The sequence below is a fragment of the Limnohabitans sp. T6-5 genome, from assembly GCF_003063315.1.
Lineage (GTDB): Bacteria > Pseudomonadota > Gammaproteobacteria > Burkholderiales > Burkholderiaceae_C > Limnohabitans_A.
Genome location: NZ_NERV01000001.1, coordinates 461,372 through 519,042 on the forward strand (window position 1 = coordinate 461,372; position 57,671 = coordinate 519,042).

Here is a 57,671-nt window from a genome sequence, read left to right on the forward strand (position 1 = left end):
GAAATGATCGTCGCTTGGTCACTCATGATTGTGGGGATCGGGCAACTTGTCTCTGCTTTCAACCAGAAAGACGGAGAAAACAGATTGGGCCTGGGACTTTTGGGCGTTCTCGGTTTTTTTCTTGGCCTGTATTTGATCTACCGCCCAGTGATGGGTGCCCTGACGCTGACCATGATTGTGGCGCTCTTCATCCTGGTTGAAGGTTTGGTAAAGGTTTACCTGGCTTTGCGCTTCAAAGGCACGCCTTATTTTGGGGGAATTTTGCTGTCAGCGATCGTCTCCATCCTCTTGGCGATTTTGATTTTGAGCAATTACCCCGAATCCGCGATGACAATTTTGGGAATTTTGTTGGCCGTACAACTCATATCCATCGGCATCAATTTGCTGGCTCTGGGGAAACTTTTGACACCAACTTTGAAATTGCCTGGTCAAGGTACACGCTGAGTCTCAAGAAAAGAGGCTCTTTCATTCAGACAGTCTTTGGCCCAAAGGCTTCGGAACAGTCAAATCCAACCCTCTTGCTCAGCCTTCAAGCCCGACTCACACATGTCATCGCGCAAATTGGCCAAAGACAAAGGCAAATGGCTGATCTGCTGCAATTGAGCCAACACACGCCGGTCATAGTCGGTCAACGCACGCGTGACGCCGTTTTTCCAGAATTCGGACGACATGTGTTCTGCATCCCAGCTCAGGCCTGCATCATCCCAAAGTTGGCCAGCTGTCAACGCAATCTGAATGCCCGCCGGATCGGGGTCGCAGCTGATGGCCGCAGGCGCTGGGGCTTGCGACAACAAGCAGCGCATGGCCTGCAACCAGGCTTCGGAGGGCCGCCCTGGCAGCCAGATCAGGCAAACACCGGGCTGCAGTTGCCATGACTGACGCTCGAAACTGGCACGGTTTTCGATCAGCCAATACCGCTGGGGAGGCACTTGCACTGAGCACCATGCCGTCAATTGGCGGCAAGGCAAGCCCACGAAACCCGCGCGAGGCAAGGCCAAAATATCCCCCGCATCCGCTCCCGCCAGTGTCAACGCACCACCCAGCCAAAACACCGGCTCAAAGCGGCCAATGCCCAGCGCTTCGAGCGGCAAGTGGGCGTCAAGCCAATCCCATTCTGTGGGGGTGATGCCCTTGGTGTGCTGGCGTGCGGCCAATGCAAAGTCCTGCCGCAAGCCGGTGCGCTGCGCTTGCCGCCAGTCAACCAACTTTTGCAGCAGCGGCAAGCGTTGAGCCTGCACCACAGCAGACCCCTTGACTGCGGTCTGCACCGCGCCCACCAGCCAGGGGTGTTCATCGGCGAGTGCCCGCCACTGCGCTGCCAAGTCGTCTCGCTGTGCAGCATGCTCGTCTGCTGTGGTCACGCCTGCGGCCTGTTGCAGGGCAGGCAAATCCCGCCAGACGATGCGTGTCACGCGCCAATGCCCCGCTTTGAGTTCTTCCTTGACGGCCAGCGCCCCGGCGGCCAACAAGTCGTCACGCAAGCCGTCCACCCAGTCCAGCGCTTCGGCACCTGCAAGCTGGAGCAGGCTTTGCCAGGCCCGCTCTTGCGCGTGCGACTTGAGCCAGCGCTGCAACACCGCCAGCTGCGCCGCCCGCAGTGCTGGCAAGCGCACAAAAGCGTGAAGGCTTTGCCGCGTGCGCTTGTGCTTGCCATGCATCTCGGTGTGCCACGCTGTCATCCGCATCCTCCTTAGACGGGCACCAGCACAGGCTGCCCACGCCTTTTGGCCACGGCAATCGGTGGTGCCCAGCGACTGTCACGCGGCTTTTTGCTGGTCACCAGCGTGATCTCGGCGGGCTCAAACACTTCCAGGTTGTGCGTGATGGGGGTGGTCAGCACGTATTGCGCCTGGGTCGAGCGCAAGAAGTGGCCCACCAGCTGGATGTTGCGCACATCCAGGTGGGCAAAGGGCTCGTCAATGAACACGAAACCACCCGACGCGCTTTCTTCGTCCTTGAGCAAACCCACCAGCAAAATCAGCGATTTGATGACCTGTTGGCCGCCCGAGGCCTCTCCATCATTCAGACCAATGCTGCCCTTGCCGTCAAAGTTGAAATTGACCTTGAGCCCGGCCTGCGCCAGCACCGAGTCTTCGTTTTCCAAAGCGGGCAAATCGGCCGACACCTCCACCCCGGCCAGGCTGCCCAGCTCCTGGATGTTGCTGCGGTAACGGCGCACCGTGCTGCGCAAGACTTCGATGTAGCTCTCGCGGGCGTTGAGCACGGCGGTGGCAGCTTGGGCGTTTTTGACCTGGTGGTCTTGCAGGCTGAAGGTCTGCTCGCGCACCGTGGCTTCCATGCGGCGGTAGCGCTCTTCGACGGTGGCGTCTTTTTCCCAGGTGTCCAGCTGCAGCTCGGCTTCGACCGAGTCCAGGCGCAATTTGGCTTGCCGCTCGTTGTCGTATTTGTCCATGAGGCCTTGCAAGGCTTCCGGCGTGCGCCAGCCCGGGGGAATTTGCTGTTTGCGGTGTTGTGAGGCATCCACCTCAGCGGTCAATTGTTGGCGCCGGAGAAGCATCTCGGCGGCCTGGCGATCGGCCTCCTGGTTCTTCTGGCGCAGGCTTTGCTCTTGCTGTCGGTATTGGCTATCGGCCACCTGGTAGTGGCTTTTGGCTTGCACATACGCGGTATCGAGCTTTTGCCAATGCATGCTGGCGGCAATGCGCGCTTGCTTGGCGGCGGGCCAGGCCTGGCGGGCGTCGGCAAACTCTTCCGCACGCTTGGCCAGCTCTTGCGCGGCCGAGTGTCCTGCCAAGGCCTGCTCACAGTCCTTGATCTGGCGCTTGAGGTCCATCAGCGCTTGCGTCAACGGCCCCAGCTGGGCATCCAGGCGACGCACATCGTTTTCAAGTGCGTCACGTTGCGACTGCAAGGCCGCTGCGCCCAACTGGTGGTCGCGCGGCTCCACCCACACCGAACGGGCACCTCGGCCATCAAAGGTGTAGGCCTCAGCCGTGATCCAGTTGCCCGCCAACTGGCGCCCATCGCGGGGGCTGTCCACACAACGCAAGTTGTTCAGTTGCTGGGCCAGCCAGCGCGGCAGTTTGCCGTCCACGCGCACCTGCGCCAGCAGGCTTTGGGGGTCGGCCTTGGGCAGCGCCTCGCCGGGCTCCACGATGTAGTGGCGATATCGCAGCTCAGAGGCCAGCGCATCGGCTGCGGCCACATCGCCCGGCTTGTCCAGCAACACCACCCATCGCAAAGGCCGCAAAACGCCCTCAACGGCAGCACGCCAATGCTCGTTGTGCACATCCACCACTTCGGCCACAAAACGGTGGCCGATGTTTTGGGCCTGCAAGCGCTGGCGCAATGTGCGGGCTTCTGGCGGGTGCGGGGGCGTGCGTTGGCCGTCCAGCGCCTGCAAAGCGTTGTCGGCCTGCGTTTTTTTGTCCAGCACCACGCTGCGCCGGGCCTGTGCGTCTTGCATGCGGGTTTGCAAATCCTGCAAATGCGCATGCAGCGATTCGGCATCGCTTTCCTTGTCCACCAAGGCCAACAGTTCTGCCTCGCGCTTGTTCAAGGCCTCCAGGGGCCGCTCCATGTCACGGGTCTGATCACGCTGCACGGCAGAAGCATCTCGCTCGGCCAGCAAACGCTGTTCATCGGCTTCGGCTTGTGTGCGTGCCTTGAGCAGCGCCAGCAGTTGGGCGTTTTGTTCGGCGCGCTCGGCCTTGTGCGCGGCCAGGCGCAAGCGGTCACGGTGCAGTTCGCGGCTGTTTTGCGCCAGTTTCTGACGCTTGGTGTGCCATTCGAGCACCGGAATGACTTCGGTCGCCAGGCGTTCACGCTCTTGCACCCTGTGCTGCCACTGCTTGTAAAGCGTGACCTTGTTTTGCAGCTCGGCCAGCTGGGCTTTGCTGTGGTCCAGCTCCTTTTCGGCCTGCTGCATCTCACGGGTCAACTGGCTTTGGTGGTCGCGGGCAGTGTCATAGGCGTTGAGCACCTCCTGGTCACCAAACACATCAAACACCAGGCGCAGCAACTCTCGTGGGCTGTACTCGCACAGGCGGTCGGTTTGTCCTTGTTCGAGCGACAAGACTTTGGCAATGGCGGGCGACAAGCCCGCGTCCGACAAGACCCGCGCCCAGGCCTCCACCCCCATGGTGCGCAGTTCTTTGTCGGTCCGCTCAGTCAGCTGCTCAATGCTCACATCGCCTTCGACCACCATGTAGCGGCGCTGCCAATCGCCGCCATTGCGCTCGATGCGGCAAGCCAGCGTGACCTGATCGCTGTAGAGCAACTGCCGTGCAAACGGTCGGCTCGACGTTTGCCGCGTGTGCGGTTTGTTGTCCACCACGGCACGCAGCCACGCCACTTGCGCACCGGCATGGCGGGCATAGGTTTTGTAGTCACGCGGCTGAGAGCATTTGAGCCCCAGCAGCGTGCGCATCGCGTCCAGCAAGGTGGTCTTGCCCGAGCCGTTGGGCCCGGCGATGGTGATGATGGAGGCATCCAGCGGCAAGCTCACGCGCTGGCAGTAGTCCCAATGGACGAGTTCAAGGTTTTGCAAATGAAACATGGGGCAATCAATCGGGTTGGGCTGCAGGGTTTGTCTGGGCAGCCACATCTTGCGCGGCATCCTGAGCAGCCTGTAGCGCTTGCTCACGCGCCAGCACATCGGCCAGAGCACCGTTCAGGATACGCGGGGCCATCACGTCATAGTCCAGCAGCACATCGAGCAAGGGGCCTTCCTTGATGTCATCGCCTGAACGCACGATGAAGGCGTGGCGCTCCAGCAATTTGAGGTTGCCGTCCAGCCGCATCTTTTTGCCCAGCTGGGTGCCGTAGTCTTCAAGCAAAGCCTTGTACGACAGCACGGGGCTCACGCTTTGCGCCGAAGGCAGGGGTTTGCTGCTGGCAAACATCTCGTTTTGCGGGGCATCGGGCGCTACCCGGCTGGTCTGGCGCTCACGCTTGGGCAGCACGATCAAGGCCCACAGCACCACCAGCAAGGCCACCGCGTCGCGAGGCAAGTCCAGGTTGTTGTTGGCGTTCAGGCCCGCCTCGCCCAGCACATGGTTTTGCGGCGCGGGCAGCAAGGCCAGACACACATGGTCGGCATAAATGTTGTCCACCCAGCGCAGACCCACCTGCGCCAGGCGCTGCTCCACCAGCGCAAACAGCTCGGCGTCGGACAGCGCCCGCCTGACACGGGGGTGTTGGCGCGGCAGGTATTTGCGAGAAAGCAACTCGGCGATCAGCAAGGCCGCATCGTCGGTGAGGGTGTTCAGGGTCATGATTCAAAAAAATGCAAAGTCTTCAGACGGGCGTGTTCGGGGCGGCGTCCCCTGTGGGCGCGGCGCTTTCAGGGGTATCGGGCGCATGGATGCTGCGTAGCAGGCCTGCGCTCAGGTGCGACACCGCCGGGTGGTCCAGCGCCTGCAACTCGGTTTGCCACTGCACGCGCCAGGGCTGGCGCGCCAATTGGCCCGTGGGGCCGGGCAAGTCTTGGGCCTGCGCATCGCCCAGCAGCGGCATGAGCTGGGTTTTGTAGGCCACCTGGGCGTAGCGGGCATGGTCTTCGGCGTCCAGAGGGTGCAACAGCGCCTCGCTGATGTCGCGCCAATGCACCGGTGCCGCATCCGTGGCCTGTGCACCTGCCTCAGGCCCGGCCAACACGCCCCACTGCGCCAGCAAATCCGACAAGGCGCCCAACTCTTGCGGCAAAGCCACAGCCGTCAGATCGCCCACCGGTGCGGCCTGCGCCGTGGGTAAGGCCTCGGCCAGCTGCGCCTTTGGCCGGTCGCGCTCAAACTCGGCCTCGGTCACATCCAGCATGTCGTGCGGCGACACCAAGCCCAAGCTCACGGGCTGTGCAATGGCATCGTTCATCAAGGACTCCAGCCCGGCCTGGGTTTGCAGCCACAACTTGACGTCGGTGCTGGTGATGCCAGTGGTGCCCAAAGTCACACGCTGGCGGTCCACCTGCTGCAAGGCCCGGTTGAACTGACTGGCCATGGCCAACAAACGCGACTGCGCCTGCCCCAGCCCGCGTGCGGCCTGCTCCATGCGCAATTGGCCACGGGCGTTGCCAATGATGGCGGTGATCGTGTCCGAAGCCTTGTCGATCAGACGCGAGGCCCGGTCATAGCGCTTGCGCGCCTCACGCAGACGGAACTCCGAGCCGCTGGCAATCGCATCGGCAAACTCATGGTGCAGGCGGCCCAGCTGGGCTTGCAACATCTGCACCTGCGCGCCGTCCAGCGTGCCCAATCGGTCGGCGCCCACCACCTGCCCGAGCAAGCCGCTCAGCTCGTCTTCAGACTGCTGCGTCAAAGGCGCCAACATGGTCGCCACCTGCTGGGCCAGCGCCGTCAAACCATAGTGGCGCTGGGTTTCGTCCCAGCTGAGCAAGGCCGCTTCGCGCAAGCGCTTGACCACACTGTCCACCGCCTCGGGGCGCACGGCATAAAACAACTGGTCCAAGGCCTCGCGCGACAAGAAGGCACTGCCTTGCTGCACCAAGGTCAGCAGCATCCAGACCCGCAGGCGCACCAGGCCCCCCGGGCCTTGAAACACGCTGCGCAGGGCTTCAACCAGTGTGCTGTTGTGCTCGATCTGAAACGCCAGTGGCGAATCCCCCACGGCATCGGGGTCTCGAAAATAATCGGCAAAAGCCGACTCAATGTCTGGCGTCACACTCAAAACTGCATCCTGAACGGGGTCAAAAACGGGCCACCGGGCTGGCATGGGCATCCACCCGAAGGCGAGATTGTCCAACAACAAACCCCTGTTGGACGCAATGCCCCCTGAACTTGCACGTTGTGGCTGTCGGCCTGCGTCCTGGGCGCCCGTGCCTGCCCCACAGCCACACCCGCTAAACTCGGTCGCCCACAAAGGAGACCTATGCAACGCTGCCCCTGGTGCGAAGGCTTTGAGCTTTACCGCCACTACCACGACACCGAATGGGGCGTGCCCCTGCATGACGACAGAGCCTTGTTCGAGCTGATCAACCTCGAAGGCGCACAGGCCGGACTGTCGTGGTCGACCGTCTTGAAAAAACGCGAGACCTACCGCCTCGCTTTTGACCAGTTTGACCCTGAAAAAATCGCCCACTACGACGAGCACAAAGTCGCCCAACTGCTGGCCGACCCGGGCATTGTGCGCAACCGCCTCAAGGTGGCCGCCACCATTGGCAATGCCAAAGCCTATTTGGCCCTGCAAGCCAGCGGGCAAAGCTTTGGCAGCTTCGTGTGGCAATTCGTCGAGGGTCAGCCCTTGCAGCACCAGCGCCGCAGCATGAGCGAAGTGCCCGCCAAGACACCGCAATCCGACGCCATGAGCAAAGCCCTGCTCAAAGCCGGCTTCAAATTCGTGGGCTCCACCATTTGCTACGCCTTCATGCAGGCCTCAGGCATGGTCAACGACCACTTGGTCAGCTGTCACCGTCACGCACCGCTGGCCAAGTAAGCGCACCAGGCCTCCTCAAGCCAATGCTCTATGCTTGGACTCCAGCGAGGTCTTATGTCACACCCAACCCCACACCCACGCCGCCCCCAAAGCACACCTGAGGATGCCAAGCAGCTCCTCCTCTTGCGCGCCCACAGGCGTGCACACCGGGAAAAACATGCACCCGAAGCCCTCAACCCTCCGGAGCACTTCGACCTCACCCCCCCCACCCGAGGGCAACGGCTGGCGGACCTGGTGGCTGCGACCATTGGTTCATGGCGGTTCATCATTTTCCAAAGTACGGCCATTGTGTTGTGGATCACAGGCAATGTGCTGGTCGGGCGCGATGCCTGGGACCCGTATCCCTTCATATTGCTCAATCTGCTGCTGTCGTTCCAGGCGGCCTACACAGCGCCCGCCATCATGATGAGTCAGAACCGCCAGTCGGAGATGGACCGCAAGCATGCGCAAAACGATTACGAAATCAACGTCAAGGCCGAACTTGAAATCGAGTTGCTGCACGAAAAAATCGACATCATGAAAGAGCAAGAACTGCTGGCCCTGACCCAGGCTGTGCGCGACCTGTCAGCCCAGGTGACGGCGCTGAGCAAACGCGCTTGAGCCCTTAAGAGGGCATTCGAGCTGCCCTCTTTCAAGCGGTTACAAAAAAACATCTCGCAAATCATCAGCACCATCAGCAAGCCGCTGCAATTCCGAGAATTTGACAAATTTAATATATCGGTTTTCGTAGACTGTTCGCACACACGAATAACGTCATGAAAAACCGTCAAACGCGCAAAACATTTTCAAGCAGCCTGCTGGCCATTGTGGTTTTGTTGGCGAGCACGGCATCCATCGCTCAAACCTGCACCCGCGAATACAAGCCCCTTTGCGGCCATGTCGCCGGTGAGCCTGCCCCCAAGACATTCCCCAACCGCTGCATGCTCGACGCCGCCCAAGCCCGCCTGCTGGCCCCAAGCGAATGCACACACCCCAACTTGCCCATGCCCGGTGGCGATGCCGACGCACATGGCTGCAAACCATCGACAGGCCATGTCTGGAACGAAGAACTGGCCAGTTGCGCACGCCCCTGGATGAGCCGCGCCATCACGCTGGAAGTCGCCCCCAAACGCCGCCCATGCACCGGCCTGATCGAAACGCAGTGTTTGCTGGTGCGAGAGGTGGGGCCTGGCCACAAAAAGACAAAATGGGAACCACTGCATGGCGAGATCGCAGGCTTCAAACCGGTACCGGGCGTGCGCCACACACTGCGCGTGCGCCAGGACAAGCTTGAAAACCCGCCCGCCGATGCGCCGGACACCACATACACCCTGCTCAGAACCCTGCCATGAGCCCAAGAATGCCTGCGGCGTCCCATGTCCCTGATCATTCATGACCCCGATCTGGCCCACATCGCGCATTACGTGCTGGAGTGGGCGGCTTTGGCCACAGGCGCCTGGATCTACCGTCGCCGCAAAGCCCGTCAAGGTGTAAACAGTGTCTTGCAAGGCCCTACTTACGCCTTGATTGTGGGCTGTTTGCTGGGCGCCGCCATCGGCAACAAAGCGGTGTTCTGGCTCGAAAATCCCCATCTTTGGCCGCAAGCCGACCAAGCACTTACGCTCTTGCTGCAAGGGCAATCCATTGTTGGCGGTCTGCTGGGCGGCTGGATTGGTGTGGAGCTGGCCAAAAAATTGAGCAACTGGACAGGGCCACGCACTGGCGACGACTTTGTGCCCGCAATTCTCAGCGGCATTCTGATCGGGCGCATCGGCTGCTTTGTGGCCGGTCTGCACGACGGCACCTACGGCTTGCCCACCAGCTTGCCCTGGGGCATGGATTTGGGCGACGGCATCCCCCGTCACCCAGCGCCCTTGTACGAATGGCTGGTTGCCCTGCTGGCCTTGCTGACCTGGCCACGCTGGGAACGCAAACTGGCACACACCCCAGGCCTTGCGTTTCGCTGCTTCATGCTGGGCTATCTGTTCTGGCGACTGACCATCGACACACTCAAGCCCGTGCCCTACACCTATTGGGGCGGTCTCTCAGCCATCCAATGGATCAGCCTGATCGCCATCTTCACCATCGCCATCACCTTCGTTACAGACAAAAAGGGAACACCAAAATGAGTGCTACACGCTTCACACGCCGCCAGGCAATGGTCCTGACACTCTCTGCCGCATTGATCGGCGGCCTGGGCTGCGCCACGGCCATTGTGGGTTCCGGGCCCAATACGAAAACCAAAATCATTGAAGGCGCAGTGGTGCTGACCGATGACATCCTGGCCTTTGGTCGCCCCGACGAAACAATGGCCAAGGCCATGGGCAAAGCCCATGCCATCGCCTTTTTGGGCAAGGCAAACACCTATCTGCTGGTCGAAGGGGGAGAAACACTGCTCAGCCTGACCCCACTTGATCCAGCGCGATTGACCCTGACGCCAGACAACCACCGCTTGCACATCCAAGACAAAACGATTTGGGGAACCCTTGAGTTCACCTACTCGACGGGCAAAACTCCACTGTCTGACACTGAAACCGCAGCGCTGAAATCTTTGAAATTTTTCCGCAAAACGCCCGACACCCTGAGCTTGAATGTCAGCATCAAAGGTGCCGTCTACCCGGCCATTTCGTTGCAGGGAACGGGTTTCACCGAAATGCAAAGAGCGAGAAAACTCAGTTTCCACGCACCGTCCACCACAGAAACAAAACCAGACCTGAGCAAAATCGCCTTGTTGCCTGTGGCCCTTGTGGTGGATGTGATCACCGCCCCACTGCAGTTGTTGGGCGCTGGCGTGTTGTTGCTCAGCATGGGAAGGTAAGCCGCACATGAGCCGAAAACTCCGCCCCTATCTGTACTACGACACCACCACCAGCGTTTGCACCACCTGCCTGCACCCCGCTGAAGCCAAAATCATCTTCAAAGACGACAAGGTCTACATGGACAAATGGTGTCCAACGCACGGCATGGAACGCGTGCTCATGAGCGACGATGTGGACTACTACCGACTGGGCCGCGAAGTCTTCGTCAAGCCACCGGAGATGCCCAACACCTTCAACTCGAAGATGACATATGGCTGCCCCTATGACTGCGGCCTTTGTCCTGACCACATGCAGCACTCGTGCCTGAGCATTGTGGAGATCAACGACCACTGCAATCTGAACTGCCCCATTTGCTATGCCGACAGCGGCACGCACAGGCCCGAACACCGCAGCCTGCAAGAGGTCTGCCAAATGCTCGACACCGTGGTCGCCAACGAAGGCGCGCCCGATGTGGTGCAAATTTCTGGCGGCGAGCCAACCACACATCCGCAGTTTTTCGAGATCCTTGACGAAGCGCGCAAACGCCCTGTCAAACACTTGATGATCAACACCAATGGTGTGCGCATTGCGCAAGACGAAGCGTTTGTGCAACGCCTGGCCAGCTACGGCCCCAAAGGGCTCGAAATTTACTTGCAATTCGACTCGCTGCGCGCCGAAGCGCTCAAAGAACTGCGAGGCGCGGACCTCACCCGCATTCGACAACAAGCGCTGGAGCGCCTCAACGCTGCCGGCTTGTCCACCACATTGGTGGTCACGGTCAAACGCGGCCTCAACGACAAGGAACTGGGCGACATCATCCGCCATGGACTGGCACAACCGTGCGTGCGGGGCATCACCTTCCAGCCCATCCAGGAAGCGGGGCGCACCGATGGTTTTGGGGCGCAACACCGATTGACCGTCAGCGAAATACGCCGGGAAATCGCCACCCAAAGCGACATCTTCACCCTCGACGACATCGTCCCTGTGCCCTGCAACCCCGATACGCTGGCCATGGGCTACGCCATCAAGGCTGCGGGTCAAACCGTGCCATTGACACGGCACCTGAGCCCGCAAGCGCTTGTGCAAGGAGCAGCCAACACCATCGTTTTTGAGCAAGACGCTTCGGCCAAAGAGCTGGTTTTCAAACTGTTCTCCACCAACCACTCGCCTGAATCGCAAGCCAGTTGCCTGTCCGAGCTCATGTGCTGCCTGCCGCAAGTGTCTGCCCCGCAGAACATGAATTACGACAACGTGTTTCGCATCCTCATTGTTCAATTCATGGACGCGACCAACCTGGACATGCGGGCCCTGAAAAAATCGTGCATCCACTTCGCCACACCAGAAGGCCAAATGGTGCCTTTCGAAGCCTATAACCTGTTCTATCGCCCCGGCAAAAAAGCGCGACTGGACACCATTCGCCGACAGCTTGAACAACAACACCGGATGCGAACCGAAGCAAGCGTCATCCCCATCCAACCGGTATGAAGACCCGAAGTTCCTGAACAACCGTCCTCACATGAGCTCTGGAGCCCGCATCTTTGCTGCCCGCCGCTACCGGCTGAGCACCCTCACCGTGCCCAACGATCTGTTCGTCGCCGTCATCACGGGCAGCAAAGAACTGCACACCCCCACCCACCGCATCACGGCCAGGCAAGGCCAAGCCGTTCTGATTGCCAGAGGCACGCAGTGGGACGTGGTCAACGACCCACACGGCCAACCACAATACGAGGCCTTGGTGCTCGCCTTTGACGATGCGCTGGTGCACGAATTCCACGAACGCGCTCAGGCACACAGCACATCCATCGTCACATCAGCCCAAGTCATCGCATTGGACGATGCACTGATTGAAACCCTTCAACGCACCCTGCCCGGCAAGCACACGCCATCCATGGCCGTGATGCGCCATCGCAGCCAGGAAACACTGCTTTTGCTGGAAGAAAAAGGCCACCGCTTTGCACCGCCCCACGAATTGAGCTGGGTCGAACGCATCCAGCACCTGATCGGCCAGCGCATGGACGCCGACTGGAACGTGCGCGCCATCGCCCAAGCCTTCCACATGAGCGAATCCACGCTGCGCCGCCGACTGGCCGACTCGGACACCACTTTGGCCGCCATCGTGCGTGATATTCGTCTGCAAACTGCGCTGGGCCTGCTGCAGGCCAGCGATTTGTCGGTGGGCGAAGTGGCCCAACGCTGTGGCTGGGAATCGCACAGCCGATTCACCGCCGCTTTTCAGCAACGCTGGGGCGTTGCCCCTTCGGTGGTGCGCGCCCGATTGAAAGAAACCGCACAAGATCTGGCAGACAAAGGCTAAGCGCTATCGCCCACATGCGAGACCATCAGGGGGTCTTCAACCTCAAGAGGAAATCCTCATGGAAACCATCATCCAACTCGCTGGCACCGCACTGCTCTGCATGGTCTTGTCAGCCCAGGCGGCCGACTTTTCTGTCATCAGTCCCAGCCTGAAACCGGGCGGCACGCTGCCGACAAAGCATGTCCTCCAGGGTTTTGGCTGCACAGGCGGCAACACTTCGCCCGCCCTGTCATGGCAAAACGCCCCAGCAGACACACAAAGCTTTGCCATCACCGCCTATGACCCCGACGCCCCCACCGGATCAGGCTGGTGGCACTGGGTGGCATACAACATTCCAGCCACCGTGCAATCGGTCAGCGAAGGTGCGGGTGCAGCCAATAGCCAACAACTGCCTGCGGGTGCAACCCAAGGCAAAACCGACTTTGGCACCGTCGGCTATGGCGGGGCGTGCCCACCTGTTGGCGACAAGGCACACCGGTACATCTTCACCGTGCATGCGCTCAAGACCCCAAAGATCAACCTGCCCCCCGACGCCTCCGCCGCCATGATCGGTTTCATGATCCACATGAACAAATTGGCAAGCACGTCACTCGAGGTCACTTATGGGCGGTGAACCACAGCACCTTGTGAAAAGGTTCTTGCTTGCGCGACTTCACCCATGGTGTGCGCGATATGCCTGCGTCAGTCCACCATAGCCCCATGCCCCCGCCCGCACATCATCCACATGGATGTAGCTTTCATGGTGCAGGTTCGGCATCAGGGCTGACAAACCGTTAAACACCGCCTGGATGTACGCCGCCTTTTCGGCAAGCGTGTTGGTCTCGTCCGTGATCTTGATCTCGACATAGGCGCTGGAGCGCCCTTGCTCGGCCAAGGTACGACCGCCCACCACCCAATGCTCGGGTTCGACATAACGCACAGCAATGGAGGTGAGTTCGGGTTTTTTATGCAGTAGCCTGGCTGTCAAATCAGACAGCAATGTGGCCACCTCTCGGGTGGTTTGCGCATGGGCTGGGCCGCTGAGCAAGACGTTCAAAATAGGCATGGTTTTTTCTCCTGTGAATGAAGGTTGCAACTTTATTTGCACAGGCAAACCTTGGAAACAGCACATAAAGCAAATTGGTTAACCGTTATTTGCAAAACAAACCCAAAATAGCCCATGCCTTTTCACTTGGACGACCTCGCACTTTTTGCCCGCATCGCGGCGCTGGGCTCCCTGTCAGCGGCCGCCCGTGAACGCGACATCCCGGTCAGCCAGGTCACACGTTCACTGACGCGGCTGGAAACCGCGTGCGGCGCACGCCTCATGCACCGCAGCACCCACGGCCTGAGCCTGACCGACGAAGGCGACACACTGCTCGCTCATGGGCAAAACATGCTGAGCAGCGCCGAAGTTCTGGGGGCAGAACTGCAACTGCGCCAGGGCCAGCCCAGTGGCTGGGTGCGCGTGGGTGTGAGCGCATCGGTGGCTGAGGCCGTGATCGCCCCCAGCCTGCCCGGCCTGTATGCGCTTTACCCGCAACTGCACATCGACATCGTGGTGGACGACCGCCTGGCCGACATGGCCCGCGACGGCATCGACATCGCCATCCGCACGGGCGAGGTACACAGCGACAACCTGGTCGCCCGCACCATGGGCCACGCCAGCCGCAGCCTCTATGCCAGCCCCGCCTATCTGGCCCAACACGGCACACCCCAAACACCCGACGAACTGGCCCGCCACCACCTGATTGGCAACAGCAAAGCCCCCAGCATGAACCAGTGGCAAAGGCAAGACACCCCAGCCCCATGGCCCGTGAAGGGCCAAAGCCTGACCGACAACTCGGCCGTCATGCTCACGCTGGTGCGCAGCGGCGTGGGCATTGCCCGCCTCTTTGACATCGTGGCCCGCCACTGGGTGCAAACCGGTGAGCTGGTGCCCCTGCTGCAGGGCAGCTTTGATGTGCACGACATCCCCGTCTATGCCGTGATGCTGCCCGAGCGGCACCGGCTGCCCAAGATCAGGGCTTGTGTGGACCATTGGGCGGGGTGTTTACAGCAAGCACAGACTGATGACCACTGTCCAGCAAGTTAAGCCCATTGAGCGGCAGACCACTGGCGGGCTTTCGCCAATCGGTGACAATCCACACCCTGCCTGCGATCACCATGAAAACCAAGACCTCCTCCATCCTCCCTGTCCTCTTCGCCATCGCCGCTGGCGCTTTGATTCCCCACTCGGCCACCATCGCGGCCAGCCAAAAAGCCGCGAAGCCTGCGGCGCATCAAAAGGCCACCGCCAACAAAAAGGCCGCTGCCGCCGCCAACGCACTGCCGCCACTGGCGGCTGAGACTGCTTTGGCGGCCAATGCCCCTGCGCTGCCCGCCAAAGCCTGGCTGCTGATGGACTACGACTCCGGCCAGGTGCTTGCCTCGGCCAATGCCGACGAAGCACTGCCACCCGCATCGCTCACCAAAATGATGACCAGCTACATCGTCGAGCAGGCGCTGCGCTCGGGCAAGCTCAAACCCACCGACCTGGTCTCGGTCAGTGAAAACGCTTGGTGCCGGGGCACCAGCGCCGAGTCGTGCATGTACCTGCCGCTCAACAGCCAGGCCACCGTCATCGACATCTTGCGCGGCATCATCATCCAGTCGGGCAACGACGCCTCCAAAGCGATTGCCGAGCACATGGCCGGCTCCGAAGCGGGCTTTGCCAAACTGATGAACGCCCAAGCCCAGCGCCTGGGCATGACGCACACGAACTTCGTGAACCCCACGGGCCTGCCCGACCCGGCGCACAAATCGTCTGCGCGAGATCTGGCCATCCTGGCGCGCGCCATCATCCGCGACGGCTCGGAGTACTACCCCATCTACGCAGAACGCGAGTTCAAGTACAACGGCATCAAGCAAGGCAACCGCAACGCCCTGCTCTACACCGACCCCAGCGTGGACGGCTTGAAAACCGGCCACACCGCAGAAGCCGGTTACTGCCTGGTGACCTCGTCCAAGCGCAATGACATGCGACTGATCACGGTCATCCTCAACACCAACAGCCCCCAGGCTCGGGCGGACCAATCGCGAACCCTGCTCGGCTGGGGCTTCGGCAGCTTCGAAAAAGCCATCCCGATTCAGCCAGGCGCTGTGGTCAGCACGGTCAAAGTCAGCTTCGGCAAGGCGGACACCGTGGCCGCAGGCCTGGGCGCACCGTGGCTCTTGACCGTGCCACGTGGCACCCAAGTGCAGACCACCGTGGAAATCAAGCCCGGCCTGGAAGCCCCCGTGACCAAAGGCGCTGTGATCGGCAAAGTGATCGCCACATCGAACGGCAAACCCGTGGGCGAAGCCCCACTGGTGGCGCAAGCCGAGGTGGAGCGTGCGGGTTGGCTGCTGCGCGGCTGGCAGCATGTGATGAAGTTGTTTGGGAAGTAAACAACGTCTGGCCAGCGGTGCCTTTGGCGTGGGCTGCGCAGCCGTTCAAGTTGACGGCTCAGCCCTTGCAGGCTTGAGCCGCATCACAGCCAACACCAAGGCACCTGCGGGTGCCTTTTTCACGGACGAGCAGGTTCAAACCAAGGTCTGCTTCGCTGCAACTTTCGCCCGCGCCGCGTGCAGTTTTTTGTAGCTGTCCAGCAAGCGCTGGTGCCGGTCCAGGGTTTCGAGCTGCAAGCTGGTGGGCGTGAGGCCATGAAAGCGCACGCTGCCGTCCACCGAGCCGATGGCCGCGTTCATGCGCTCATCGCCAAACATGCGCCTGAAGTTCACGACATAGTCCTCTAAGGCCAAGTCCTCGTCCAGCGTCACCTCCAGCACCACGTTCAAGGCTTGGTAAAACAAGCGGCGCTCCACGGTGTTGTCGTTGTATTGCAAGAAAGCACCCACCAGTTCGTGCGCCTCTTCCAGCTGCTGCAAAGCCAGATGGATCAAGAGTTTCAGTTCCATCACCGTCAGCTGGCCCCACACCGTGTTGTCGTCAAACTCGATGCCGATCAGCGTGGCGATGTCGAGGTAATCGTCCAGCTCGTTGTTCTCCAAGCGATCGAGCAATGCCTCCAGCGCCTCGTCGTCCAGGCGGTGCAGGTTGAGCACATCGGCGCGGAACAAGAGCGCTTTGTTGGTGTTGTCCCAAATCAAGTCATCGACCGGGTACACCTCAGAATAGCCCGGCACCAAGATGCGGCAAGCGGTGGCACCCAATTGGTCGTGCACCGCCACATAGGCTTCTTTGCCCATGGCCTGCAAAATGCCAAACAGCGTGGCGGCCTCTTGGGCGGTGGCGTCTTCGCCCTCCCCGGCAAAGTCCCACTCCACAAATTCAAAGTCTGATTTGGCGCTGAAAAACCGCCATGACACCACACCGCTGGAGTCGATGAAGTGCTCCACAAAGTTGTTGGGCTCGGTCACCGCGTTGCTGATGAAGGTGGGCGCAGGCAGGTCATTCAGGCCCTCAAAACTGCGGCCCTGCAACAGCTCGGTCAGGCTGCGCTCCAGCGCCACTTCCAGACGCGGGTGCGCGCCAAATGACGCGAACACACCGCCCGTGCGCGGGTTCATCAGGGTCACGCACATCACCGGGTACACCCCGCCCAGCGACGCGTCTTTGACCAAGACCGGAAAGCCCTGCGCTTCCAAAGCCTCGATGCCCGCCACGATGCCGGGGTACTTGGCCAGCACGGCTGGCGGCACGTCGGGCAAAGCCATTTCGCCTTCCAGGATCTCGCGCTTGACGGCCCGTTCAAAAATTTCGGACAGGCACTGCACCTGCGCTTCGACCAGCGTGTTGCCTGCGCTCATGCCGTTGCTCACGAACAGGTTTTCCACCAGGTTCGAGGGGAAGTACACCACCTCACCGTCGGACTGGCGCACATAGGGCAGCGCACAAATGCCGCGCTCGGTGTTGCCCGAGTTGGTGTCGAACAGGTGTGAGGCCTTGAGCTCGCCATCGGGGTTGTAGATGCTGAGGCAATGCTTGTCCAGCAGGCCTTTGGGCAGCGCATCGCGCTTGCCAGGCTGGAACCAACGCTCGCGGGGGTCGTGCACAAAGTCGGCCTGCGCGATGTCTTCGCCAAAAAAAACGCCCGCATAAAAGTGGTTGTTGTTCAGGCGCTCGATGTATTCGCCCAGCGCCGAGGCCAAGGCGCTCTCTTTGCTGGAGCCCTTGCCGTTGGTGAAGCACATGGGCGAATGCGCGTCACGGATGTGCAGCGACCACACATTGGGCACCAGGTTGCGCCAGGACGCGATTTCGATCTTGATGCCCAAGTTGGCCAAGACCGCCGTCATGTTGGCGATGGTCTGCTCCAGCGGCAGGTCCTTGCCTGCAATGCGGGTCTGCGCCTGCGCATCGGGGTTGAGCGAGAGCAAGGCCTGCGCGTCGGCGTCGAGGTTGTCCACCGCTTCAACGATGAAAGTAGGCCCCGCTTGAATCGCCTTTTTGACGGTGCAGCGGTCGATGGACCGCAAAATGCCTTGGCGGTCTTTGTCGGACATGTCCGCCGGCAACTCCACCTGGATCTTGATGGTCTGCAGATAGCGGTTGTCGGGGTCCACGATGTTGTTTTGCGACAGGCGAATGTGCTCGGTGGGGATGTCGCGCGTCTGGCAATACAGCTTCACAAAATAAGCCGCACACAAAGCCGACGACGCCAAAAAATAATCAAACGGCCCCGGCGCAGAGCCGTCACCCTTGTAACGGATGGGCTGATCGGCCAGCACGGTGAAGTCGTCAAACTTGGCCTCTAAGCGCAGTTTGTCGAGAAAATTGACTTTGATTTCCATGCTGTGATCCCGGGCAATTGAGGCATCCCAGCGGCCGACAATACGTCGATCAGCGGCTGAGAAGGTGAACAAAGGTGGGTAGTTTGCCTGAGCCTAGCACCCGAGCGGTTTTCACTTAAATTCAACCCACCCAAATAAATAAAAATTTATTACTAAATAATGTATTTTTATATCGATAAGTGGCTACTCTTTAGCCACTATCGCGTCCTCCACACTTGTGAAGTGTGAACAACTGATTACAATCACATGTACACGATCAAACGCATGCCCGAGTTTGATGAATGGCTGGCCAGCCTGAGGGATGGCATGACACGCATCCGACTGACCCGACGGCTCGATAAAGTCCAACGCGGTTTGCTGGGCGATGTAGCCCCTGTAGGCGAAGGCGTCAGCGAAATGCGGGAATTCTTCGGACCCGGCTGGCGCATGTATTTTGTCGAGCGGGACGGCATGCTGATCGTGATGCTGGGCGGTGGTGACAAATCCACGCAGTCTGACGACATTGCCCGAGCCATTGCATTGAGCCAAACCCTCACGGAGTGACTGACCATGACCCAAAAAATCAAAGCCACCGACCTGCCCGACTTCGACATGGCCGAATACCTCAAGACCGACGAGGACGTGGCCAACTACCTGACGCTGGTGCTGGAAGAAAACGACCCTGCAGAGCTGACCCACGCGCTGGGCACCATTGCCCGCGCACGCGGCATGACCGAAGTGGCCCGCGCCTCGGGCCTGACCCGCGAAGCCCTCTACAAAGCCCTGCGCCCCGCATCGCACCCGCGCTTTGACACGATTGCCCGAGTCTGCACAGCACTGGGAGTGAAGCTCGTCGCGCAGCCGATGCAGGCTTGATCCGCCACACAGCCAACATCAAGGCATCTTCGGATGCCTTTTTCACGTGCGGCCAGCACCCTCCTCACCCCCTAAAATGCAAACCCATGTTTGAACAAACCTTTAAAAATATCGATGACATCCTGCACAAAGACGCGGGGTGCACCAGCGAGCTGGACTACACCGAGCAATCCTCCTGGCTGCTGTTTTTAAAGTACCTCGACGCCCTCGAAGCCGACAAAGCCACCGAGGCGGTGCTGGAAGGCCGGGACTACCAATTCATCTTGAGCGAGCCCTACCGCTGGTCGGCATGGGCTGCGCCAAAAATGTCAGGTCAGGGTGCAGACGGCAAGATCGACCACAACGCCGCGCTCACGGGCGACGACCTGAAGGCCTTTGTCAACGCGAAGCTGTTTCCGTATCTGGCAGGCTTCAAGCAACGCGCCAGCGGGCCGCAGACCATCAAATACAAAATCGGTGAAGTGTTCAGCGAGATCACCAACAAAATCCAAAGCGGCTACAACCTGCGCGACGTGATTGACCGCATCGACGAATTGCGCTTTGGCAGCCAAGCCCAAAAGCACGAGCTGTCGCACCTGTACGAAGCCAAGATCAAAAACATGGGCAACGCCGGGCGCAACGGCGGCGAATACTACACACCGCGCCCACTCATTCGCGCCATGATCGACGTGGTGCAACCGCAGATTGGCGAACGCATTTACGACGCGGCCTGCGGATCGGCCGGCTTCTTGTGCGAAGCCTTTGCCTACCTGAGCCCCAAAGCCACCAAGGCCGACGACCTGGAGACGCTGCAAAAGCGCACCTTCTACGGCAAAGAGAAAAAGAGCCTTGCTTACGTGATTGGCATCATGAACATGATCCTGCACGGCATCGAGGCGCCCAACATCGTGCACACCAACACGCTGGGCGAAAACATCAACGACATCCAAGAGCGTGACCGCTTTGATGTCATCCTGGCCAACCCACCCTTTGGTGGCAAAGAGCGCAAAGAGGTGCAGCAAAACTTCCCCATCAAAACCGGGGAAACCGCCTTCCTGTTCATGCAGCACTTCATCAAAAGTCTGCGTGCCGGAGGCCGTGCAGCGGTGGTCATCAAAAACACATTTCTGAGCAACACCGACAACGCCAGCGTGGCCCTGCGCAAACAGCTGCTGACCGACTGCAACCTGCACACCGTGCTGGACTGCCCCGGCGGCACCTTTCAGGGCGCGGGCGTGAAGACCGTGGTGCTGTTCTTCACCAAAGGCGAGCCCACCCGCCAAACCTGGTTCTACCAATTGGACCCCGGCCGCAACATGGGCAAAACCAACCCGCTGAACGACGCGGACCTGGTGGAGTTTGTGCAGCTGCAAAAGACCTTTGCCGACTCGCCCAAGAGCTGGAGCGTGAACGCCGACAGCGTGAACCTGGACACGTTTGATCTGTCGGTGAAAAACCCGAACGGCGGCGAAGAAGTGGTGCACCGGAGCCCGGCAGACATCCTGGACGAGATCGCCGCGCTGGATGCCGAGGCGGCGGAGGTGTTGGGGAATATTCGGGGGTTGTTGGCGTGAAGGCGGGATGGGAAACAAAAAGACTCGGGGAAATCATCCAACTGGAATATGGCAAGCCACTCGCCGATTCCGACCGAAACCCGAACGGCCTCTACCCGGCCTACGGCGCCAATGGAATTAAAGACAGAACGGATAAGTTCTACAAGGGTGAGCCTTCCATCATCGTTGGGCGAAAAGGCTCCGCAGGTGAAGTCACGCTGACAGAAGAAAAATACTGGCCACTTGACGTCACATTCTTCGTAGAGTTTGACCGCGCAAAGTATGAATTGCAGTACTTGTACTTTTTATTGCTGACTCTGAATCTGCCGAGCATGGCAAAAGGCGTAAAGCCCGGCATCAACCGCAATGATGTTTACGACATTACCGTCGCAACACCTGACATCGAAGAACAACGCCGCATCGTCACCCTCCTCGACGAAGCCTTTGCCGACATCGCCACCGCCAAAGCCAACGCCGAAAAGAACCTCCAAAACGCCCGTGAGCTTTTTTCAAATCAGCTATCGCTCGCGCTCATACCAAGTGGACCGGATTGGGTTGAAACCACTGTGGGAGAAACTTGTACGCTCAAAAGCGGCACCACAGTTCCCATAAGTATTGAAAGACCTGACGGGGAAATCCCATACGTGAAGGTCGCCGAGATGTCGATGCCAGAAAACGCTGAAGGCATATGCACTTCCATTCGCTTTCTTGACCGCAGCGACGTCAAAAATGGATGGCTGATTCCAGCAGGGGCAGTAATTTTTCCCAAACGGGGAGGCGCGATACTGACGAATAAAAAACGTCTTGTTCTTAGAGAGATGTGCGCGGACCTGAACATCATGTCCGTCATACCGTCTGAGGTGCTGACGCCCGAGTTCCTTTACTTTTACTTCTTGAATGTGGACATGCGAGTGCTTGGCACAGGTTCATCGATCCCACAGATCAATAACTATGACATTGCGCCACTCAAAATTTCCTTCCCAAAATCCAAAGAGAAACAGGTCGAACTAACGGAAATGCTCAGATCAATAGAAGCAGAGTGTCATTCGCTTGAAGCCATCTACCGCCAAAAACTCACCGCCCTCGACGACCTCAAAAAGTCACTGCTGCACCAGGCCTTCAGCGGGCAGCTTTGACCGTCGCTTGCGGTGAACCGTCGACACGCTATCGACGGTTGGTCTGTATGGAAGTCGGTGACAAAACGTCACCGACTCGAAGCTTCAGGAAAGACTTCAGTCGGTTACGCGCTGTAACCGACTGAAGCAGTTCAACCGTACGAGGAAAACGTACAGTTGAATCGGCGACCAATCACGGCTCTTATGAATCCAAATTAGTTACACTGATTGACCCCATCCAACGCAGCCTGCTTATGACCAAGAACCGCATTGCCAACCAGCACCATGCCACCTTTGAAGGCATCCGCCAGCTCGACGCAGAGGGCAATGAATACTGGTCAGCCCGTAAGCTCGCCAAGGTCTTGGATTATTCCGAGTACCGACACTTCCTCCCCGTTATAGAGCGAGCCCGGGCGGCTTGCCAAAACAGCGGCCACGCATTAACAGACCATATCGAGGATGTCCTCGATATGGTCCAGATCGGCTCTGGCGCTGAACGCGAACTGGCCGATGTTCGCCTGTCGCGTTATGCCTGCTATCTGATTGTTCAAAACGGTGATCCATCCAAACCGGTCATTGCCAACGGCCAGACCTACTTTGCAATGCAGACGCGGCGGCAAGAGCTGGAAGACAGCGCCAAGTTTGCGCAGTTGTCTGAAGATGACAAACGACTTGCCATTCGCAATGAACTGGCGGCGCACAACAAGCATTTGGCGGCTGCTGCCAAAGACGCAGGTGTTGAAAGCAGCTTGGGCTACGCGATTTTTCAGGACCACGGCTACAAGGGCCTTTATGGCGGCCTGGGTGCCAAAGACATTCACGCCCACAAGGGCTTGAAAAAGAGCCAGAAGATCCTGGACCACATGGGCAGCACCGAGCTGGCGGCCAATCTGTTTCGCGCAACGCAGACAGAAGAAAAATTGAAACGCGAAAACGTGCAAGGCAAACGAGAAGCCAACAAGGCGCATTACGAGGTGGGTGAGAAAGTGCGTGCCACCATCAAGGAACTGGGCGGCACGATGCCCGAGGCTTTGCCCACGCCCGCGCAAAGCGTCAAGCAAATCGAAAGCGCCAAGAAAAAGCTGGATGGCAAAAAATGAAAGCTTCCGAATGAACGAAGCCAAAACCAGCGCCACAGCAGACTAAAACCATACGAAAAAACCGCACAGTTGAACCGGTGACAAGCTGTCACCAGTTACCCAACCCAACCAGCCGGATATTGAAACCAAATTGGCTACACTGTTTCGGTTTCACCAATTAGCCCGCCCATGACATCCACCCCCGCCAGCAAGACAGACATTGCGATTTACCAGGCCGATAACGGCGCGGTCGAAGTTCGGCTGCAAGGTGAAACCGTATGGCTCCGTCAAGAACAAATGACTCAGCTTTTCGGGCGGGAACGCTCGGTGATCACGAAGCACATCAAAAATGTCTTTGCTGAAGGGGAGCTGGAGGAAAAAAGCAATGTGCAAAATTTGCACATTGCTGGCTCGGACAAACCCGTCAAGTTTTACAACCTCGACGTCATCATCTCGGTCGGCTATAGGGTCAAGTCTGTACAAGGCACCCGGTTTCGCCAATGGGCCACCACGGTGCTGCGCCAGCACCTCACGCAGGGCTACAGCCTCAACCGCCAACGGCTGGAAGCCAACGCGCAGGAGTTGGAAGCTGCCCTGCTGCTGGTGCGCAAAATCGCGCAGAACCCTGAACTGCCGCAAGAAGCTGGTCGTGGCCTGCTGGATGTGGTCACGCGCTATGCCCGCACGTTTTTGCTGCTGCAGCGCTACGACGAAGGTTTGTTGACCGACCCACCGCAACAACAGGGCGGCACCCTGCCCACGCCTGAACAAGCACGCGCCGCACTGACTCAACTCAAGTCCGACCTGATGAGCCGTGGCGAAGCGACCGACCTGTTTGCCCGTGAGCGCGGCGATGGGCTGGACGCTCTGTTGGGCAACCTGGACCAGTCGGTGTTTGGCGAACCGGCCTATCCCACGATCGAGGCCAAGGCAGCGCACCTGCTGTATTTCGTGATCAAGAATCACCCGTTTGCCGATGGCAACAAGCGCAGCGGTGCATTCTTGTTTGTGGACTTTTTGGCCCGCAATGGCCGTTTGATGGACGCCAACGGCCAACCCGTCATCAATGACATAGGCCTGGCGGCCCTTGCGTTGCTGGTTGCCGAGTCTGACCCCGCACAAAAAGACACCTTGATCCGACTGATCATGAACATGCTGGCACAGCAGAACTGACCCATGAACGAAGCCGAAACCCGCGCCGAACACATCGACCCGGCCCTGGCCGCCGCAGGCTGGGGCCAGGTGGATGGCAGCCGGATCTTGCGGGAGCACAACATCACGGCGGGTCGCCTGCAAGGCGCGGGCAAGCGGGCTCGGGCCGACATTGCGGACTATGTGCTGGTCTACCGCAACACCAAGCTGGCGGTGATCGAGGCCAAGGCTTGGGCCAAGCCGCTGACCGAGGGCGTGGGCCAGGCCAAGAGCTACGCGGCCAAGCTGGCGATTCGCCACACCTACGCCACCAACGGCCAAGGCATCTACGGCATCGACATGCACACGGGGGCCGAGGGCGAAGTGGCCCGCTATCCCACGCCCGACGAGCTGTGGGACATGGCCTTTGGCGATAGTGAGGCGCAAGCGGCCGCCTGGCGCAAACGCTTTGCCGCCGTCCCGCTCGAAGACAAAGGCGGCACCTGGACGGGCCGTTATTACCAAGAGAGCGCCATCACCCGCGTGCTGGAGGCGGTGGCCAACGGCAAAGACCGTGTGCTGCTGACGCTGGCCACAGGCACGGGCAAGACCTTCATCGCGTTTCAGCTGGCGTGGAAGCTGTTTCACAGCCGTTGGAACCTCAAGGATTGGAAAGACGGCACCGAGCCCAGCCGCCGTCCGCGCATTTTGTTTTTGGCAGACCGCAACATCCTGGCCGATCAGGCGTTCACCGCGTTCTCGCCCTTCCCCGAAGATGCGGTGGTGCGCATCGACCCCAGCGACATCAAGAAGAAAGGCCGCGTGCCCAAGAACGGCAGCGTGTTCTTCACGATCTTCCAGACCTTCATGAGTGGGCCTGGCGAGACCCCCTACTTTGGCGAATACCCGCCAGACTTTTTTGACTTCATCATCATCGACGAGTGCCACCGTGGCGGCGCCAATGACGAAGGGAGCTGGCGGGCGATTTTGGAGTACTTCAGCCCCGCCGTGCAGCTGGGCCTGACGGCCACACCCAAGCGCACCATCAACGCCGACACCTATGGCTATTTTGGCGACCCGGTTTACACCTACTCCCTCAAGGACGGCATCAACGATGGCTTTTTGACGCCGTTTCGCGTCAAGCAGATCGTGACCACGCTGGACGACTACGTCTACACCGCCGATGACATGGTGCTGGACGGCGAAGTGCAGCAAGGCAAGCGCTACGAAGAAAAAGACTTCAACCGCAGCATCGAGATCAAAGAGCGCGAGGCCTACCGCGTCAAGCTGTTCATGGACAGCATCGACCAGCGCGAAAAGACCATCGTGTTTTGCGCCACCCAGCAACACGCTCTGCTGGTGCGCGACCTGATCAACCAGATCAAGACCAACCCCGCGCCTGACTACTGCGTGCGCGTGACGGCCAACGACGGCAAGCTGGGAGAGCAGCACCTGAGCCAGTTTCAGGACAACGAAAAATCGCTGCCCACCATCCTGACCACGTCGCAAAAACTATCGACGGGCGTGGACGCCCGCAACGTGCGCAACATCGTGCTGATGCGGCCCGTGAATTCGATGATCGAGTTCAAGCAAATCATCGGGCGCGGCACGCGCCTGTATGACGGCAAGGACTACTTCACGATCTATGACTTTGTGAAGGCGCACCACCTGTTCAGCGACCCGGAATGGGACGGCGAACCTGTGGAGCCCGAGCCACCCGCCGAAAAGCCTTTGCCCCCAAGCTGGCAACCGCAAGACCCGACCGAGCCACCCAAGGTGCGCGAGCCGGGCGAAGAGCGCCCAGCCAAGCTGGTGGTCAAACTGGCCGACGGCAAAACCCGCACCATCCAACACATCACATCCACCAGCTACTGGGGGCCAGACGGCAAGCCGCTGTCACCCGCGCAGTTTTTGGAAAGCCTGTTTGGCGCCCTGCCCGAGTTTTTCAAAAACGAAGACGAACTGCGCACCTTGTGGGCCGACCCCACCACACGCAAAGCGCTGCTGGGCGGCCTAGCCGACAAAGGCTTTGGCCGCGACCCACTGCGCGAGATGCAACGCATCATCGAAGCCGAAAAAAGCGACCTCTTCGACGTGCTGGCCTACGTGGCCTTTGCCCTGCCCACCGAGACACGCGCCACCCGTGCAGATCGCGCCAAGGCGCACAACGCGGTGACTTACGGCCAAAAGCAACAAGCGTTCTTGGCCTTTGTGCTGGACCAGTACGTGACCCAAGGCGTGGACCAACTCGACGCCGACAAACTTACCCCACTGCTCAAGCTGCGCTACAACGCGCTGAATGACGCGATGGCGGAATTGGGGGATGCAGTGCAGGTGCGGCAGGCGTTTGTGGGGATGCAGCGGTATTTGTATTCGTCACAACTGTGACCCTTGAACCGGAACCCAATAATGAACAAACGTAATCTACTCAGATGCAATCTTGAGGCAACATGGACAAACACCATACAGCTTTACTACAACTCACAATTGATCAACTCTGAACATTCATTGCAGGTGTATTTCTGCATGGAATTGCTTAAGCAATTTCAGTCAAAAAATTTGCAACGCAGAATATTTATCGAACCCAATATCCAAACAAGCTGCGGCATACGTTTCCCGGATGTCGTGATATGCAATAGTCAAGAAATTATCTGCATTGTTGAATTGAAGTACGCGCCCAGAGGGCGTCCAAGCATCGGCAAAGACTTGGAAACGCTAAGTTTTTCAACCAGTGAGCCCTTTGAAATCAAAAACGAACGCTATCACGGTCCCTCAAGAGAGGATCTGAAAAAATACACCGTGGCCGACGACGCGATCATTTGTTGGGCAGGCATTTACACCGGCGAACGGATCAACCTGACATCAATTCCAAAAGAACAAAAATTTGAAGACCGATTCCTTCAGATGGATGGTTTGACGAATCAAGATGATGACCCTGAAATTTGGATCAATGAGCGTCGAATTCTTGCTGAATGTGCGAATTAATTTGGCAGACCAACGGCACAGCTACGGCGAAGATCGATTCCAGTTGCTGGGCCGCATCGGCTCACGCATCTTTGTCGTGGTCTACACCCCACGCCCACAAGCCACACGCATCATTTCTGCCAGAAAAGCCAACACCCGAGAGGTCAAGGAATATGACAACGACACGACTGAAAATTGAACCAGGAAAAATGGTCGACAAACACATTGGACGGATCAACGTGGCCCAAGTGGATGCCACCACAGAAGCGCAAATTACCCTGCAAAAAGCGCAAGACGAAGCGCTGGCCATGCAAGACGCAGCCAAGTTTGCACGCCGCGTGCGCCGCCGTTTGGGGTTCAGCCAAGCCGAATTTGCCACCCGGATTGACGTGTCACTGGAAACCATCCGCAATTGGGAACAAGGCAAACGCAGCCCCACAGGCGCGGCCAAGGCATTGCTCAAAGTCTTGGACAAAGCGCCCGAAGCGGCGCTGGCGGCATTGCATTGAACCATAGACCTCGCACGCGACATGAGCGATGTCCTCAGTGTGTCCAAGCCATTTACAACTCAATGGTTCAACTGCCCCCAAGCCTTCTCCAGCCGCTTGATGCTCACCGGCTGCGGAGTGCGCAGCTCTTGCGCGAAGAAGCTCACGCGCAGCTCTTCCAGTAGCCAGCGGAACTCCAACATGCGGGCGTCTTGGGCGCCTTTGCGTTCGGCCACCAGGCGCCAATAGCGTTGCTCTTGCGGTTTCAGCTCTGCCAGGCGCTGGGCGTCGCGGGCGGGGTCGGCGCGGTATTTGTCCAGGCGCAGGGTGATGGCTTTGAGGTAGCGGGCGTAATGCTGCAACTGCGGCCACGGCGTGGCGGCCATGAAGTTTTTGGGCATCAGGCGTTGCAGTTGTTGGGTGCAATCTGCGGTCGCGTCAGGCGCGTTTTTGGTGTCCTTGATCTTGCGGGTGGCCGCGCCAAACTCCAGCAAGATGGTGCCCGCCAGCCGGGCGACTTCGTTGGCAATCAGGGTCAGGCGGCCCCGGCCTTCTTCGATGCGGCGCTTGAAAGTCAGCTCGTCATTGGGCAGCGGGTCGAGCAAGAAGGCGCGGTCCAGCGCCACGTCGATGATCTGGGTTTTCAGCTCGTCCGCTGTACCGAGCGGCATGTAGGCCACCGCCATTTTTTGCAGGTCTGGGATGTTTTTCTCAAGGTACTTGAGCGCGTCTTTGATCTGCAGCGCAAACAGGCGGCGCAGGCCCGCGCGGTTTTTGCTGGCGGCCACGTCGGGCTCGTCAAACACTTCGATGGTCACCGCGTCTTGCATGTCCACCAGCGCGGGGAAGCCGATCAGGGTCTGGCCGCCTTTGCTGATTTCCATCAGCTCGGGCAACTCGCCGAAGGTCCAGGAGGTGTAGCGCTGGGGGGCGATGGGGGCTTGTTTGGCCGGGGCGTTTTGGCGTTTGGGTTCTTGCTTGGAATCAATTGGGGTCAGAGCCCGATTTCCTTCGGACAATCGGGATCCGACCCCATTTGATTTTTGGTCTGAAGTGGAGGCGCCCGCAGGCGCTGCCGCCACTTTGAGCTGCGCCAGCGCCTGGAACGCACCCCGCGCTTTGGCACCCAGCTCGCCTTTGAGCGCACCCAGGTTGCGGCCCATGCCCAACTGGCGGCCGTGCTCGTCCACCACGCACAGGTTCATGAACAGGTGCGGGCTGAGCATCTCGTGTTTGAAGTCGGTGCGCTTGATGTCGAGGCTGGTTTCGTCGCGGGCTTTTTTGAGCAACACATCGGTCAGCGACCCGCTGCCAAACAGCTCGGGCAGCGACAGCTCGGCGGCCAGGCGCGTGGCCGATTCGGGCAGCGGCACGAAGCGGCTGCGTGGGCGCTGCGGCAGGCTTTTGAGCAGGGCCTGGATTTTGTCTTTGAGCAAGCCGGGCACCAGCCATTCGCAGCGGTCTTCGCTGACTTGGTTGAGCACAAACAAAGGCACCGTCACGGTGACGCCATCGCGGCCGTCGCCCGGTTCGTGCAGATAAGTGGCCTGGCAGTCGGTGCCGCCCAGGCGGATGTGTTTGGGAAAAGCCTGCGTGGTGATGCCTGCGGCTTCGTGGCGCATCAGCTCTTCGCGGGTCAGCAGCAACAGGCGCGGCTGCTTGGCGCTTTCAGTGCGATACCAGTTCTCCAGCAGGCGGCCGCTGCACACATCGGCAGGCAGTTGCTGGTCATAAAAGGCGTAGATCAGTTCGTCGTCCACCAACACGTCTTGGCGGCGCGACTTGTGTTCCAGCTCTTCGACCTTGGCGATCATCTTGTGGTTGGCGGCCAAGAACGGCAGCTTGGTCTCCCACTGGTCGCCCACCAGCGCTTCGCGGATGAAAATCTCGCGTGCGCCGTGCAGGTCCACCCGGCTGTAGGGCGTACGGCGGCCGCTGTAGACCACCAGGCCATACAGCGTGGCCCGCTCCAGCGCCACCACTTCGGCCGATTTCTTTTCCCAATGTGGGTCGAGCAGTTGTTTCTTGAGCAAGTGCGCACCGACTTGCTCCAGCCACTGCGGCTCGATGGCCGCAATGCCACGGCCAAACAGGCGCGTGGTCTCGACCAGTTCGGCCACCACGATCCAGCGGCCCGGTTTTTTGCTCAGGTGCGCGCCGGGGTGTTTGTGGAACTTGATGCCGCGTGCGCCCAGATAGGCCTCTTCGTCTTCGAGCTTGTAGCCCACGTTGCCCAGCAGGCCCGCCAACATGGACAGGTGCAGCTGCTCGTAACTGGCGGGCTGCGTGTTGATGCGCCACTTGTGTTCGGCCACCACGGTGAGCAGTTGGGTGTGGGTGTCGCGCCACTCGCGCACGCGGCGGATGTTGATGAAGTTCTGACGCAGCAGTTGCTCGTATTGGCGGTTACTCAGCTTGTGCTGCGAGGCTTCTTTAATCGGGGTCAGATCCCGATTGTTTGGCCCCGGCTGGCCAGCTGGATTTAATTGGGATCTGACCCCGATTGATTTGGATGGGCCGCCACGGGCGTCGTGAATCCATTTCCACAGCTTCAGGTAGCCGGTGAATTCGCTCTTGTCGTCGTCAAACTTGGCGTGTTGCTGGTCAGCCTGGGCTTGCGCGTCCATGGGTCGGTCGCGCACGTCTTGCACGCTCATGGCGCTGGCGATCACCAGCACTTCGTCCAGCGCTTCGCGGCCACGCGCTTCCAAAATCATGCGGCCCACACGCGGGTCCAGCGGCAAGCGGGCCAGCTCTTTGCCAATCGGCGTCAGCTCGTTGTCGTCGTCCACCGCGCCCAGCTCTGCCAGCAATTGGTAGCCGTCGGTGATGGCGCGTTTGGACGGCGCTTCGATGAACGGGAAGTCTTCCACCACACCCAGGTGCAAGCTCTTCATGCGCAAGATCACGCCCGCCAAGGACGAACGCAAAATTTCCGGATCGGTAAAGCGCGGGCGGCCGGCAAAGTCTTTGTCGTCGTACAGGCGAATGCAAATGCCGTTGGCCACGCGGCCGCAGCGGCCCGCACGCTGGTTGGCTGCGGCCTGGCTGATCGGCTCGACCATCAGCTGCTCGACCTTGCTGCGCAGGCTGTAGCGCTTGACCCGCGCCGTGCCTGCGTCGATCACATACCGGATGCCAGGCACCGTCAATGAGGTTTCGGCCACGTTGGTGGCCAGCACGATGCGGCGGCCATTGGACGCCTCAAAAATCTGGTCCTGCTCGGCCTGCGACAGGCGGGCAAATAGCGGCAGCACTTCGGCGTTGCGGGTCAGCGGCTGGTGCGCCAGGTGTTTGCGCAGGTGGTCGGCGGCTTCGCGGATTTCGCGCTCACCGGGCAAAAAGATCAGGATGTCGCCCCCTGCCCCGCCTTGCCAGAGTTCGTCCACGCCGTCGGCCATGGCTTCATTGAGGCCGTAGTCACGCGTCTCCTCAAATGGCCTGTAGCGCTGCTCGACTGGAAAGGTGCGGCCCGAGACCATGATGACCGGGGCCGGGCCGCTGCGCGAGGCAAAGTGTTTGGCAAAGCGGTCGGCGTCGATGGTGGCCGAGGTGACGACGATTTTCAGGTCGGGGCGGCGCGGCAAGATCTGGCGCAAGTAGCCCAGCAAGAAGTCGATGTTCAGGCTGCGTTCGTGCGCCTCGTCGATGATGATCGTGTCGTAGGCCTGCAGCAGCGGGTCGGTCTGGGTTTCGGCCAGCAAAATGCCGTCGGTCATGAGCTTGACGGAGGCGTTTTTGCTCAAACGGTCTTGAAACCGCACCTTGAAACCCACCACCTCGCCCAGCGGCGTTTTCAGTTCCTCGGCAATGCGCTTGGCCACCGAGCTGGCCGCAATGCGCCGGGGCTGGGTGTGGCCGATCATGCGGGCGCGTTCGCCCGGCTTGGCGTTGAGCTTGCCGCGCCCCAGCGCCAGCGCGATTTTGGGCAGCTGGGTGGTTTTGCCCGAACCCGTTTCACCACAGACGATGATGACCTGGTGCTGGTCCATGGCGGCCATGATTTCGTCACGGCGGGCAGAGACGGGCAGGCCTTCGGGAAAGTCGATTTGGAGGGGCGTGGTATGGGCAGAGTCGGTCACGGCTGAATTATCCCACGACACGTGTTCACGTGCTACACTGGTTTACGTGAACTTTCCGGACGGAGATTTTTCATGACCAACCTGACCATTTCCCTGGACGAAAACCTCGTCAAACAAGCCCGCATCAAGGCCATTCAAGAAGGCACCTCGCTGAGCGCCAAAGTGCGCGAGATGCTGGCTGCCTATGTGCGGCAAGACATGCCAACAGCACCGGTTGTAATTCCCAAACTGCCCGTCTCCAAAGCCCGTGGCAGCCTGCAGCCGGGCATTGACCCGAGCAGTAACCGATCCCTGTACGACGCGATGGACGCCGGCATGGACCTGAAAAACCTGTCATGACGCCAGATGTGAATGTGCTGGTGGCGGCGTTTCGGCCCGACCACCCCCACCACCCGAGCGCGCGTACCTGGCTGGACGATGCAGTGGTTCAAGCCGCCAACGGACGCGCCAGCCTGATGCTGCTGGGCACCGTCGTGACCGGCTTTTTACGCATCACCACCAACCCCAAAATTTTTCGGGAAACTGATCCTTTGCAGGATGTGAGCGACTTCATCGACAGCCTGCTCAGCTGCCCCGGCGTGCAATTTCAGCCGCAGGGCACCACCTGGCCCAATCTGCGACAAGTGTGTCTGGCACAACAAGCCACAGGCAACTTGATCATCGATGCGTGGATCGCCGCAACCGTGATGCAATCCGGTGAGACACTCTGCACCTTCGACCGCGATTTTTCGCGTCTGCTGCCCGCAGACCAACTTCTTTTGCTCAAGCCCTGAACCCACTGCTACTGCCCATGTCCACCGTCTTCAATTTCACCTTCGTGCCCTGGTTCCGGTCGGTGGCGCCTTACATCCACATGCACCGGGGCAAAACCTTTGTGGTGGGCATCGCGGGCGAGGCCATTGCCGCAGGCAAGCTGGCGCACTTGGCGCAAGACTTGGCGCTGATCCAGAGCATGGGCGTCAAGATCGTGCTGGTGCACGGTTTTCGCCCTCAAGTGAACGAGCAACTCGCCGCCAAAGGCCACACACCCAAATACGCACAAGGCATTCGCATCACCGACAGCGTGGCTTTGGACTGCGCCCAAGAGGCTGCTGGCCAGTTGCGCTACGAAATTGAAGCCGCGTTCAGCCAAGGGCTGCCCAACACGCCCATGGCGGGTTCCACGGTGCGGGTGATTTCGGGCAACTTCATCACGGCGCGCCCGGTGGGCATTGTGGACGGGGTGGATTTCATGCACTCGGGTCTGGTACGCAAGGTCGATGTCGACGGCATCATGCGCACGCTGGACATGGGCGCGATGGTGCTGCTGTCGCCCTTTGGCTTCTCGCCCACGGGTGAGGCTTTCAATTTGGCCATGGAAGAAGTGGCCACCAGTGTGGCGGCCGAGTTGCAGGCCGACAAACTGATTTTTGTGACCGAGATCCCGGGCATCCGCATGCAGCCGGGTGAACCTGCGAGCGACGACAACCCGATCGACACCGAACTGCCTCTTGCAGCCGCCAAGCAATTGCTCGCCTCGCTGCCCCGGCCGACCGAGCCGACCGACATTGGCTTTTATTTGCAGCACTGCGTCAAAGCCTGCGAAGAAGGGGTGGAGCGCTCGCACATCCTGCCCTTTGCGGTCGACGGCTCACTGCTGCTGGAGGTGTATGTGCACGACGGCATCGGCACCATGGTGGTGGATGAAAAGCTCGAAGAGCTGCGCGAGGCCACCGCCGACGACGTGGGCGGCATCTTGCAACTGATCGAGCCGTTCGAGAAGGACGGCACGCTGGTCAAGCGCGACCGCACCGAGATCGAGCGCGACATCGACCACTACACCATCATCGACCACGACGGCGTGATCTTTGCCTGCGCGGCGCTCTACCCCTACCCCGAAGCCAAGACGGCCGAGATGGCGGCGCTGACCGTGTCACCCCAATCGCAAGGCCAGGGCGATGGCGAAAAAATCCTCAAGCGCGTGGAGCAACGCGCCCGTGCCATGGGCCTGAAAAGCATCTTTGTACTGACCACACGCACCATGCACTGGTTCATCAAGCGCGGCTTTGCCCAGGTCGACCCGGACTGGCTGCCCGAGGCGCGCAAACGCAAATACAACTGGGACCGCAAGAGCCAAGTGTTGGTCAAGAAGCTCTGAGCGAACGATGTCGGACTCTTCGAGTACCGACCTACAGCCAAGCGGCAACTTGTAGGTCGGTGGTCGAAGACCCCGACAGATATCGCTCGTGCAGGCTGGGGGGGGCAAAAGAATGATGTCGGACTCTTCGAGTACCGACCTACAGCCAAGCGGCAACTTGTAGGTCGGTGGTCGAAGACCCCGACAGATATCTCTCGTGCAGGCTGGGGTGCAAAAGAATGATGTCGGACTCTTCGAGTACCGACCTCCAGCCAAGCGGTAACTTGTAGGTCGGTGGTCGAAGAGTCCTACCTTGGTGCGGTCAGCGCTTTTGCAGTGCCCGGATGGCGATGGCCAGGCCCATGAGAGTGAAGACCGCAAAGGCGACAAAAGACCAGTTGGCAATCGAGCCGCCCAGAAACGTCCAATCCACCTTGGTGCAGTCGCCACTGCCCTTGAAGATCATGGGGATGGCTCGGTTGATGGGGAAGTTTTCGACCATGCCGTAAAAGTCACGGCCACAGGTCACGATTTCGGGCGGGTACCACTGCAGCCAGCTTTGGCGGGCAGCCACAAAGGCACCGAATCCGGCGCTCAGCGCCAGCAGCACGCCAAACAGCCCCACCGCACCGGGCTTGCGCAAACGCGAGCCCACCAAGGCGATGACCATAACGCCGATCAAGGCGTAGCGCTGCACGATGCACATGGGGCATGGGTTCAGGCCCACCACATGCTGCAGGTACAGGCCAAACGCCAACATGCCAACACACGACAAGGCGATCAGGGCCATCCAGCGATTGGACGAAATGGAAGTCAGTTTCATGGTCAGTCTTCAAAAGCAAACGGGAGCATTTTGCTCCCGTTGTTGTGATCATCTCGTGACTCAGCGCATCAAGCCCTGACACAGGCCCGAGATATCAAGCGTCGGCAAACGCCCGTTCGATCACGAAGGCGCCTGGCGTGCTGGTGTTGCCTTCTTTGAGGCCGCGCTCTTCGCAGATGCGCTTCAAGTCGCGCAGCATTTCTGGGGAGCCGCAGATCATGACGCGGTCGGTTTCGGGGTTGAGCACAGGCAGGCCCAGGTCAGCAAACAGCTTGCCGTTTTCCATCAAGTCGGTCACGCGGCCCTGGTTTTTGTAGGGCTCGCGGGTCACGGTGGGGTAGTACAGGAGTTGCTGGGTGACCATCTCACCCAGGAACTCGTTGGCGGGCAGTTCTCGGGTGATGTAGTCGTGGTAGGCCAGTTCATTGACCTGACGCACCCCATGCACCAGGATCACTTTTTCAAAACGCTCATAGGTTTCGGGGTCGCGGATGATGCTCATGAAAGGGGCCAGACCCGTGCCGGTGGACAACAAATACAGGTTTTTGCCAGGCAACAAATAGTCGCACAGCAAAGTGCCTGTAGGTTTGCGGCCCACGACGATGGTGTCGCCCACCTGGATGTGTTGCAGCTTGGAAGTCAGCGGGCCGTCGGGCACCTTGATGCTCAAGAACTCGAGGTGTTCTTCGTAATTGGCGCTGGCAATGGAGTAGGCACGCAGCAGCGGTTTGCCGGTTTCCTGGCGCAAGCCGATCATGGTGAAGTGGCCATTGGAAAAGCGCAGGGCCTGGTCGCGGGTGGTGGTGAAGCTGAACAGACGGTCGGTCCAGTGGTGAACACTCAAAACGCGTTCTTCGAGAAAAGCACTCATGGTGATGTGATACAGGTCAGCGCCAGGGGACAGACCCCTGGCTAAAAAGGGATGCAGAAGGTTGCTACAGTTGCGGTCTTGAAAAACCACGCCAACACAGTCAAATCTGACGATAAGCCTGTATTGTCCCGTGGTTTGATCAGAACTGGAAATACTAAGATTTTATATCCGTATACCCAAACACATCTTTAGAACCACAAGGAACCTCCATGGCACGCACCGTTCAATGCATCAAACTCGGCACCGAAGCAGAAGGCCTGGACTTTGCCCCCTACCCCGGCGATCTGGGCAAGCGCATTTGGGAAAACGTGAGCAAGCAGGCCTGGGCCGACTGGCTCAAGCACCAGACGATGCTGGTCAATGAAAACCGCCTGAACCTGGCCGACCTGCGCGCCCGCCAGTACTTGGCCCGCCAGATGGAACAGCATTTCTTCGGCTCTGGCGCCGATGCAGCCCAGGGTTACGTGCCTCCTGCTGCGGCTTGATCCGGGCGGTGACCCTGCCTTTTTCTGCGACGGGCATTCCCCTGGCTTTTGAACCGCTGCACGCTTGCGGCCTGCTGCCGACTTCAGGCAACAGGCCTGCTTGGCACAAGCAGCGCCAATGGCATGTGCTGCGCCTGGGTTCGGCGGCCCTGAGTTTTCTGGCCACCTGGCACGCCTGGCAACAAGACCCCCAACGGCCTGATCGCCTGTTTTTTACGGCCGTGGCCGACCGGCCCTGTGCCGTGGAAGAACTGCTGGCCTTGGCCCAGCGCCATCCAGAACTCGCCCCCTTGAGCCAGGCTTTGGTGTACGTTTGGCAGGGTCTGATGCCCGGCACGCACCGGCTGGTGTTTGAAGGCGGCCAGGTGCACCTGACACTGCACCTGGGCAGCCCTGAAAAAACACTGCGTGAGCTGGATGTGGCCGCTGACAGCGTCTTGCTGGACAGCACGCAAGTCCGGGCGGTCACGGACGACCCTACACAGGGCACATCCCGCCTGCAACTGTTGCAAGCGGTCTCGCGCCTGTGCCGCACGGGCACTCGGCTGGCCATGGACGGGGCCGGCACAGTGCCAACGGCTGAAGAATGGCAGCAGTGTGGCTTTCAAACCCAAAACGAAGACACGCAGGCCGCTCCTGTCAGCGCCGGTGTCGGGGCCTGCTTGAGCGCACGGTTTGCGCCACCGTGGGCGCCCCGCAGCCGTTTGCGACAAGCGCCGCCCCCCGCGTCGCGCCAGGCCTTGGTGGTGGGGGCGGGCCTTTCCGGATCGGCGGTGGCGCGCAGCTTGGCACTGCGCGGCTGGGCCGTCACGGTGATCGACCAGGGCAGCGGCCCGGGATCTGGTGCCTCCGGCCTGCCCGCTGGGCTGACTGCCCCCCATGTGTCGCCCGACGACAACGTGCTCTCGCGCATCACCCGGGCAGGCGTTCGCGCCACACTGCAACGCGCTGACCAGCTTCTCAAGGGCGGCACAGACTGGTGCCCCACCGGCGTGCTGGAGCACCGTGTCGAAGGCAAACGGAGTTTGCCCGCAGGCCCGGCTTGGCCTGAAGTCGCCCACACATGGAGCACGCAGGCCAGCCCTGCGCAGATCGGACAAGCCGGTTTGGCCTGCGAAGCCTTCGCGCTGTGGCACGGCCTGGCCGCATGGATCAGGCCCCAGGCCTTGGTGGCGGCGCAGTTGAACACGCCAGGCGTCCAGACCCTTTGGGGCCAGCGCATTGCGCGTCTGCAGCGAACGGGAGCAGGACACACGCCCCCGCAGTGGCAAGCCTGCGATGAAGCAGGCCAAACCCTGGCTCAGGCGGATTGGGTGGTTTTCTCGGCTGGCTTTGACACCCTGCACCTGATCAACAGCCTGGCGCCAGAAGGTGAGCGGCCCAGCATCCCGCTGAACCCTTTGCGCGGGCAAATCAGTTATGGCGACATGGCGCAGCTGCCGGGTGATGTGCGGGCACAACTGCCTCCTTTTCCGGTCAACGGCCACGGCAGCTTCATCAGCGGCGTGCCCACGCCTGAAGGGCATGACGGTTGGTTCATCGGGTCGACCTTTGAGCGCAACTGCACCCAGGCCCCCCTTCGGGACGAAGACCACGCGTCCAATCAGCAACGCCTGGCAACCCTCTTGCCGACACTGGGCGCCGCCATGGCCGAACAGTTCTCAGCGCCCCAAGTGCATGGCTGGGCGGGCCTGCGCTGCACCTTGCCAGACCGCTTGCCCGCCGTGGGCCCCATCGACGAGCAACGCTGGCCGGGCCTGTGGATCAGTGCGGGCATGGGCGCACGGGGCATCAGTCTGGCGGTGCTGTGTGGCGAATTGACGGCGGCTTTGCTGGAAAATGAGCCCCTGCCCCTGGCCCCTTCGTTGTTGAAACACCTGCTTGCCGAACGTTTCAAAAATCGATAAAACCAACAACAATAAGACACCTTGACGATATTGTTTAATACTCAGGTGTGATCACTGTCTGAAATTGACCTTTTACCCATGAATTCCTTGCCTGCATCCACCGATGCAAACCCTCAACAGTGGCCCTGGAGCCCTGCCGACCGCTTGCGCATTGAAAAGTGCATGGCCTCCATCCACCTGCACGGGCAAAGCCTGGCACTGTTTTGCACCTCAACTGACTTTCTGAACTACAACTGTCAGATGCTGGTGGATCAGCTCAAGGCGCAGTCCCCCCATTTGGCGGTCGAGCACTTTTCAGGCGAGAAAAGCCAGCCACTGCTGGCCAAAATCAATGAAAGACTGGCCGATCTCTCCATCGATGTGGCCATGAAGCCTGCAACCACCACCTCTGTGGACAAGGTCTGGGTGGTTGAGAATGCGCAGTTGCTGCCGGTGCAGGAGCTGTCACTGCTGCAACGCCTGCTCAAACACTTTCCGGGTTTCAGGACCAGCCTGATCTTGCTGTTCACCGGCCCCGAGCAAGCGTTGCCCCAAAGCAACGATCCCGGCACACGCATCGAAAGCTGGATCATTCCTTGGGTCCCACCCGTCGAAGCCACGTCCCATCGTGCATTGACATTGTCACGAACATCGTGGGCCGCATTGGCCACGGGTGTGGCGCTGATTGCAGCAGGTGTGAGCTGGCAAACACTGGCCCCGCTTGCCCAGACGGAGGCCTCTGCGGCAGCCCTTGAAAAGGCGGCTTCATCGCAGCCCACAGCAAGCTCAGCCACTGCCCTAATGCCTGCTGCGTCCGAATTGCCTGCTGCGTCTGAGACCTCGGCTGCATCCGATGCCCAGCAACAAACCACGGCCCAAGCGACAGCGGCCCCCGCAGTCGCCGCTTCCAGCACGCCCGCTTTGGCAAGCCCTCCGGAAAAGACGCCACCCGCCCAGCTTACAGACACCAAAGCCGCCGAAGCCTCCAACGCGGTCACCCAATCCAAGCCCGCCGCGAGCGCTCAAGAGCCCTTGCCCCCTGCCGCCGTCAAGGGCGTGCGCTGGCTGCACACCCTGCCCAAAGACAGCTTTTTGATCGAGCATGGTCTGTTTGGCACCACCGCCAAGGCCCAAAACCTGATTCAGTCCAAGACTTGGTTGGTCAATGCTCGGATCGTCCCCGTGTATGAGCGCGATCAAACCCGTGTCCAATTCAGCGTGGTCACAGGCCCGTTCAGATCACAAGAGCGTGCCCAGACCTTCAAAGCGCGTCAGGAACTGCCCGGCAGCAAAATCCGCACGCTGACCAGCGTCATGTCGCACAGCCAAGTCCAAAGCGGCAAAGGCAAAGCCACTGAAAAAGCGCACTGAACCTGCCCCGTGCAGGCCTGATCGGTGAGGCCTTGCTTGCCCAAGACCCGCCCCATAGGGGAGCAGAAATGTGCGGCGGTCTTTCGGCGGTCGGCACCCACGGTGCCCGACCGCTCGCCTCCATCAGACGCCTTGAGGTGCCAGACTGTGGACAACCCGCTGTGGGAACGGGATGTCTATCCCGTTGGCCTGCAAGGCTTGCAAGATCGCCCGGTTGATGTCCGACTTGAGCTTGAGCGGGCCATTTTCGGGATCGGCAATCCAGTACGACACGGAAAACTCCAGGCCATCGGCGCCAAATGTGGCCAAACACGCGGTCGGCGGTGGATCGGGCAACACCCGGCTTTGCGCTTTGCAGGCATCTTGCAGCAAGTCCACCACCATGTTCACCGGACTGTCGTAGGCCACAGACACCTGGGTGCTTTGCGACACTTTGGGATCGGCCAGCGAGAGGTTTTCCACCCGCTGGGTGATCAGCATTTCATTGGGCACGATGGATTCTCGCCCTGACAAAGCCCGAATAACCGTGTAGCGGGCCTTGATGTCGGTGATTCGCCCTTCAAAACCGTCGACCCGCACCATGTCGCCAATGCGCATGCTGCGCTCGGCCAGGATGACAAAACCACTGACGTAATTGGCCGCGAGTTTTTGCAGGCCAAAACCAATGCCCACGCCCACGGCACCGCCCAAAACAGACAAGGCCGTCAGGTCAATGCCCACTGACGACAAAGCCAGCATCAAGCCGACAAACATCAAAGCGGTGCGCACCGTGTTGCTGATGACTTTGCGCAGCGACAAATCGCTGCCCGTGGCCGACCGGAGCAAGCGCGACTCCAATGCGGCGGACACCCACAAAGTGACAATCATGACCGCCCCGGCCGTGAGCGCGCCTTCTATCATGGTGCGCATCGACAAATCGCTGCCGCCCACCTTCCAGCGAATCTGATCGAGTTCATCCAGCACCAGCGGCAAAACGCCGGTCACCCACAGCACCACGGCCAACCAGGCCACCCATGAAATCGTGCGCTCCATGACCCGCACAAAGTGGGCCGCACCAAACGCCACTTGCATCACCTTAACCCCCAGACGGATCAAGGCCAGCGAAATGCACACGGGCAGCAAAACGCCGTACATCGCGATCGGATGATCCGTGGTCAGCAGCGCACGCGAGGCAAAGGTCAAGCCCAACAATATGGCCGGAAACAACACCCCGTCAACCAAGCGTTTACCCAACAGGATTGACAACTCGGCCCCCGCAAAGGCCCTGCGCAAGAGCCAGACAGACCCCCAAGCCAAACCCAGGCAAACGGCAAAGGCCAGCAATACGTGCAGGGAATCTGCCCGAATCAGTGTGTCCAGCCAGGCCACCGGGTCGGCAATGTGAAGTTGTTTCATGCTCGCCATGCGGGGCTCCTTTTGTCGATGAATGCCTGCACGCCTTCTTGGGCATCGTCGTGCATCATGTTGCAGGCCATGGTTTGACCGGCCAATTGGTAAGCGGCTTCGATGCCCATTTCACGCTGTTTGTAAAACAGGGCCTTGCCCATGCGCACCGCTTCGCGTGGCTTGCTCAGGATTGCTTCGACCCATTCGTTCACTTGCGCATCCAGCCCCCCTGGCGGGCTCACGCGGTTGATCAAGCCACGTTGGCAAGCCTCTTGCGCGCTGATGAAGCCGCCCGTGAGCAGCATTTCCATGGCTTGCTTGGCGTGCATATTGCGCACCAGGGGCACGCTGGGGGTCGCGCAAAACAGGCCCACATCGATGCCATTCACCCCAAAGCGGGCCGTGTCTACCGAAACGGCCAAGTCGCATTGCGCCACCAACTGGCAGCCCGCAGCCGTGGCCACGCCCTGCACACGGGCGATCACTGGCACCGGCAGATTCTGGATGGACAGCATCATGCGCGTGCACTGCGCAAACAGCTTTTGGTAGTAGGCCATCTCGGGTTGCGCCCGCATTTCCTTGAGGTTGTGCCCTGCACAAAAAGCTTTGCCTGCGGCCCCCAGCACGACCACACGCGCCTGCTCATCGTGGGCAATCTGGTGAAGGGCGTTTTGCAAGGCCTGCAGCATGCCCTCGCCCAGGGTGTTGAAAGTGCTGGCTTGGTTCAGGGTCAGGCGGTGCACGCCCCGCGCATCACGTTCATGCAACAGCACGTCGGCCCCAAGGGGAACAGTTGTATCGGTCATGCCCCGATTGTGCCCAAAACTGCAAGCCGCCTTGCGGCTGGGCCAGCACCTCAAACGTCGGCCAAAACGCGCAAGTGTGCCTCGACGCTGCGGCCCAAAGCACTCAAGCTGTAGCCGCCCTCCAGACAACTGACGATGCGCCCTTTGGCATAACGCAGGGCCACATCCTTGATGCGCTGGGTGATCCAGGCGTAGTCCTGCTCAACCAGGCCCATTTGCCCCATGTCGTCTTCGCGGTGCGCGTCAAAACCGGCGCTGATGAAAATCAGCTCCGGCCGGTGCGCCTCCAGGCGCGGCATCCACATCATGTCGATCAACTCGCGAATGTCCATGCCCCGCGTGTAAGCGGGCACGGGCAAATTGAGCAGATTGCTGGCCGTCGACTGCGATCCGCCCTCCGGGTAAAAGGGGTGCTGAAAAAAGCTGACCATCAAGATCCGCTCATCCCCGGCCACGATGTCCTCGGTGCCGTTGCCGTGGTGCACATCAAAATCCACAATGGCCACACGCTTGAGGCCATGGCGCTCAACCGCGTGCTTTGCGGCAATGGCCACGTTGTTGAAAAAGCAAAAACCCATGGCTTTGTCCCGACAGGCGTGGTGACCTGGCGGCCGCACCGCGCAAAAAGCGTTTTCCAGCTCACCAGCCAAAACCGCATCGGTGGCCTCAATCGCGGCCCCGGCCGAGTGCAAGGCGGCCTCCCAAGTGTGGACATTGATCAGCGTGTCCGGGTCGATGGCGGTGTGGCTGGGGCCACCCGCGGCCATGTCTTCGCGCAGCACATCGCTCAGGCCCCGCAAAGACGCCACATGCATGCGCCCGTGAGCCAGTTCAATGTCGGCCAAGGCGGCAGGCCCGGCCTCACGGCGCTGCAAGGCCATGTCCAGGCCGGTGATCAGCAAACGGTCCTCGATGGCGCCCAGGCGCTCGGGACATTCCGGATGGCCCGCGCCCATCTCGTGTTTCCAACATGTGGGGTGTGTGAAATAACCCGTAGCGCCCATATGGCTTGTCTTCCTGCATGCTCAACACCCCATCGGAAGTGTTGATTTTTTTGAATTACCGTACGTTTATCAGTTTTAGCTTATCACGTCCAGCTTGCAATGACTGACGCCCTGCACATCTCCAGCCCCACCGCTCAACCCGCATTTGTCGGAGTCTTCGACCACCGACCTACAAAATACAAGCAGTACCCCGTAGGTCGGCACTCGAAGAGTCCCACATCTCCAAATCACTGACAACGCTGTACCCTACTGCGACATGTCCCGCTCTTTCTGCCTGGTGGGCCGTCTGGCGATTAAACTGATCTGACATGAATTTTCTCGACCACTTTCACGCTACTCCGCAGGCTTCTCGCCTGAACCCTTTGTGCGCAGGCCTGCTCGGTTTGCTGCTCTCACTGACCTGGTCTGACGCAGCCCTGGCGGTCCACCGTCAAGAACATGACGTCAAAACGGCCCGCCCTTCGACATCTGGTCGCAAGCCACACCACCCCAAAGCGCACGCCACTGGAACGCGCCTGATGGACAACCCCGAGGTTCTGACTTGGGCTCATGACGCAGCCGGCCGTTTGCAGCTCGACCCGGCGGGTGTGATCAAAACCATGGCCTCAGCACAACGCCTGCCCTTGGTGGAAAAACTCGTGCTGCCACCCGCCAGTCCCGTGGCCAAAGACTGGGGCGCTTACCGGGCGCGATTCATCGAGCCCACCCGCATCCAGGCAGGCATCCGTTTCTGGCTTGCCCACCGCGCCGCCCTGGAGCGCGCCGAGCGCGAATACGGCGTACCCGCAGCCATCGTGGTGGGCATCATCGGCGTCGAAACGCTGTACGGACAAAACACCGGCAACTTCCGCATCATTGACGCCCTGGGCACATTGGCCTTTCACTTTCCGCAGTCCCACCTGCGTGCAGCCGAGAGGCAAGCGTTTTTCCGGGCAGAGCTGGAACAATTTTTACTACTGACCGCCCGCAGCGGTGCAGACCCCTTGTCGGTGCGCGGCAGCTACGCGGGCGCCCTGGGCCTGCCCCAATTCATGCCATCGAGCTGGTCACGCTTTGCCGTGGACTTCGATGGCGATGGCCGCATTGACCTGTTTGGCAGTCCCACCGATGCCATCGGCTCCGTGGCCAATTACTTCAAAGCCTTCCAGTGGCGCCCCGGCATGCCCACGCACTACCCGGTAACCCTGACCCCGGGCCAAACCGACATGGACGCCCTGCTGGCGCCCGACATCCTGCCTACCTTCAGCGTGGCCAACTTCACCGCCAAAGGCGCAGGCCTGGAGGGTGCTGCGCTGGCGCACAAAGGCCCATTGGCCCTGATTGAATTGCGCAACGGCATGGATGCCCCCAGCTACGTGGCGGGTACCGAAAACTTCTACGCCATTACCCGCTACAACTGGAGCAGTTATTACGCCATGGCGGTGATTGAGTTGGCCGAGGCCGTGGCGCGTGAGGTCAAGAACACGCCTTGACCATTAAGAGAATACCGATTGAAAGTCGGCATACAGTCGGGGAATGAACCTCACTTTGACCTCTTTTCAACATCGGACTGGCATCATGGGTGTTTTACTGCTCATGGCCCTGTCTGCCCAAACCGCCCATGGGGCCAGCTTGTTTGGTGACCACCCCTGCCCGTCCTGGCAGGGCCTTGGCTACGGCGAAAAGCGGGCATGGACGAATGCCTTTTTGGCACCGCTGAGTTTGACGCTCAAGGGGCTGAAAAAAAGCAAAGAAGACAAATACAACGACGATCCCAAGGCCTATGAGCCCGCCATCATCGGCATTGATGCGTTTTGCCAAAAGCATCCGGATTTGGGTGCCGCCGATGGTGCGGGTCATTATCTGAAAAAGTTGTTTGACATGCCGCCATCTTGATGATCAGACCGCACACCAGCCTTTGTGGTTCTCCATTTCCAGCTTGATTTCATGCGGCTTGAAACTCATCGGCAACCACATTGGCAGTGCTTTTTCAACCGCGCTCAGTCGCAAGGCATGCCCACAATACACTCAACAGCCATGAACCCCCTCAACCCCAAAAAACTGCTGCTGACCAAGTGGACTGCCGTCAAACCTGTGGCCAGACAATCGGACAGGCAAAGCTCGTTGCGCTAACTTGTAAGGGACCATCGCAGCTATGCCTGTCAGCCCACGAAAAGGGGCAAACGGCACAAGGCCAGTTCTTTCTTTAAAAAACCAAGGTTTTGACGGGGTTTTCCCAAATCACAAGGTCTGATTGGGATTATTGGTAGGTCGACCTTTACCCAACTCCTTGCGCTGAATGTCCAACGACTTCTGATGCTTCTGGGCTTCTTTCTCGGTTTTGACTGCACACTTTGCCAGCTCAGTCGTTCGTTTGAGCTTGTGCAGTCGGGCCTCAGGTGGGCTCAAGGGCTTGATGTGTTTGATATGGCTGAATTCTTGAAATCGCATCAAGTATTTATGCGCAACACTGCAACGGGTGTTTAAAACGACAACCGCAGTGCGGCAGTCCTGTGGAACTGGACAAGTCGGCAAAGCAGCTATAAATTACGTTTTTAATAATTTTAAAAATTCTTCAAAATTTCACTGAATTCAAACATCGGAAACCACATGAAACTCCATTCATCACCACATATTTTGGCCATGGTTGCGGCACTTGTCGTGTCTGGGCAAGCCTTTGCGCAAACGCCCAACAGCCCTATCAAACACCTGATTGTTGTGGTCGGTGAGAACACGTCTTTTGACACCTTGTTTGCAGCGTACCAACCGCCAGCCGGGCAAACCGTCAAGAATTTGCTGTCTTCCCAAGTCATCACTTTGAATGGGGAGCCAGGCCCGGAGTATCAAAAGGCGACCCAAAAGTTGGCGCATACCCAAGGGAAATATGACGTTGAATATCCGAAGACGTCTCCACTTAAGAATTTGCCTCGACCTTATGCACGGGCAGATCATGGTGCGCCGAAGGTATTGGATGAAAAAATCCCAGGCCAACTCCAGGCTGGGCCATTCCAAATCACAAAATATCGCGGCTATGCCGAATTCACGGACAGCAACCCCGTTCACCGCTTCTTTCAGATGTGGCAACAAGTCAATGGGGGGCGACATGACCTCTTTGTCTGGGCGGGCTTGACGTCAGGCGAAGGCGCCTTAGACAAAAGAAATTTAGGAAAAGGGACCATCCACCAAGGCGAGCCGATGGGGTTTTACAACATGGCCTCAGGCGATGTGCCTTATTTCCGAGAATTGGCATCCACCTATGCACTGGCTGACAACTACCATCAAGCCGTCATGGGTGGGACCATGCCCAATTACCTCTTTCTGGCCTCTGGTGATATCGCCGTTTACCAGCAAGATGGCGCACCGCAAAAGCCGCCCTCAGGGCAGATTGAGAACCCTGACCCCATGTTCTTGACAGACAACTGGTACAAGAACAGCGGCTACAAAACAGGTTCATACGTTGCCTGTGCGGACGAATCACAACCCGGTGTCGAATCGATACGCCGCTACCTGAAAAAGCAGCCCTACAAGCCTTTCAATGATGGCAACTGTGCCCCAGGCTCCTACTATCTTGTGAACAATTATTCGCAGCCCTACACATTCAAGGGCGACAAGAAAACACCCACCGAAGATCAAGCAGTTGCGACACCGCAAAGCGCACCGAATATTGGGACCCAACTCGAGGCGGCAGGCGTGAGCTGGAAGTGGTACCACGGTGGCCGCTTGGGCAAAGGACTGAAGAAGGGTGAATATGCGTCTGACACAGACCCGCTCACTTTTTTCACATCCATCATGGAATCACCCTTGAAGCAAAAATTGCAGGGTGACGATGATTTTTTTGCAGATGTAGATAAGAACTTGCCCAGCATTTCTTTCATTTCACCGCCTGTGACCCAGACCGGCCATCCGCACTATGGATCACCGGCCAACTTTGAAGCCTATGTCAAACGGGTTGTTGAGAAAGTTCAGTCCAATCCCAAAGTCTGGGCCAACGCCGCCATTCTGGTCACCTACGATGAAGGTGGCGGATATTACGACTCTGGCTACATCCAACCCATTGATTTCTTCGGTGACGGCACGCGCATCCCCTTGATGGTGGTGTCGCCATGGGCCAAAAAGGGCCACGTAGAACACACCTACTATGACCACGCCTCCATACACAAGTTCATCCAAAAAAATTGGTCATTGAAGCCGCTGTCTAACCGCACACGAGACAACCTTCCCAACCCCATTCACAGCAAAGACAATTACGTCCCTGACAACAGGCCGGCCATTGGCGACCTGTTCGATATGTTTACGTTCACACGCTGAAGCCGGGTATTGGATAACTGAGATGGCGCCGTTACAGCGCCATCTCCATCAGCTCAGCAGATGCCCCGTCTTGACAAAGATCGTGCACCCCTCTTTGCTGAAGGGCTTGTGCAAGCTCATGTGGGGGCTTCTGATCCATGAGCCGGCCGGATAGCGCCCGTGCTCATCTTCAAACACGCCATCAACCACGAAGATCTCTTCGCCGCCATAGTGCCTGTGTGGATTGAAATAGGTTTGAGGCGCCCATCTGACCAATGTCGATCCACTGCCCTGTTGCATGAGCGGCATGACATTCAGACCGGGCACCAGGCCTTGATACCAGGGCGCTGTTGCCGTGTTCAACACTTCTCGTTCGACTTGATCTGCCCCCAGATGCCGCAGCTTCACAAAAAGAATGCAGCCGGTTTGGCTATAGGGCGCATGTGAAGAGCCGGGAGGGTTCATGATGTAGGTGCCAGCAGGATAGTCGCCATTCTCGTCACTGAAGACCCCATCCAACACCAAGATCTCTTCACCCCCATCATGGGTGTGGCTTTGAAAGTGAGATCCGGCTTGGTAACGAACGATGGAAGTGGCTTTGGCGACCTCGTCGCCGGTGCGCTCAAGCATGCGCCTCTCCACCCCTGATTGTGGGCTGGGAATCCAGGGTAAATCATGGTGGTTGATCACGACCCTTTGGCTGTAATCGGCGTTGATATTCATTGATGACATGTCAGAAATTGTGCAAATTCATCAAAGCATAGCAAGCAAATGGCATGTCGGTGCGGCCTGAAGTCGTCTCAGGCCTTGAAGCAGCGTTGCACCCGGCACAGATCTCTGCGTCACCATAGCCCGCCAACTTTGGGCCTGCTTTGAGCCTTCCTCAGCCGGGCTGACGCGCAAGAATCCGCCTCACGCAGGCAATCACCCGCCCATCTGCGCACCTTGAGGTGTCAGCTCCCGCGCATCGGCCCAGCAGGCATGGGTGCCGCTGCTGATGCGGTGGGGCAAGATGATGCGTGCGACAGGTCCGGCGTCGATGTGTCGCGCATCCAGAACCACGCACTCTGATTGATCCGTCTTCATATCGGTCACAAAACTCACCACATAACCATCGTCTTCCCCTTGAGCGTCATGACAAGGTGCCATGGGGGACTCGCTGCCGTAGCGATCCTCCCCGAACAGGTAAGTTTGTGATTGCCCCGTGGTGTGGTCAAAGCGCAAGATGCCGTCGAACAGGAAGGAGCCGGGGTGCGCGATCATGTTGTAGGCATAACGATAAGGTTTGCCCCAATAGGAGGCATTGATCATGCCGAATTCCAGATGTTGCTCGTCCAGGCGCCGCTCTGAGGTCTTGCCTGTGCGCAAGTTCAAACGCCACTCATACAGCGTGGGGCCATAGCGCTCAGGCCCCAGCGTGTTGCCCGAGTTGTCATAGCCCGCTTTGGGCATGGGTGTTTTTTGGTGATAGCCATGCAACACGATGTCATTACCCTCCTCCCACGCGTTGAGCCAATGCAGCACATAGGTTGGACTGGCCTCAAACCAGCGGATGCCGGTTTGCGCTGTTCCGCGTCTGGGCACCACAGCAAAGCGTGAAGGCTGTTGCTCAAAATAACGCAGCTTGTGCTTGCCCTCAGGCAGCAGGGCTTCATCCCAGTGCAAAGGGAAATCGTTCAGGATGGCAAAGTGCTCGGTGAACACCATGTCGTGGGGCAAGCGAGGACCGGGCAAGGGCACGGGCACGTAGTGAACCAGGCGATTGTGCGAGTCCACTTCGCCGTAATGCATGTAGGGTGCATGCTTGCTGTAGTTGAAGAACAGCAAATCCCCCGTGCGCGGGCAGACCTTGGGGTGGGCTGAAATACCGCCATCTGGCAACACCTGTTGGCCCCAGTCATCCACGCCGATGAAATCCAGTGTCCGGGCATCAAGCCGATATGGTTCGCCGCATTGGTAAAAGGTCGTCAGTGCCATGCCTGCATGCACGATCACATCGGTGGCCGAACTGTCGCGCAGGCCACCCCGAGCCCCCCAGCCTAGACGCAAAGCCAGCGAAGGCTTGTCGATCAGTCCGGCATACAGGGCTTGCCCGGCGGCCTGCTCTTGCATGAAGGCCTTGGTTCTGATGAAGCGGTTTCTGTATTCGCAGCGGCCATTGTCAAATCGCATCATGTGCAACATGCCGTCGCCGTCAAACAAGTGGTAAGTGCCCAAGGGCTGATGCACCGGATTTTGGGTGTTGCGCAAATACACGCCATTCAGGCGCTTGGGCACTTCGCCAATGACTTGCAAATCGGTGGCATTCCACTCCTGATAGTTGGGCGTGAAGGGCCCGGTCATCAATGGGTGCGTGCCCGGCATCAAAGTGGGGCGGGTTTGCGAGATGAGTTCAGCGTGCATGGGAGGCGCTCTCTGGAATGACCGGGCCGATCTATTCGCTGGCCTTGAAACCCGAAATTTTGACCGCCTCTTGCCAGCGTTTGGCGTCGTTGCGGGTGAAGGCCTGAAACTCAGCAGAGCTGAAAGACAAGGGCTCGAAGTCAATGGCACGCCACTTGTCGATGATGCTTTGTGACTTGAGAATTTTGGAAAATTCGGCCTGCAATTTGCTGATCACAGCATCGGGCGTGCCTGCGGGGGCTGACAGCCCAGACCAGATGTAGATCTCGAGATCAGGAAAGCCTTGCTCTGTGAAGGTGGCCACTTGGGGCAGCAAGGGTGAGCGTTGCGGACTGGACACGGCCAGCACTTTGATTTTTCCGGATTCGACGTGGGACTTGACTGCCATGAGCGGCAAGAAGGCCGCATGGACTTGGCCACCCACTAAATTTTGTACGGCTGGCGGGGTGCCATTGAAGGGCACATGAACCATGTTCAGCCCTGAACGCTGGTTCATGATCACGCCTGCAAAGTGGGATGAATTGCCGGCCGTGAACGATGCATAAGACACACTGCCGCTTTGCGATTTGGCCCAGGCCACGAATTCCTTGACGTTGTTGGCCGGCACATTGGCCGCATTCACCGCCAAAACCAGTGAAGCGCCCAAAAATCCGGTGATCGGTTTGTAGCTTTTTTCAGGGTCGTAAGGCAACTTGGCAAAGGTATAGGGGTTGATGGTCATCATGCTGGTGTTGGACAACAGCAATGTGTAGCCATCGGGTGCGGCTTGCATGACGCTTTGCGCCGCGATGATGCCCGAGCCACCGGGCTTGTTGTCCACCACGATGGGCTGACCCGTGTTCTTCTTGAACTCCTCGGCCACCTGTCGCAAGGCGTTGTCCAGGGTGTTGCCTGGGGCAAAAGGCACGACCACGCGCACAGGACGGTCGGGAAAGTTTTGTGCTTGTGCCGTGGCCATGCCCAATAGCAAGGCAGCCAGCATGGCAAAGCAGGACAGGGTTTTTTTCATAGGACGCTCGCTGGATCAAGGGTTGATTTCAAGGGTGCAGGGACGACAGGACTGTGGCCACGGCCTGCGCTTGCTGAACAGGCAGCATGTGGCCACTGTTTGGAACGATATGCATCTGGGCATGCGGCAGGCATTGCGCCAACTCATGGGTCAATGCGGGCGGTGTCACTCGGTCATGCGCGCCGCACAAAAGCGCCATGGGCAATGTCAGTCGGGACAGCGCTTGGCGGTGATCACTGCGCCCCATGATGGCGCGTGTCTGGCGCAAACCCGTTTCGCACCCGACGGCCAATATCATTTGCCGCACGCGCTCTTGAACAGCTTCAGTCGCCTCGTGGCATCCGAATTTGACAATCCCCTCCACCACCTTGGGGAAATTGGCCTGCATGGCCCCCATGGTTTTTTCACGCCCAAGCCGACCTTCATCGGTCTCAGGCAAAGGCGAGGTGGACAACAGCGCCGCCGCGGCCAAAGTTCTTTGTGGATGGGCCAACATCTCGATGGCCACATAGCCGCCCAAAGAAAATCCAGCCAACAGCACAGGCGTTTGTGCAGGCACATCGGCCAGCTGCGCCCAGGCATCACGGGCCATGGCGGCGATGCTGTCCTGAGTCTGTACATCGGCGATGCGCACCTCCCAATCCCTGGGCAGCAGGGGCACCACATCGGCCCACACACTGGCATCGTTGAGCATGCCCGGAATCAGCAACATGACCGGGCTCATGCGACACCTCCTGCCACTGAAGCGGACTCAACAGGTTCAGCGGCAAAACGCTCACGCAATTGCCGTTTGAGAATTTTCCCCACCGGGTTGCGCGGCAGTTCATCGAGCAAGATCAGTCTTTCGGGCCATTTGAAGGCGGCGACTTCCTGAATGTTCTTCAAATAATCCACCAGGTTCTGCAGGGTAAGGTCCTGACCCGCTTGAGAGACGACCACAGCGCACACCCGCTCGCCCATGACGGGATCGGGCAGTCCAATCACGGCAGCATCACGCACCTGGGGATGACTCAGCAGCAGGCCCTCAATCTCCTCAGAGGAAATGTTCATGCCCCCACGAATGACGATGTCCTTGTGCCGTCCGGCAAAGCGGTAGAACTGCGAAGCAACGCCTGCGATTTCAAACAAATCACCGGTTCGGTAAAACCCTTGCGCATCAAAGGCGCGCTCGGTCAATTCGGGTGCTTTGTAATAGCCACTGAATATCGTGGGTCCTTTGAAGCGCAACTCGCCAATGCGGCCCGTTTCGTGGATGTCTTCCCCCGTGTCGATGTCCACCAGCCGTGTCTGGATTTTTTGGGCGACCGCCATTTTCCAGGTGAAGCCTGGCACCCCCATGCGCGGAAAGTACAAAGCGCGCTGCTTGCTTTCGGGCATGTCCAGGGGCGACGAGCTCAAAGCTGCACCTTCGTTGGAGCCAAAATAATTCACCACTTCGATGTCGAAGCGGTTTTTCATCTCCTCCATCATCCACTCGGACAATGGCCCCCCTCCGGAGCCCACACTTTTGAGGCGGCTGAGGTCAACGCCCGCCATTTTTTCGGGTTGTTTGAGCAGCAAATTCAGCACCGCAGGCGCTGCCACGCTGTAATCCATGGGGTGTGCACGCAACTGGCCCACGAACACATCCAGATCAAAGGGGTGGTGGTGGTGCAAGGTGCCGCCCACAAGCAACCAGGCCGCCAGGCTCGATGAAACCCCCGCCATGTTCACAAAGGGAAAAGGGATCAACAACTGAGCGCCCCACTGCAGCTGCCCCGCCTGGCTGACGGATTGGCCTGCGATCAACCACTCGTTGTGGTTGCGTGGCACCCCTTTGGAGCGCGCCTCGGTGCCTGAAGTCCAGCAAATGGTGAGCACATCGTGCGCCGTCACGCCCTCGTCCTGCATGTGCTGTCGCAACTGGCTGGCAGACCATGGCAAGGTGCTGTCCAGCCATTGATTCAGGGACATGACCCCTGGTGGCAAGTCATGGCCCAGCGACCAAATTTGCTGCAAGCCTTCAAAGAGGTGGGCATGCGCCGCCCATTGCTGTGCAGCAAGGTAATTGCCCACCCGCTCGGTCGTGATGCCCAGCTTGGCTTGCGTGGTGGCAAAAACATGTGTGAGTTCATGCGCACGGTATTGCACTGGCACGGGCGATACCACCACGCCGGTGATGGCACACGCCAGGTAGATGGCATGCATTTCCACGCAGTTGGGCAATTGCATGACGATCACATCGTCCTTGCGCAAACCCTGGGCATGAAACAGTGCACTGTATCGGCCGACCTGCTGCAGCAATTGCCCCCAAGTCCAACTCAAGGGCGCGACGCCGCAGATGTCTTGGCGATTGGGCGGGTCCACGACGGCCATGGCTTGTAACTGCTGTTCAGCCGTTTTGATGAACAGCTCGCCCATGGTTTCTTCAGACCACCAGCCCTGTTCGACATAGGTTTTTATTTTTTCGGGGGCTACCAGAATCATTTTTACTTCCAGCGATCGAGCGTGTTCTGGCTGACAAACGTGGCGTGAAAGCCATGGGGCATGCGCCGAGGCAAGAGAATGCGGGCCACCGGCCCTTCGGCCATGCGCGCGCCCTTGCAATCGAACACCTGGATTTCAGAGCGTTGCTCGTCTGGATTCCAGACCGGGACCACCAGATACCCGTCGTCCTCGGATTGCGCGTGATCACGCGGCGCAAAGCCGGGCTCGTTGTAGAAATACTTAGGCCCCGCGCTGTAGGCCAAATACCCGCCCGTGCTCAGGTCGTACTTGACCAAGCCCGGAAATCGCGGCTCTTCCTTGCCCCCCTGGGGAAAGATGATGTTGTAGGAGTAGCGGTTTTTGCGTCCTTGGTAAAGACTGTTGATGACCGGAAACTCGGTGTTGAGCACATCGTCAATCACGCGCTCATGCGTTTCGCCCGTGGCCAGGTTGAAGCGCCATTCGTACAGCATGAAATCACGCTGGCGCAGATGGATGGTTTTTTCCAGTCGCTGGGCATCGGGCTGACCTTGCGCATCTTCATGCAGCCGGTACGGTGTGCCCACCATGACCACCTCATCGCCTTCCTCCCAGGCATTGACCACATGCAACATGTAGGTGGGCTTGGCTTGGAACCAGCGAATGTCATCGGGCTTGCCATAGCGAGGCAGCACGCCAAAACGGGAGGGTTGGTCTGCATAAAACCGCACCTTGTAGCGACCGGCCTTGAGTGCTTCGGGGTCAGGTCGCAGCGGAAAATCATGCAAGATGGTGTAGTGCTCCGTGATCGCCATGTCGTGCGGCAAACTGGGGCGTGGCAGGTCCACATCAATTTTGTGCTTGACCTGGCGGTCCGGGCCGACCACACCGTATTGCATGTAGGGAGCCTTCAGGCTGTAGTCAAAAAACAGCAGTTCGCCGGTGTGCTCGTCGGGCCGGGAATGGGCCGAGATGCGACGGATGCTGCCATCAAAGTCTGAGGGGCCCAGGGTGTCGAGGGTGTCAGGATCAACTGCATAAGGCATGCCCGATCGGTACCACATGCTGATCAAACGACCCGCGTGGTACTTCACGTCGGTGTTGGCAGTGTTCTTCAAAGGCTCATCGGGACGGTCGGTGCGCCAAGGCTCCTTGAGCCCCTTCCACAGCGCTTGTCCTGCCGCTTGCTCTTCTTGCAAGGCCGATGTTTTGACCCAGCGATTGCGGTAAGTCACCTGGCCCTTGTCGAAACGCACCGCATGCAACATGCCATCACCGTCATAGGCGTGATACCGCCACTCGGGTGGGTAGTAAGCATTGGGTCCATTGCGCACATACAAGCCATTGAGGTCGCTGGGCACCTGCCCAATGACGGTCATGTCTTCAAACACATCCTCTTGATGAACGGGCGCATTGTTGCCGTCCAATGCAGGGATCTCATGGCGGGGTAAATCGTTGAGTTGCATGCGTTGTCTCCTGTGGCCCGTCACTCTTGGGTGATGGCATTTTTTACACGAGTTCCAGTCTAGTGAGTGCCCATTCTTGATTCAGGTTAAATTTCGATATATTGAACAACATTCCAATATGCCAAAACCTGACCCCAGCCCCAACCGTGCGCCCGCCAGCCTTCAGGAGTACGCCGGGGACAAGCAATTTGCCACCACCTTGGCGCGCGGCATGGAACTGCTGCGCTGCTTCACCCCCGAACAACCTGTGCTGGGCAACAAGGACTTGTCCCAAAAATTGAAGTTGCCTGCGGCCACGATCTCCCGATTGACCTACACCCTGATGTGCATGGGCTACCTGATGCCCACCGAGCATTACGGCAAGTACCAATTGGGCTCGGCCGTGATTTCTTTGGGCAATCCCTTGCTGGCGCAATTCACCTTGCGCAGACAAGCCCGACCCTTGATGTTGGAGTTGGCCGAGGCCACAGGTGGCTCCATCTCCATCGGCATCCGCGACCGCCTGACCATCGTCTACATCGAAGCCGTGCGGTCTTTCGACAAAAGGATTTATCCCCTGGAAGTCGGCACCAGCCACTCGATGGCGGGCACAGCCATCGGCCGGGCGTACCTGATGTCTTGCCGCCCCCCTGAGCGTGAAGCCTTGCTCAACCAGATTCAGGTCAAAACGCCTCAGGATTGGCAACGATTTGGACCCAAGCTCACGGAGAATTTGTTGCAGTACCCCAAGTACGGATGCTGCGTGTCGGTCGGAGAGGTCTTCCCCGATGTTCAGGCTGTCGCAGTCCCCTTGGGGCGCATTGACCGGGGAGAGCTTGCCGCCATCAATTGTTCATTTCAAGGGCGGGCCCTGGACGAAGCCTGGCTCCGTGAACGCATTGCCCCCCAATTGCAAGCCTTGGTGAGGCAATTGACCTGAAGTCCACTGGACCTCCCGCGCGCAGCAAAACGCCAAGCGTTTTTCCAAGTCGAGCTGGAACAGTTTTTACAACTCAGCCAGCAAAGCGGCGCCGATCCCCTGACTGTGCGCAGCAGCTATGCATGCGCACTCGTTCTGCCGCAATTCACGCCGTACAGCGGGTCAGGCTTCGCCGTGAACTTCAACGGCGATGGCCGCATAGACATGTTTGGCAGCCCCACCGATGCCATCGGCTCCGTGGCCAATGACTTCAAAGCCTACCAGAAGCGCCCCGGCATGCCCAAGCACTACTTGCTGACCCTGACCCCGGGCCAAATCGACATGGACGCCTTGCTGGCCCCCGACATCCTGCCCACCTTCAGTGTGGCCAGCTTCACCGCCAAAGACGCAGGTCTGGGGGGTGATGCACTGGCGCACACAGGCCCGCTGGCCCTGATTGAGCTGCGCAATGGCATGGATGCCCCCAACTACGTGGCCGGTACCGCAAACTTCTATGGCATCACCCTTATTCAACTGGAGCAGCTACTACGCCATGGCGGTGATGGAGCTGGCAAAGGCGGTGGCGAGGGAGGTCAAAACCGCCCCCTGAGCCCCGCACCAAAGTGAACACCGAGTCGCTTCAGGTGTCAGCCTTTTGTGAGACGCGTCTGAACGGGGTCAGCCGTCAGATAACCCACAGCAGCACCCGCTTTGTCCTTGTAATTGGCCTTGATCAATGGATCCAGCGTGGTTTTGACGATCGAGTGAATCCCACCCCAATCGCCCGCATGCTGGAAGTTGCTCATGATGTAAGTCCACCCGTTGATCTCATCAACAGCGTGCAGCCCCGTAGACTCGCCACCTGCCGGAATCGACATGATGCGGGACAACACCTGGGTATCGATGTTGTATGACCACAAGAAGTTGTTGACGTGTTGGCTGCTGTCCTCACCAATGAAGAGCGTGCGCATTTTTTCTGAAAATTTCAGGTTATCGGGGTTGGCAATTTTTTCCGGGTTGGCGGTGTTACCCAGCGCATCAGCCACCATGTCTTGTCCGGTAAGCAGGGCCTTGATGTCTTTGGGCATCCACACGCTGTTGATGGCGGTGCCAAGGGTGTCGCTCAATCCGCCCTGCAGGTTCAACGCCATCACGGCCCCGGCATTCAGGGCGGTTGGAATCGACACCCCATTACCGGGCGTGTTGTACTTATTGCCTGTCACCATGGATGCGACGCAGTTTTGCAAGGCCGAATAAGCGACCTTGTCCTTGATGTTGACGGTCGTCCCCTCCATTTTGGAAAAGCCCATCGACGCCCCCACCAAAGCAGCATATCGGTGTGTTTCAAGAAAGGCCGCAGCTTTTTCCATCCCAGGGACCAATTTGATCCACTCTGTCTTGCCGTTGGCATTGACTTTGGTGTAACCGGCATCCAGCGGATCCGCGGTCTTCACATCCATGATGTCCGTAGGCTGTAGGGTGTTCGCCAGGCGATGAATTTCAGCGCTGGTGGCTTTACCCAACTTGACCCAAGTCAGTGCAGCAGGCGCAGCCTTGGGGTCCAAGGAGAATCCAGACCCAACCTTGGCGACATACAAGGTGCCCGCAGACAGGTCTTTTTCTGTGTCAGCTACAAACACAAACAGGCCGCTGTTGGTGGCATCGTCGCCCATCAATACCGTGCGCATATCGGGCATCACTTGCACCAACTCGTGAGAAATGCGGCCGAGGCAGTAATGTTTTTTGACAGAGGCTGTGCCATCCACATTGACGGTGACCTCGGGGATATGACCGTAGTGGTACGGATTGGCTTGCGACTCGCTGCCATACAGGTTTTGACTGAAGGCTTTGAACTGCGCATCCGATGCAGCCGTAAATGCGTTGGGCTCGTATTCCTCGCTGGACAGATGCGTGCCCCATGGGGACAGACTGGCTCCACAAGTGATCCACAAACCATGCACCGCTGAGGTGTCCACATTGTGGTACTTGACCAGGGTCAATTTACCGGTCGTTGGATTCTGGTCTAAAGTCAACACGGCAATCGGTGAAGGCAATTTTCCGTACATGCCGGTAGTGCCGTCCTGCGCCATGGAGGTGTATTCAAACTGGACCACAGCAAATACCGTGTTGCCCTTGACACCGCTGACTTTGGCACCAGGCACGGTCAACAAAGTCGTTCCATCGGGGCTGTCCGAAAAATATTGGCGCTCCTTGCCCACAACAGTACTGTCGATGATGGCTTGCCCATAGATGTCGTAATAACCGCCTGCCAGCGTCGTGCCACCCGCACCATCAGGCACGCGATCACCGGTCATGAAAAAGGGTTGGTAAGCAAGCTTGAAGTCTTGCTTGGTGTTGTTGGTGAAGTTCACGGTCATCGTCGAGCCGACTTTGGTCGTGGCCATGTCCGCAGGCAGCGTCAAATTGGGCGCTGCCATGGAGCTGAAACTCACAGAGCGCATCAAAGCATCTGGCGCATTGACCTTACCACCACTGTCACCACCACAACCGGCCACAGGCAGTGCCAAGCCCCCGAGAAGGCTGGCGCCGAAAGTGCCTACTCCGCCTCGTAACAAACTGCGACGACTCATGGCGCCAGTGATCAAAGTCGAAGGCACGACGTCATGCTCAGTGGCGTATTTTTTGTCTGCAGAAAAAATGCGTTGGGTCATAAAACATCCTCAAGTGTTGTTGATAAACAGCTTGTGAAGTTAGAACCGATACATGACACCTTCGTGAAGCGCGAATGACTCTTTCATGACCCATCCGTTCGGCTGCAAGGCCGTCAAACCACCCCACGATCAGCCACCCTGGCAAGCGATCGCCACCACGCACAGAAGCCAATCACCAGCCGCCTTATCGACCACATCCGGTATCAGCAGCAGGGCTGGCTCTTACAAAAGCCACTGCCCTTTTGCGGCTAAACATTGAGCCC

Annotated in this window: 51 protein-coding genes (1 of these 51 cut by a window edge); 32 read left to right on the plus strand and 19 right to left on the minus strand. The window is 59.0% G+C overall.

Annotated features, from left to right (window positions below; all coding sequences use genetic code 11):
• Positions 1–444 carry the 3' portion of an HdeD family acid-resistance protein gene (locus B9Z51_RS01800; RefSeq protein WP_108371281.1) on the plus strand. Its footprint begins 156 nt before the window's first position, so the window shows 444 of its 600 coding nt (coding positions 157–600); its start codon lies off the left edge, out of view; the stop codon is at positions 442–444.
• A 59-nt stretch (positions 445–503) separates the two neighbouring features.
• Here the strand turns inward: B9Z51_RS01800 and B9Z51_RS01805 are convergent, their stop codons facing one another.
• From B9Z51_RS01805 to B9Z51_RS01820, 4 genes are read right to left on the minus strand one after another with little or no spacing between them, the layout of a single operon-like run.
• On the minus strand, positions 504–1,679 hold the full coding sequence (locus B9Z51_RS01805; protein ID WP_108371282.1) for a hypothetical protein: 1,176 nt from the start codon (positions 1,677–1,679) through the stop codon (positions 504–506).
• Between the two features lie 11 nt (positions 1,680–1,690).
• Positions 1,691–4,519 (minus strand): ATP-binding protein, encoded by a 2,829-nt coding sequence (locus tag B9Z51_RS01810; RefSeq protein ID WP_108371284.1) that lies wholly within the window; start codon positions 4,517–4,519, stop codon positions 1,691–1,693.
• 7 nt (positions 4,520–4,526) lie between these two features.
• Complete coding sequence (locus B9Z51_RS01815; protein WP_108371286.1) at positions 4,527–5,237, minus strand: hypothetical protein; 711 nt, start codon at positions 5,235–5,237, stop codon at positions 4,527–4,529.
• Between the two features lie 22 nt (positions 5,238–5,259).
• A complete protein-coding gene (locus tag B9Z51_RS01820; protein ID WP_233254791.1) occupies positions 5,260–6,690 on the minus strand; it encodes a hypothetical protein in 1,431 nt (476 codons plus the stop codon).
• 156 nt (positions 6,691–6,846) lie between these two features.
• Here B9Z51_RS01820 and B9Z51_RS01825 point away from each other — a divergent pair, with 156 nt between their 5' ends.
• The 8 genes from B9Z51_RS01825 (at position 6,847) to B9Z51_RS01860 (ending at position 13,114) form a co-directional block, all read left to right on the plus strand.
• Entirely contained in the window at positions 6,847–7,410 is a 564-nt protein-coding gene (locus B9Z51_RS01825) for a DNA-3-methyladenine glycosylase I (RefSeq protein WP_108371287.1), read from the plus strand.
• Between the two features lie 234 nt (positions 7,411–7,644).
• A complete protein-coding gene (locus B9Z51_RS01830) occupies positions 7,645–8,010 on the plus strand; it encodes a DUF1003 domain-containing protein (protein ID WP_233254792.1) in 366 nt (121 codons plus the stop codon).
• Positions 8,011–8,165: 155 nt separating this feature from the next.
• Entirely contained in the window at positions 8,166–8,741 is a 576-nt protein-coding gene (locus tag B9Z51_RS01835; RefSeq protein ID WP_108371291.1) for a DUF4377 domain-containing protein, read from the plus strand.
• 24 nt (positions 8,742–8,765) lie between these two features.
• Positions 8,766–9,518, plus strand: coding sequence for a prolipoprotein diacylglyceryl transferase (locus B9Z51_RS01840; RefSeq protein WP_199227423.1), 753 nt, complete (start codon positions 8,766–8,768; stop codon positions 9,516–9,518).
• On the plus strand, positions 9,515–10,207 hold the full coding sequence (locus tag B9Z51_RS01845) for a hypothetical protein (protein WP_146187671.1): 693 nt from the start codon (positions 9,515–9,517) through the stop codon (positions 10,205–10,207). The genes B9Z51_RS01840 and B9Z51_RS01845 overlap by 4 nt, the downstream gene beginning before the upstream one ends.
• Positions 10,208–10,214: 7 nt before the next feature.
• Positions 10,215–11,672: a radical SAM protein gene (locus B9Z51_RS01850; protein WP_108371294.1), complete on the plus strand. Its 1,458-nt coding sequence runs from the start codon at positions 10,215–10,217 to the stop codon at positions 11,670–11,672.
• A 31-nt stretch (positions 11,673–11,703) separates the two neighbouring features.
• The gene (locus B9Z51_RS01855) at positions 11,704–12,501 is read left to right on the plus strand and encodes a helix-turn-helix transcriptional regulator (RefSeq protein WP_108371296.1); all 798 of its coding nucleotides are present in this window, start codon (positions 11,704–11,706) and stop codon (positions 12,499–12,501) included.
• Positions 12,502–12,559: 58 nt separating this feature from the next.
• Complete coding sequence (locus B9Z51_RS01860) at positions 12,560–13,114, plus strand: YbhB/YbcL family Raf kinase inhibitor-like protein (RefSeq protein ID WP_108371298.1); 555 nt, start codon at positions 12,560–12,562, stop codon at positions 13,112–13,114.
• Positions 13,115–13,153: 39 nt separating this feature from the next.
• On the opposite strand, the gene B9Z51_RS01865 is transcribed toward B9Z51_RS01860, so the two are convergent.
• Positions 13,154–13,546 carry a 4-oxalocrotonate tautomerase family protein gene (locus B9Z51_RS01865; protein WP_108372631.1) on the minus strand — a complete coding sequence of 131 codons (393 nt, stop codon included), beginning with the start codon at positions 13,544–13,546 and terminating at the stop codon, positions 13,154–13,156.
• Between the two features lie 114 nt (positions 13,547–13,660).
• Here B9Z51_RS01865 and B9Z51_RS01870 point away from each other — a divergent pair, with 114 nt between their 5' ends.
• Both B9Z51_RS01870 and B9Z51_RS01875 read left to right on the plus strand, forming a co-directional pair.
• A complete protein-coding gene (locus B9Z51_RS01870) occupies positions 13,661–14,575 on the plus strand; it encodes a LysR family transcriptional regulator (protein WP_108371299.1) in 915 nt (304 codons plus the stop codon).
• A 71-nt stretch (positions 14,576–14,646) separates the two neighbouring features.
• Positions 14,647–15,909, plus strand: coding sequence for a D-alanyl-D-alanine carboxypeptidase family protein (locus tag B9Z51_RS01875; RefSeq protein ID WP_108372633.1), 1,263 nt, complete (start codon positions 14,647–14,649; stop codon positions 15,907–15,909).
• Between the two features lie 135 nt (positions 15,910–16,044).
• Here B9Z51_RS01875 and B9Z51_RS01880 read toward each other — a convergent pair whose 3' ends face one another.
• On the minus strand, positions 16,045–18,255 hold the full coding sequence (locus B9Z51_RS01880; RefSeq protein WP_108371301.1) for an OsmC domain/YcaO domain-containing protein: 2,211 nt from the start codon (positions 18,253–18,255) through the stop codon (positions 16,045–16,047).
• Between the two features lie 246 nt (positions 18,256–18,501).
• Here B9Z51_RS01880 and B9Z51_RS01885 point away from each other — a divergent pair, with 246 nt between their 5' ends.
• The 10 genes from B9Z51_RS01885 (at position 18,502) to B9Z51_RS01930 (ending at position 27,440) form a co-directional block, all read left to right on the plus strand.
• Positions 18,502–18,798 (plus strand): type II toxin-antitoxin system RelE/ParE family toxin, encoded by a 297-nt coding sequence (locus tag B9Z51_RS01885; protein WP_108371302.1) that lies wholly within the window; start codon positions 18,502–18,504, stop codon positions 18,796–18,798.
• Positions 18,799–18,804: 6 nt separating this feature from the next.
• Positions 18,805–19,110: an addiction module antidote protein gene (locus B9Z51_RS01890; protein WP_199227424.1), complete on the plus strand. Its 306-nt coding sequence runs from the start codon at positions 18,805–18,807 to the stop codon at positions 19,108–19,110.
• 86 nt (positions 19,111–19,196) lie between these two features.
• Entirely contained in the window at positions 19,197–20,663 is a 1,467-nt protein-coding gene (locus B9Z51_RS01895; RefSeq protein ID WP_108371306.1) for an N-6 DNA methylase, read from the plus strand.
• On the plus strand, positions 20,660–21,778 hold the full coding sequence (locus B9Z51_RS01900) for a restriction endonuclease subunit S (RefSeq protein ID WP_108371308.1): 1,119 nt from the start codon (positions 20,660–20,662) through the stop codon (positions 21,776–21,778). Before B9Z51_RS01895 ends, B9Z51_RS01900 begins: the two co-directional genes overlap by 4 nt.
• A 233-nt stretch (positions 21,779–22,011) precedes the next feature.
• A complete protein-coding gene (dinD, locus tag B9Z51_RS01905) occupies positions 22,012–22,857 on the plus strand; it encodes a DNA damage-inducible protein D (RefSeq protein WP_108371310.1) in 846 nt (281 codons plus the stop codon).
• A 168-nt stretch (positions 22,858–23,025) separates the two neighbouring features.
• Positions 23,026–24,009 (plus strand): RhuM family protein, encoded by a 984-nt coding sequence (gene rhuM, locus B9Z51_RS01910; RefSeq protein WP_108371312.1) that lies wholly within the window; start codon positions 23,026–23,028, stop codon positions 24,007–24,009.
• A 3-nt stretch (positions 24,010–24,012) separates the two neighbouring features.
• On the plus strand, positions 24,013–26,355 hold the full coding sequence (gene hsdR / locus B9Z51_RS01915) for an EcoAI/FtnUII family type I restriction enzme subunit R (RefSeq protein WP_108371313.1): 2,343 nt from the start codon (positions 24,013–24,015) through the stop codon (positions 26,353–26,355).
• A gap of 21 nt (positions 26,356–26,376) precedes the next feature.
• Positions 26,377–26,952, plus strand: a complete 576-nt coding sequence (locus B9Z51_RS01920) for a hypothetical protein (RefSeq protein WP_108371315.1) — start codon at positions 26,377–26,379, stop codon at positions 26,950–26,952.
• Positions 26,918–27,130, plus strand: coding sequence for a BrnT family toxin (locus B9Z51_RS01925; protein WP_199227425.1), 213 nt, complete (start codon positions 26,918–26,920; stop codon positions 27,128–27,130). The genes B9Z51_RS01920 and B9Z51_RS01925 overlap by 35 nt, the downstream gene beginning before the upstream one ends.
• A 10-nt stretch (positions 27,131–27,140) precedes the next feature.
• Complete coding sequence (locus B9Z51_RS01930) at positions 27,141–27,440, plus strand: DNA-binding transcriptional regulator (protein ID WP_108371317.1); 300 nt, start codon at positions 27,141–27,143, stop codon at positions 27,438–27,440.
• Positions 27,441–27,499: 59 nt separating this feature from the next.
• Here the strand turns inward: B9Z51_RS01930 and hrpA are convergent, their stop codons facing one another.
• The gene (gene hrpA / locus B9Z51_RS01935; RefSeq protein WP_108371318.1) at positions 27,500–31,501 is read right to left on the minus strand and encodes an ATP-dependent RNA helicase HrpA; all 4,002 of its coding nucleotides are present in this window, start codon (positions 31,499–31,501) and stop codon (positions 27,500–27,502) included.
• A gap of 72 nt (positions 31,502–31,573) precedes the next feature.
• On the opposite strand from hrpA, the gene B9Z51_RS01940 reads away from it, so the two are divergent.
• From B9Z51_RS01940 to argA, 3 genes are read left to right on the plus strand one after another with little or no spacing between them, the layout of a single operon-like run.
• Positions 31,574–31,840, plus strand: coding sequence for a CopG family transcriptional regulator (locus B9Z51_RS01940; RefSeq protein ID WP_108371320.1), 267 nt, complete (start codon positions 31,574–31,576; stop codon positions 31,838–31,840).
• Positions 31,837–32,274 (plus strand): TA system VapC family ribonuclease toxin, encoded by a 438-nt coding sequence (locus B9Z51_RS01945; RefSeq protein WP_108371322.1) that lies wholly within the window; start codon positions 31,837–31,839, stop codon positions 32,272–32,274. Before B9Z51_RS01940 ends, B9Z51_RS01945 begins: the two co-directional genes overlap by 4 nt.
• Before the next feature lie 17 nt (positions 32,275–32,291).
• Complete coding sequence (gene argA / locus B9Z51_RS01950; RefSeq protein ID WP_108371324.1) at positions 32,292–33,638, plus strand: amino-acid N-acetyltransferase; 1,347 nt, start codon at positions 32,292–32,294, stop codon at positions 33,636–33,638.
• Positions 33,639–33,939: 301 nt separating this feature from the next.
• On the opposite strand, the gene B9Z51_RS01955 is transcribed toward argA, so the two are convergent.
• Entirely contained in the window at positions 33,940–34,440 is a 501-nt protein-coding gene (locus B9Z51_RS01955) for a disulfide bond formation protein B (RefSeq protein WP_233254793.1), read from the minus strand.
• 94 nt (positions 34,441–34,534) lie between these two features.
• On the minus strand, positions 34,535–35,311 hold the full coding sequence (locus B9Z51_RS01960) for a ferredoxin--NADP reductase (RefSeq protein ID WP_108372637.1): 777 nt from the start codon (positions 35,309–35,311) through the stop codon (positions 34,535–34,537).
• 209 nt (positions 35,312–35,520) lie between these two features.
• On the opposite strand from B9Z51_RS01960, the gene B9Z51_RS01965 reads away from it, so the two are divergent.
• From B9Z51_RS01965 to B9Z51_RS01975, 3 genes are all read left to right on the plus strand, one after another.
• Positions 35,521–35,796, plus strand: coding sequence for an oxidative damage protection protein (locus tag B9Z51_RS01965; RefSeq protein WP_108371326.1), 276 nt, complete (start codon positions 35,521–35,523; stop codon positions 35,794–35,796).
• Positions 35,797–35,804: 8 nt separating this feature from the next.
• Positions 35,805–37,703, plus strand: a complete 1,899-nt coding sequence (gene mnmC / locus B9Z51_RS01970) for an FAD-dependent 5-carboxymethylaminomethyl-2-thiouridine(34) oxidoreductase MnmC (protein WP_233254794.1) — start codon at positions 35,805–35,807, stop codon at positions 37,701–37,703.
• A 78-nt stretch (positions 37,704–37,781) separates the two neighbouring features.
• On the plus strand, positions 37,782–39,053 hold the full coding sequence (locus tag B9Z51_RS01975) for a hypothetical protein (RefSeq protein WP_108371328.1): 1,272 nt from the start codon (positions 37,782–37,784) through the stop codon (positions 39,051–39,053).
• 123 nt (positions 39,054–39,176) lie between these two features.
• Here B9Z51_RS01975 and B9Z51_RS01980 read toward each other — a convergent pair whose 3' ends face one another.
• Genes B9Z51_RS01980 through B9Z51_RS01990 form a run of 3 tightly spaced genes read right to left on the minus strand, consistent with a single transcriptional unit; the run spans position 39,177 to position 42,249 of the window.
• A complete protein-coding gene (locus B9Z51_RS01980; RefSeq protein ID WP_108371329.1) occupies positions 39,177–40,457 on the minus strand; it encodes a mechanosensitive ion channel family protein in 1,281 nt (426 codons plus the stop codon).
• A complete protein-coding gene (locus tag B9Z51_RS01985) occupies positions 40,445–41,245 on the minus strand; it encodes an enoyl-CoA hydratase (RefSeq protein WP_108371331.1) in 801 nt (266 codons plus the stop codon). The genes B9Z51_RS01980 and B9Z51_RS01985 overlap by 13 nt, the downstream gene beginning before the upstream one ends.
• Positions 41,246–41,295: 50 nt before the next feature.
• A complete protein-coding gene (locus B9Z51_RS01990) occupies positions 41,296–42,249 on the minus strand; it encodes a histone deacetylase family protein (protein ID WP_108371333.1) in 954 nt (317 codons plus the stop codon).
• 308 nt (positions 42,250–42,557) lie between these two features.
• On the opposite strand from B9Z51_RS01990, the gene mltB reads away from it, so the two are divergent.
• The 3 genes from mltB to B9Z51_RS02010 all read left to right on the plus strand — a co-directional run bounded on the left by mltB (position 42,558) and on the right by B9Z51_RS02010 (position 46,536).
• On the plus strand, positions 42,558–43,721 hold the full coding sequence (gene mltB / locus B9Z51_RS01995) for a lytic murein transglycosylase B (RefSeq protein WP_108371335.1): 1,164 nt from the start codon (positions 42,558–42,560) through the stop codon (positions 43,719–43,721).
• Positions 43,722–43,806: 85 nt separating this feature from the next.
• Complete coding sequence (locus B9Z51_RS02000) at positions 43,807–44,124, plus strand: hypothetical protein (protein ID WP_146187672.1); 318 nt, start codon at positions 43,807–43,809, stop codon at positions 44,122–44,124.
• A gap of 714 nt (positions 44,125–44,838) precedes the next feature.
• Positions 44,839–46,536 (plus strand): alkaline phosphatase family protein, encoded by a 1,698-nt coding sequence (locus tag B9Z51_RS02010; RefSeq protein ID WP_108371341.1) that lies wholly within the window; start codon positions 44,839–44,841, stop codon positions 46,534–46,536.
• A gap of 48 nt (positions 46,537–46,584) precedes the next feature.
• On the opposite strand, the gene B9Z51_RS02015 is transcribed toward B9Z51_RS02010, so the two are convergent.
• The 6 genes from B9Z51_RS02015 to B9Z51_RS02040 form a co-directional block, all read right to left on the minus strand.
• Positions 46,585–47,238: a cupin domain-containing protein gene (locus tag B9Z51_RS02015; RefSeq protein WP_108371343.1), complete on the minus strand. Its 654-nt coding sequence runs from the start codon at positions 47,236–47,238 to the stop codon at positions 46,585–46,587.
• A 201-nt stretch (positions 47,239–47,439) separates the two neighbouring features.
• The gene (locus tag B9Z51_RS02020) at positions 47,440–48,918 is read right to left on the minus strand and encodes a carotenoid oxygenase family protein (RefSeq protein WP_108371345.1); all 1,479 of its coding nucleotides are present in this window, start codon (positions 48,916–48,918) and stop codon (positions 47,440–47,442) included.
• A gap of 31 nt (positions 48,919–48,949) precedes the next feature.
• Positions 48,950–49,927, minus strand: a complete 978-nt coding sequence (locus B9Z51_RS02025) for a tripartite tricarboxylate transporter substrate binding protein (RefSeq protein WP_108371347.1) — start codon at positions 49,925–49,927, stop codon at positions 48,950–48,952.
• A gap of 28 nt (positions 49,928–49,955) precedes the next feature.
• Positions 49,956–50,651, minus strand: coding sequence for an alpha/beta fold hydrolase (locus B9Z51_RS02030; RefSeq protein ID WP_108371349.1), 696 nt, complete (start codon positions 50,649–50,651; stop codon positions 49,956–49,958).
• Positions 50,648–52,393 (minus strand): class I adenylate-forming enzyme family protein, encoded by a 1,746-nt coding sequence (locus B9Z51_RS02035; RefSeq protein WP_108371350.1) that lies wholly within the window; start codon positions 52,391–52,393, stop codon positions 50,648–50,650. The genes B9Z51_RS02030 and B9Z51_RS02035 overlap by 4 nt, the downstream gene beginning before the upstream one ends.
• A 2-nt stretch (positions 52,394–52,395) precedes the next feature.
• Complete coding sequence (locus B9Z51_RS02040; RefSeq protein WP_108371352.1) at positions 52,396–53,838, minus strand: carotenoid oxygenase family protein; 1,443 nt, start codon at positions 53,836–53,838, stop codon at positions 52,396–52,398.
• 118 nt (positions 53,839–53,956) lie between these two features.
• Here B9Z51_RS02040 and B9Z51_RS02045 point away from each other — a divergent pair, with 118 nt between their 5' ends.
• Both B9Z51_RS02045 and B9Z51_RS02050 read left to right on the plus strand, forming a co-directional pair.
• Complete coding sequence (locus B9Z51_RS02045; protein WP_108371354.1) at positions 53,957–54,757, plus strand: IclR family transcriptional regulator; 801 nt, start codon at positions 53,957–53,959, stop codon at positions 54,755–54,757.
• Between the two features lie 54 nt (positions 54,758–54,811).
• Positions 54,812–55,363, plus strand: a complete 552-nt coding sequence (locus B9Z51_RS02050; RefSeq protein WP_233254840.1) for a lytic murein transglycosylase — start codon at positions 54,812–54,814, stop codon at positions 55,361–55,363.
• Positions 55,364–55,383: 20 nt separating this feature from the next.
• Here B9Z51_RS02050 and B9Z51_RS02055 read toward each other — a convergent pair whose 3' ends face one another.
• Complete coding sequence (locus B9Z51_RS02055) at positions 55,384–57,327, minus strand: PhoX family phosphatase (protein WP_108372641.1); 1,944 nt, start codon at positions 57,325–57,327, stop codon at positions 55,384–55,386.
• Between the last annotated feature and the right edge of the window lie 344 nt (positions 57,328–57,671).

Bases quoted from the DNA above. Each gene is read 5' to 3' on its own strand.
- B9Z51_RS01865 (WP_108372631.1), bottom strand. From the start codon at position 13,546: ATGCCTATTTTGAACGTCTTGCTCAGCGGCCCAGCCCATGCGCAAACC.
- hsdR (WP_108371313.1), top strand. From the start codon at position 24,013: ATGAACGAAGCCGAAACCCGCGCCGAACACATCGACCCGGCCCTGGCC.
- B9Z51_RS01815 (WP_108371286.1), bottom strand. From the start codon at position 5,237: ATGACCCTGAACACCCTCACCGACGATGCGGCCTTGCTGATCGCCGAG.
- B9Z51_RS01985 (WP_108371331.1), bottom strand. From the start codon at position 41,245: ATGACCGATACAACTGTTCCCCTTGGGGCCGACGTGCTGTTGCATGAA.
- B9Z51_RS01940 (WP_108371320.1), top strand. From the start codon at position 31,574: ATGACCAACCTGACCATTTCCCTGGACGAAAACCTCGTCAAACAAGCC.
- B9Z51_RS01975 (WP_108371328.1), top strand. From the start codon at position 37,782: ATGAATTCCTTGCCTGCATCCACCGATGCAAACCCTCAACAGTGGCCC.
- B9Z51_RS01930 (WP_108371317.1), top strand. From the start codon at position 27,141: ATGGTCGACAAACACATTGGACGGATCAACGTGGCCCAAGTGGATGCC.
- B9Z51_RS02040 (WP_108371352.1), bottom strand. From the start codon at position 53,838: ATGCAACTCAACGATTTACCCCGCCATGAGATCCCTGCATTGGACGGC.
- B9Z51_RS01925 (WP_199227425.1), top strand. From the start codon at position 26,918: ATGAGCGTCGAATTCTTGCTGAATGTGCGAATTAATTTGGCAGACCAA.
- B9Z51_RS01920 (WP_108371315.1), top strand. From the start codon at position 26,377: ATGAACAAACGTAATCTACTCAGATGCAATCTTGAGGCAACATGGACA.
- B9Z51_RS01990 (WP_108371333.1), bottom strand. From the start codon at position 42,249: ATGGGCGCTACGGGTTATTTCACACACCCCACATGTTGGAAACACGAG.
- B9Z51_RS02035 (WP_108371350.1), bottom strand. From the start codon at position 52,393: ATGATTCTGGTAGCCCCCGAAAAAATAAAAACCTATGTCGAACAGGGC.
- B9Z51_RS01825 (WP_108371287.1), top strand. From the start codon at position 6,847: ATGCAACGCTGCCCCTGGTGCGAAGGCTTTGAGCTTTACCGCCACTAC.
- B9Z51_RS01845 (WP_146187671.1), top strand. From the start codon at position 9,515: ATGAGTGCTACACGCTTCACACGCCGCCAGGCAATGGTCCTGACACTC.
- B9Z51_RS01805 (WP_108371282.1), bottom strand. From the start codon at position 1,679: ATGACAGCGTGGCACACCGAGATGCATGGCAAGCACAAGCGCACGCGG.
- B9Z51_RS01890 (WP_199227424.1), top strand. From the start codon at position 18,805: ATGACCCAAAAAATCAAAGCCACCGACCTGCCCGACTTCGACATGGCC.
- B9Z51_RS01870 (WP_108371299.1), top strand. From the start codon at position 13,661: ATGCCTTTTCACTTGGACGACCTCGCACTTTTTGCCCGCATCGCGGCG.
- B9Z51_RS01945 (WP_108371322.1), top strand. From the start codon at position 31,837: ATGACGCCAGATGTGAATGTGCTGGTGGCGGCGTTTCGGCCCGACCAC.
- B9Z51_RS01955 (WP_233254793.1), bottom strand. From the start codon at position 34,440: ATGAAACTGACTTCCATTTCGTCCAATCGCTGGATGGCCCTGATCGCC.
- B9Z51_RS01885 (WP_108371302.1), top strand. From the start codon at position 18,502: ATGTACACGATCAAACGCATGCCCGAGTTTGATGAATGGCTGGCCAGC.
- B9Z51_RS01895 (WP_108371306.1), top strand. From the start codon at position 19,197: ATGTTTGAACAAACCTTTAAAAATATCGATGACATCCTGCACAAAGAC.
- mltB (WP_108371335.1), top strand. From the start codon at position 42,558: ATGAATTTTCTCGACCACTTTCACGCTACTCCGCAGGCTTCTCGCCTG.
- dinD (WP_108371310.1), top strand. From the start codon at position 22,012: ATGACCAAGAACCGCATTGCCAACCAGCACCATGCCACCTTTGAAGGC.
- B9Z51_RS01960 (WP_108372637.1), bottom strand. From the start codon at position 35,311: ATGAGTGCTTTTCTCGAAGAACGCGTTTTGAGTGTTCACCACTGGACC.
- B9Z51_RS01835 (WP_108371291.1), top strand. From the start codon at position 8,166: ATGAAAAACCGTCAAACGCGCAAAACATTTTCAAGCAGCCTGCTGGCC.
- B9Z51_RS01840 (WP_199227423.1), top strand. From the start codon at position 8,766: ATGTCCCTGATCATTCATGACCCCGATCTGGCCCACATCGCGCATTAC.
- argA (WP_108371324.1), top strand. From the start codon at position 32,292: ATGTCCACCGTCTTCAATTTCACCTTCGTGCCCTGGTTCCGGTCGGTG.
- B9Z51_RS01810 (WP_108371284.1), bottom strand. From the start codon at position 4,519: ATGTTTCATTTGCAAAACCTTGAACTCGTCCATTGGGACTACTGCCAG.
- B9Z51_RS02045 (WP_108371354.1), top strand. From the start codon at position 53,957: ATGCCAAAACCTGACCCCAGCCCCAACCGTGCGCCCGCCAGCCTTCAG.
- B9Z51_RS01880 (WP_108371301.1), bottom strand. From the start codon at position 18,255: ATGGAAATCAAAGTCAATTTTCTCGACAAACTGCGCTTAGAGGCCAAG.
- B9Z51_RS01820 (WP_233254791.1), bottom strand. From the start codon at position 6,690: ATGCCAGCCCGGTGGCCCGTTTTTGACCCCGTTCAGGATGCAGTTTTG.
- B9Z51_RS02025 (WP_108371347.1), bottom strand. From the start codon at position 49,927: ATGAAAAAAACCCTGTCCTGCTTTGCCATGCTGGCTGCCTTGCTATTG.
- B9Z51_RS02055 (WP_108372641.1), bottom strand. From the start codon at position 57,327: ATGAGTCGTCGCAGTTTGTTACGAGGCGGAGTAGGCACTTTCGGCGCC.
- B9Z51_RS01980 (WP_108371329.1), bottom strand. From the start codon at position 40,457: ATGGCGAGCATGAAACAACTTCACATTGCCGACCCGGTGGCCTGGCTG.
- B9Z51_RS01860 (WP_108371298.1), top strand. From the start codon at position 12,560: ATGGAAACCATCATCCAACTCGCTGGCACCGCACTGCTCTGCATGGTC.
- B9Z51_RS01855 (WP_108371296.1), top strand. From the start codon at position 11,704: ATGAGCTCTGGAGCCCGCATCTTTGCTGCCCGCCGCTACCGGCTGAGC.
- B9Z51_RS02030 (WP_108371349.1), bottom strand. From the start codon at position 50,651: ATGAGCCCGGTCATGTTGCTGATTCCGGGCATGCTCAACGATGCCAGT.
- rhuM (WP_108371312.1), top strand. From the start codon at position 23,026: ATGACATCCACCCCCGCCAGCAAGACAGACATTGCGATTTACCAGGCC.
- B9Z51_RS02010 (WP_108371341.1), top strand. From the start codon at position 44,839: ATGAAACTCCATTCATCACCACATATTTTGGCCATGGTTGCGGCACTT.
- B9Z51_RS01850 (WP_108371294.1), top strand. From the start codon at position 10,215: ATGAGCCGAAAACTCCGCCCCTATCTGTACTACGACACCACCACCAGC.
- B9Z51_RS02015 (WP_108371343.1), bottom strand. From the start codon at position 47,238: ATGAATATCAACGCCGATTACAGCCAAAGGGTCGTGATCAACCACCAT.
- B9Z51_RS02000 (WP_146187672.1), top strand. From the start codon at position 43,807: ATGGGTGTTTTACTGCTCATGGCCCTGTCTGCCCAAACCGCCCATGGG.
- B9Z51_RS02020 (WP_108371345.1), bottom strand. From the start codon at position 48,918: ATGCACGCTGAACTCATCTCGCAAACCCGCCCCACTTTGATGCCGGGC.
- B9Z51_RS01965 (WP_108371326.1), top strand. From the start codon at position 35,521: ATGGCACGCACCGTTCAATGCATCAAACTCGGCACCGAAGCAGAAGGC.
- B9Z51_RS01875 (WP_108372633.1), top strand. From the start codon at position 14,647: ATGAAAACCAAGACCTCCTCCATCCTCCCTGTCCTCTTCGCCATCGCC.